Origin of the sequence: Companilactobacillus zhachilii (genome assembly GCF_003606365.2) — a bacterium.
In the GTDB taxonomy this organism is placed as follows: domain Bacteria; phylum Bacillota; class Bacilli; order Lactobacillales; family Lactobacillaceae; genus Companilactobacillus; species Companilactobacillus zhachilii.
Map to the genome: position 1 here is coordinate 1,786,391 of NZ_CP031933.2, position 57,671 is coordinate 1,844,061.

The 57,671-nt window shown below is 36.0% G+C and carries 55 protein-coding genes, 1 pseudogene and 1 other annotated feature (1 of these 57 cut by a window edge); of the genes and pseudogenes, 18 read left to right on the plus strand and 38 right to left on the minus strand.

From position 1 onward, the window contains the following. Positions 1–726, minus strand: the 5' portion of a protein-coding gene (locus D1B17_RS08140) for a tRNA dihydrouridine synthase (RefSeq protein ID WP_120142164.1). It extends 270 nt beyond the left edge of the window; 726 of the gene's 996 nt are visible here — the first part of the coding sequence; it begins with the start codon at positions 724–726; the stop codon falls past the left edge of the window. Between the two features lie 453 nt (positions 727–1,179). On the opposite strand from D1B17_RS08140, the gene D1B17_RS08145 reads away from it, so the two are divergent. From D1B17_RS08145 to D1B17_RS08160, 4 genes are all read left to right on the plus strand, one after another. After that, complete coding sequence (locus D1B17_RS08145) at positions 1,180–2,367, plus strand: multidrug effflux MFS transporter (RefSeq protein WP_120142163.1); 1,188 nt, start codon at positions 1,180–1,182, stop codon at positions 2,365–2,367. A 410-nt stretch (positions 2,368–2,777) separates the two neighbouring features. Further along, positions 2,778–3,386, plus strand: coding sequence for a histidine phosphatase family protein (locus D1B17_RS08150; RefSeq protein WP_120142162.1), 609 nt, complete (start codon positions 2,778–2,780; stop codon positions 3,384–3,386). A 130-nt stretch (positions 3,387–3,516) separates the two neighbouring features. Then, positions 3,517–4,515 carry a tRNA dihydrouridine synthase gene (locus D1B17_RS08155; RefSeq protein WP_120142161.1) on the plus strand — a complete coding sequence of 333 codons (999 nt, stop codon included), beginning with the start codon at positions 3,517–3,519 and terminating at the stop codon, positions 4,513–4,515. Positions 4,516–4,688: 173 nt separating this feature from the next. Beyond that, complete coding sequence (locus D1B17_RS08160; RefSeq protein ID WP_120142160.1) at positions 4,689–4,985, plus strand: SemiSWEET family transporter; 297 nt, start codon at positions 4,689–4,691, stop codon at positions 4,983–4,985. Positions 4,986–5,246: 261 nt separating this feature from the next. On the opposite strand, the gene asnS is transcribed toward D1B17_RS08160, so the two are convergent. Beyond that, a complete protein-coding gene (gene asnS, locus D1B17_RS08165; protein ID WP_120142159.1) occupies positions 5,247–6,638 on the minus strand; it encodes an asparagine--tRNA ligase in 1,392 nt (463 codons plus the stop codon). Positions 6,639–6,698: 60 nt separating this feature from the next. Further along, positions 6,699–6,929 (minus strand) — a binding site (T-box leader). An 88-nt stretch (positions 6,930–7,017) separates the two neighbouring features. Between asnS and D1B17_RS08170 the strand changes: the two genes are divergently transcribed. The 3 genes from D1B17_RS08170 to D1B17_RS08180 all read left to right on the plus strand — a co-directional run bounded on the left by D1B17_RS08170 (position 7,018) and on the right by D1B17_RS08180 (position 9,117). Continuing rightward, positions 7,018–7,734, plus strand: a complete 717-nt coding sequence (locus D1B17_RS08170) for an alpha/beta fold hydrolase (RefSeq protein ID WP_120142158.1) — start codon at positions 7,018–7,020, stop codon at positions 7,732–7,734. Between the two features lie 83 nt (positions 7,735–7,817). Then, entirely contained in the window at positions 7,818–8,507 is a 690-nt protein-coding gene (locus D1B17_RS08175; RefSeq protein WP_120142157.1) for a hypothetical protein, read from the plus strand. Between the two features lie 76 nt (positions 8,508–8,583). Further along, the gene (locus tag D1B17_RS08180; protein ID WP_166806650.1) at positions 8,584–9,117 is read left to right on the plus strand and encodes a P-loop NTPase fold protein; all 534 of its coding nucleotides are present in this window, start codon (positions 8,584–8,586) and stop codon (positions 9,115–9,117) included. A gap of 161 nt (positions 9,118–9,278) precedes the next feature. On the opposite strand, the gene D1B17_RS08185 is transcribed toward D1B17_RS08180, so the two are convergent. The 12 genes from D1B17_RS08185 to D1B17_RS08240 form a co-directional block, all read right to left on the minus strand. After that, positions 9,279–11,021: a collagen-binding domain-containing protein gene (locus D1B17_RS08185; protein WP_120142155.1), complete on the minus strand. Its 1,743-nt coding sequence runs from the start codon at positions 11,019–11,021 to the stop codon at positions 9,279–9,281. Positions 11,022–11,157: 136 nt separating this feature from the next. Next, complete coding sequence (locus D1B17_RS08190; RefSeq protein WP_120142154.1) at positions 11,158–11,802, minus strand: nicotinate-nucleotide adenylyltransferase; 645 nt, start codon at positions 11,800–11,802, stop codon at positions 11,158–11,160. Between the two features lie 103 nt (positions 11,803–11,905). After that, positions 11,906–13,078, minus strand: coding sequence for a MalY/PatB family protein (locus tag D1B17_RS08195; RefSeq protein WP_120142153.1), 1,173 nt, complete (start codon positions 13,076–13,078; stop codon positions 11,906–11,908). Continuing rightward, positions 13,079–13,945, minus strand: coding sequence for a DUF3737 family protein (locus D1B17_RS08200; RefSeq protein ID WP_120142152.1), 867 nt, complete (start codon positions 13,943–13,945; stop codon positions 13,079–13,081). Positions 13,946–14,044: 99 nt separating this feature from the next. Next, a complete protein-coding gene (locus D1B17_RS08205) occupies positions 14,045–15,844 on the minus strand; it encodes an ABC transporter ATP-binding protein (protein WP_120142151.1) in 1,800 nt (599 codons plus the stop codon). Further along, entirely contained in the window at positions 15,834–17,594 is a 1,761-nt protein-coding gene (locus D1B17_RS08210; protein WP_120142150.1) for an ABC transporter ATP-binding protein, read from the minus strand. Before D1B17_RS08210 ends, D1B17_RS08205 begins: the two co-directional genes overlap by 11 nt. Positions 17,595–17,805: 211 nt before the next feature. Continuing rightward, positions 17,806–18,912, minus strand: a complete 1,107-nt coding sequence (locus tag D1B17_RS08215) for a lactate oxidase (RefSeq protein WP_237389328.1) — start codon at positions 18,910–18,912, stop codon at positions 17,806–17,808. Positions 18,913–19,181: 269 nt separating this feature from the next. Beyond that, positions 19,182–19,847 (minus strand): CPBP family intramembrane glutamic endopeptidase, encoded by a 666-nt coding sequence (locus D1B17_RS08220; RefSeq protein ID WP_166806651.1) that lies wholly within the window; start codon positions 19,845–19,847, stop codon positions 19,182–19,184. Between the two features lie 94 nt (positions 19,848–19,941). Then, positions 19,942–20,121: a hypothetical protein gene (locus tag D1B17_RS08225; protein ID WP_120142148.1), complete on the minus strand. Its 180-nt coding sequence runs from the start codon at positions 20,119–20,121 to the stop codon at positions 19,942–19,944. Between the two features lie 5 nt (positions 20,122–20,126). Beyond that, on the minus strand, positions 20,127–21,290 hold the full coding sequence (locus D1B17_RS08230; protein ID WP_120142147.1) for a cation:proton antiporter: 1,164 nt from the start codon (positions 21,288–21,290) through the stop codon (positions 20,127–20,129). A 182-nt stretch (positions 21,291–21,472) separates the two neighbouring features. Beyond that, on the minus strand, positions 21,473–21,799 hold the full coding sequence (locus D1B17_RS08235; protein ID WP_120142146.1) for an AzlD domain-containing protein: 327 nt from the start codon (positions 21,797–21,799) through the stop codon (positions 21,473–21,475). Further along, the gene (locus D1B17_RS08240; RefSeq protein WP_120142145.1) at positions 21,786–22,493 is read right to left on the minus strand and encodes an AzlC family ABC transporter permease; all 708 of its coding nucleotides are present in this window, start codon (positions 22,491–22,493) and stop codon (positions 21,786–21,788) included. The genes D1B17_RS08235 and D1B17_RS08240 overlap by 14 nt, the downstream gene beginning before the upstream one ends. Before the next feature lie 190 nt (positions 22,494–22,683). On the opposite strand from D1B17_RS08240, the gene D1B17_RS08245 reads away from it, so the two are divergent. Beyond that, on the plus strand, positions 22,684–23,727 hold the full coding sequence (locus tag D1B17_RS08245) for an alcohol dehydrogenase catalytic domain-containing protein (protein ID WP_120142144.1): 1,044 nt from the start codon (positions 22,684–22,686) through the stop codon (positions 23,725–23,727). 239 nt (positions 23,728–23,966) lie between these two features. Here the strand turns inward: D1B17_RS08245 and D1B17_RS08250 are convergent, their stop codons facing one another. The 4 genes from D1B17_RS08250 to D1B17_RS08265 all read right to left on the minus strand — a co-directional run bounded on the left by D1B17_RS08250 (position 23,967) and on the right by D1B17_RS08265 (position 26,832). Continuing rightward, positions 23,967–24,524 (minus strand): sugar O-acetyltransferase, encoded by a 558-nt coding sequence (locus D1B17_RS08250; RefSeq protein ID WP_120144221.1) that lies wholly within the window; start codon positions 24,522–24,524, stop codon positions 23,967–23,969. Between the two features lie 157 nt (positions 24,525–24,681). Then, entirely contained in the window at positions 24,682–25,503 is an 822-nt protein-coding gene (locus D1B17_RS08255; protein WP_120142143.1) for a DNA/RNA non-specific endonuclease, read from the minus strand. A 12-nt stretch (positions 25,504–25,515) separates the two neighbouring features. Continuing rightward, positions 25,516–26,127, minus strand: coding sequence for an ATP-binding cassette domain-containing protein (locus D1B17_RS08260; protein ID WP_120142142.1), 612 nt, complete (start codon positions 26,125–26,127; stop codon positions 25,516–25,518). Then, on the minus strand, positions 26,128–26,832 hold the full coding sequence (locus tag D1B17_RS08265; RefSeq protein WP_120142141.1) for a hypothetical protein: 705 nt from the start codon (positions 26,830–26,832) through the stop codon (positions 26,128–26,130). It abuts the gene before it with no gap. Between the two features lie 580 nt (positions 26,833–27,412). Here D1B17_RS08265 and D1B17_RS08270 point away from each other — a divergent pair. Next, complete coding sequence (locus tag D1B17_RS08270) at positions 27,413–27,724, plus strand: DMT family transporter (RefSeq protein WP_120142140.1); 312 nt, start codon at positions 27,413–27,415, stop codon at positions 27,722–27,724. 50 nt (positions 27,725–27,774) lie between these two features. On the opposite strand, the gene D1B17_RS08275 is transcribed toward D1B17_RS08270, so the two are convergent. Together D1B17_RS08275 and D1B17_RS08280 are read right to left on the minus strand one after the other, a co-directional pair. Further along, a complete protein-coding gene (locus tag D1B17_RS08275) occupies positions 27,775–28,821 on the minus strand; it encodes a WxLIP family cell surface protein (RefSeq protein WP_240704391.1) in 1,047 nt (348 codons plus the stop codon). Between the two features lie 63 nt (positions 28,822–28,884). Further along, a complete protein-coding gene (locus D1B17_RS08280) occupies positions 28,885–29,355 on the minus strand; it encodes a WxL domain-containing protein (RefSeq protein WP_240704392.1) in 471 nt (156 codons plus the stop codon). Positions 29,356–30,183: 828 nt separating this feature from the next. Between D1B17_RS08280 and D1B17_RS08285 the strand changes: the two genes are divergently transcribed. Together D1B17_RS08285 and D1B17_RS08290 are read left to right on the plus strand one after the other, a co-directional pair. Continuing rightward, positions 30,184–30,942, plus strand: a complete 759-nt coding sequence (locus D1B17_RS08285) for an NUDIX hydrolase (RefSeq protein WP_120142137.1) — start codon at positions 30,184–30,186, stop codon at positions 30,940–30,942. Positions 30,943–31,062: 120 nt separating this feature from the next. Beyond that, complete coding sequence (locus tag D1B17_RS08290; protein ID WP_420022533.1) at positions 31,063–32,244, plus strand: MFS transporter; 1,182 nt, start codon at positions 31,063–31,065, stop codon at positions 32,242–32,244. A 356-nt stretch (positions 32,245–32,600) separates the two neighbouring features. Here D1B17_RS08290 and D1B17_RS08295 read toward each other — a convergent pair whose 3' ends face one another. The 7 genes from D1B17_RS08295 to D1B17_RS08325 all read right to left on the minus strand — a co-directional run bounded on the left by D1B17_RS08295 (position 32,601) and on the right by D1B17_RS08325 (position 38,240). Beyond that, positions 32,601–33,314, minus strand: a complete 714-nt coding sequence (locus tag D1B17_RS08295) for a B3/B4 domain-containing protein (protein WP_120142136.1) — start codon at positions 33,312–33,314, stop codon at positions 32,601–32,603. 1 nt (position 33,315) lies between these two features. Continuing rightward, on the minus strand, positions 33,316–33,837 hold the full coding sequence (locus D1B17_RS08300; RefSeq protein WP_120142135.1) for a GNAT family N-acetyltransferase: 522 nt from the start codon (positions 33,835–33,837) through the stop codon (positions 33,316–33,318). Next, on the minus strand, positions 33,837–34,289 hold the full coding sequence (locus D1B17_RS08305) for a MarR family winged helix-turn-helix transcriptional regulator (protein WP_120142134.1): 453 nt from the start codon (positions 34,287–34,289) through the stop codon (positions 33,837–33,839). The genes D1B17_RS08300 and D1B17_RS08305 overlap by 1 nt, the downstream gene beginning before the upstream one ends. A 126-nt stretch (positions 34,290–34,415) precedes the next feature. Then, a complete protein-coding gene (locus D1B17_RS08310; protein WP_120142133.1) occupies positions 34,416–34,691 on the minus strand; it encodes a hypothetical protein in 276 nt (91 codons plus the stop codon). Positions 34,692–34,910: 219 nt separating this feature from the next. Continuing rightward, positions 34,911–35,534, minus strand: a complete 624-nt coding sequence (locus D1B17_RS08315; protein WP_166806708.1) for a DUF6198 family protein — start codon at positions 35,532–35,534, stop codon at positions 34,911–34,913. A 247-nt stretch (positions 35,535–35,781) separates the two neighbouring features. Beyond that, positions 35,782–37,302, minus strand: coding sequence for an ABC transporter permease/substrate-binding protein (locus D1B17_RS08320; RefSeq protein ID WP_120142132.1), 1,521 nt, complete (start codon positions 37,300–37,302; stop codon positions 35,782–35,784). Beyond that, a complete protein-coding gene (locus tag D1B17_RS08325; RefSeq protein ID WP_120142131.1) occupies positions 37,302–38,240 on the minus strand; it encodes an ABC transporter ATP-binding protein in 939 nt (312 codons plus the stop codon). Before D1B17_RS08325 ends, D1B17_RS08320 begins: the two co-directional genes overlap by 1 nt. 176 nt (positions 38,241–38,416) lie before the next feature. On the opposite strand from D1B17_RS08325, the gene D1B17_RS08330 reads away from it, so the two are divergent. Next, positions 38,417–38,860, plus strand: coding sequence for an Rrf2 family transcriptional regulator (locus D1B17_RS08330; protein WP_120142130.1), 444 nt, complete (start codon positions 38,417–38,419; stop codon positions 38,858–38,860). Positions 38,861–39,000: 140 nt separating this feature from the next. Here the strand turns inward: D1B17_RS08330 and D1B17_RS08335 are convergent, their stop codons facing one another. Then, positions 39,001–39,861 carry an SDR family oxidoreductase gene (locus D1B17_RS08335; RefSeq protein WP_120142129.1) on the minus strand — a complete coding sequence of 287 codons (861 nt, stop codon included), beginning with the start codon at positions 39,859–39,861 and terminating at the stop codon, positions 39,001–39,003. A 135-nt stretch (positions 39,862–39,996) separates the two neighbouring features. Here D1B17_RS08335 and D1B17_RS08340 point away from each other — a divergent pair, with 135 nt between their 5' ends. Next, a complete protein-coding gene (locus D1B17_RS08340; RefSeq protein WP_120142128.1) occupies positions 39,997–40,707 on the plus strand; it encodes a B3/B4 domain-containing protein in 711 nt (236 codons plus the stop codon). An 81-nt stretch (positions 40,708–40,788) separates the two neighbouring features. Here D1B17_RS08340 and D1B17_RS08345 read toward each other — a convergent pair whose 3' ends face one another. Both D1B17_RS08345 and D1B17_RS08350 read right to left on the minus strand, forming a co-directional pair. Then, positions 40,789–40,974 (minus strand): hypothetical protein, encoded by a 186-nt coding sequence (locus tag D1B17_RS08345; protein ID WP_120142127.1) that lies wholly within the window; start codon positions 40,972–40,974, stop codon positions 40,789–40,791. Between the two features lie 2 nt (positions 40,975–40,976). After that, on the minus strand, positions 40,977–41,669 hold the full coding sequence (locus D1B17_RS08350; protein WP_120142126.1) for an NAD(P)H-dependent oxidoreductase: 693 nt from the start codon (positions 41,667–41,669) through the stop codon (positions 40,977–40,979). A gap of 161 nt (positions 41,670–41,830) precedes the next feature. Here D1B17_RS08350 and D1B17_RS08355 point away from each other — a divergent pair, with 161 nt between their 5' ends. Beyond that, a complete protein-coding gene (locus D1B17_RS08355) occupies positions 41,831–42,265 on the plus strand; it encodes an ACT domain-containing protein (protein ID WP_120142125.1) in 435 nt (144 codons plus the stop codon). A 249-nt stretch (positions 42,266–42,514) separates the two neighbouring features. On the opposite strand, the gene D1B17_RS12630 is transcribed toward D1B17_RS08355, so the two are convergent. The 3 genes from D1B17_RS12630 to D1B17_RS08365 form a co-directional block, all read right to left on the minus strand. Next, on the minus strand, positions 42,515–42,688 hold the full coding sequence (locus tag D1B17_RS12630) for a hypothetical protein (protein WP_166806652.1): 174 nt from the start codon (positions 42,686–42,688) through the stop codon (positions 42,515–42,517). A 120-nt stretch (positions 42,689–42,808) separates the two neighbouring features. After that, a complete protein-coding gene (locus tag D1B17_RS08360) occupies positions 42,809–43,630 on the minus strand; it encodes an alpha/beta fold hydrolase (RefSeq protein ID WP_120142124.1) in 822 nt (273 codons plus the stop codon). Positions 43,631–44,124: 494 nt separating this feature from the next. After that, positions 44,125–45,552, minus strand: a complete 1,428-nt coding sequence (locus tag D1B17_RS08365) for a C69 family dipeptidase (RefSeq protein ID WP_120142123.1) — start codon at positions 45,550–45,552, stop codon at positions 44,125–44,127. 305 nt (positions 45,553–45,857) lie between these two features. Here D1B17_RS08365 and D1B17_RS08370 point away from each other — a divergent pair, with 305 nt between their 5' ends. Continuing rightward, positions 45,858–46,163, plus strand: coding sequence for a PTS sugar transporter subunit IIB (locus tag D1B17_RS08370; protein ID WP_120142122.1), 306 nt, complete (start codon positions 45,858–45,860; stop codon positions 46,161–46,163). A gap of 121 nt (positions 46,164–46,284) precedes the next feature. Here D1B17_RS08370 and D1B17_RS08375 read toward each other — a convergent pair whose 3' ends face one another. The 5 genes from D1B17_RS08375 to D1B17_RS08395 all read right to left on the minus strand — a co-directional run bounded on the left by D1B17_RS08375 (position 46,285) and on the right by D1B17_RS08395 (position 52,567). Then, positions 46,285–46,941, minus strand: coding sequence for a DPBB and LysM peptidoglycan-binding domain-containing protein (locus D1B17_RS08375; RefSeq protein ID WP_120142121.1), 657 nt, complete (start codon positions 46,939–46,941; stop codon positions 46,285–46,287). Between the two features lie 353 nt (positions 46,942–47,294). Then, a complete protein-coding gene (gntK, locus tag D1B17_RS08380) occupies positions 47,295–48,830 on the minus strand; it encodes a gluconokinase (protein ID WP_120142120.1) in 1,536 nt (511 codons plus the stop codon). A 176-nt stretch (positions 48,831–49,006) separates the two neighbouring features. Further along, complete coding sequence (locus D1B17_RS08385) at positions 49,007–49,552, minus strand: GNAT family N-acetyltransferase (protein ID WP_120142119.1); 546 nt, start codon at positions 49,550–49,552, stop codon at positions 49,007–49,009. A gap of 89 nt (positions 49,553–49,641) precedes the next feature. Beyond that, complete coding sequence (locus D1B17_RS08390; RefSeq protein WP_120142118.1) at positions 49,642–50,235, minus strand: hypothetical protein; 594 nt, start codon at positions 50,233–50,235, stop codon at positions 49,642–49,644. A gap of 364 nt (positions 50,236–50,599) precedes the next feature. Beyond that, positions 50,600–52,567: a PTS sugar transporter subunit IIABC gene (locus tag D1B17_RS08395; RefSeq protein WP_120142117.1), complete on the minus strand. Its 1,968-nt coding sequence runs from the start codon at positions 52,565–52,567 to the stop codon at positions 50,600–50,602. A gap of 613 nt (positions 52,568–53,180) precedes the next feature. On the opposite strand from D1B17_RS08395, the pseudogene D1B17_RS08400 reads away from it, so the two are divergent. The 3 genes and pseudogenes from D1B17_RS08400 to D1B17_RS08405 all read left to right on the plus strand — a co-directional run. Further along, positions 53,181–55,186, plus strand: a pseudogene (locus D1B17_RS08400) (glycoside hydrolase family 65 protein); the annotation flags it as partial. Between the two features lie 126 nt (positions 55,187–55,312). After that, a complete protein-coding gene (locus D1B17_RS12965; RefSeq protein WP_240704475.1) occupies positions 55,313–55,486 on the plus strand; it encodes a glycosyl hydrolase family 65 domain-containing protein in 174 nt (57 codons plus the stop codon). A 448-nt stretch (positions 55,487–55,934) separates the two neighbouring features. Then, positions 55,935–57,296 carry an MATE family efflux transporter gene (locus tag D1B17_RS08405; protein ID WP_120142116.1) on the plus strand — a complete coding sequence of 454 codons (1,362 nt, stop codon included), beginning with the start codon at positions 55,935–55,937 and terminating at the stop codon, positions 57,294–57,296. Positions 57,297–57,671 lie beyond the last annotated feature (375 nt).

The window sequence follows — 57,671 nt, forward strand, 5'->3', positions numbered from 1 at the left end:
GCCAATCATAATTCCATCTACTCCAGGATGTTCTTGCGCTAATTTGATCCCTGCTTGATAGTCAGCAATATCACCATTAATTTGTAATAACGTATCTGGAGCATATGCATCACGCATTTGTACCAGCTGATCAATTAATTCATAGTGAGCTGGAACTTTACTCATTTCTTCACGCGTTCTAACATGAACGGTCAAAACTGGCACTTGTTGTTTCAAAAGAAAAGGAATCCAATTTTCAAATTCCTCAACTTCACTATAACCAATGCGAGTCTTGACACTAACTGGTAACCCACCTTGGCGAGCGCCTTCAATAATCTCTTTAGTTGTATCAAAATGACGAATCAAATCACTACCACTATGATTCTTGATAACCGCAATATCTGGACAACCAGTATTGATATCAATGGCTTCATAACCTTGTTTAGCTACCTCTTTAGCAGCCTTGGCAAAATCTTCACCTGAGTTACCCCACAATTGAACGATTGGCTTGGGGTTTTCTTCAGGGTCAATATATAAGCGTCCCTTAGTTGTTTCTTTGGCTAAAGGATGCGTAATACTCAAAGCGTTAGTAAATTCAGTATAAAAAACATCTGGTGCAGCAGCTTTCATAACGACACGACGAAAAACTGAACCCGTTACAGCTTCCATTGGTGCCAAACTAAAGAAAGGACGATTTTCTTTCTTAGCCTTCTCTGCGATGCGATTCCAGTAAACTGACTGGGTCACATTCTCACTTCCAATCAAAATTAATTACAATACTAATTACTATACCGATTAAGTCGACTCATTAGCAAGTATTTCGCCTGCTTTCAATGATATTTATTGCCATGTATCATTATTATTTCAACTGAATTTATAATATTACATGTGATGCCAACCGATTTTTTGATTTTGATTTTATTGTTTTTACATCCTAATACTCCAGTCATGGATGACATAATAGTATTCAAATTATTGATTCAAAAATAAAACATAAACTAGCCGGAAAGAGCAAGAAATTTAATTAGCACCACAAGTTTTCAATATATATAATATTGCAATATTACTGACTTATCTATATCATGTTTAATAGACTTTAAAGAAATTAGGTGAAAACCATGGAATTATCAAACATCATGGCTTGTATGCCCGCAAATGATGAAGGACGTTTTTCTGCAGAATAAAATTTAGGAGTCTAAAATGAAAAACGTCCGTAACACCGTACCATCAATCTTATTAATTATTGTTCTCGTGGGTTTTCCACAGATCAGTGAATCAATCTTTACCCCAGTTCTGCCACAAATCAGTCAAAGTATGCACGTATCTGCTGGAACATCCCAATTGACGATGAGCATTTACTTCATTGCTTTTGCTATCGGGGTCCTTTTCTGGGGACAATTATCAGACAAAATTGGTCGTCGTTTAGCGATGAACCTAGGAATTATTGTCTATCTAATCGGAAATGTTGGCTTATTTATTAGTCCAACGTTCCACTTTTTACTAGTATCACGCTTCATTCAGGCATTCGGAGCCAGTGTTGGTTCTGTTGTTACTCAAACAATTATGCGTGAAAGTTTCGACGGCATTGAGGGTGCCAAAGTTTTCTCCAAAGTGGGAGCAGCTATGGCTTTGTCACCTGCTTTTGGTCCTCTAATTGGGGGATTATTGGAAACTTACTTAGGCTATCGTAATGTCTTTAGTGCCTTAATTGTCATAGCCACATTGGTCTTGATTTATAGCTATTCCCGACTTCCAGAAACACGTGATATCAACAGTATTCAACAAGTTTCTCTACTAAAAGTAACTTGGCGCTTACTGAAAGATCCTGTCGTTTGGAGTTATGGCATTTTGATCGGTGGAATCAATGGTATTCTTTTCGGTTATTATTCCGAAGCACCATTCATTTTCATCAATCACTTTGGCTATTCGTCCGTTCGTTATGGTAGCCTAGGAATGACCTTAGCCTTGGCAAGTCTTCTTGGAGCTATCTTAGTTAACTTTCTCGTTAAATATTTAAGATCTGAAACAATCGCTATTATTGGCTTAATCTTTAGCTGTATCGCTGGTTTATTATTATTAATCAGCTTGCAATTCGATCAAGCCTACTTATTGATTATCGGTTTCTTCTTAATTTTCTTAGGTTTAAATACGACTTTACCAATAACTTTAAATTTAGCTTTGAAAGGTTATGAAGATGTTATCGGCAGTGCCAGTGGTATTTTTAGTTTTGGATATTATCTGATTGTTAGTTTCTTAACTTATCTTGTCAGCTTTATCCATAACGGTACTATCTGGTCATTACCAATATTTATCTTTATTACTAGCTTAATTATGTTACTTGTCTACTTGCCTATTGCGTTGAAAAAGCAGGTAGCAGTTGAAGAATAAAACGATTAGAGTAACCAAAAGGGTATCTGTGAAAAATTTATTTTGCAGATACCCTTTTTATTTACTTTAATTACCGAATTTTCAGCACTGGGAATCCGTTCACTCAAAGTTTTCATTTCCCTTTAGTTCATCGACATTTATTTCTTCTTGTTTCAAACTATGATTTTTTAAAAAGCCTTCATCTTCAAAAATGCTTTTACGCTTTGGCATATAGATTATTGCTCCATGTCTGCCCTTAAAAACTTTCGAATTGCCCATTTTCTTGCTCTCACGTCCATTAAATCACCCCTTATTATTATGTTATAAATATATATTCAATTATCTTTAATAGCTACATATATCCCCCTTTTAGTTTGCAATGTAAGCGTATTAATGAAATACTAAAATTAGATTTTCAAAGGGGGACTACTATGGTTGAATTATACATTGTCAGACACGGTGAAACTGACACCAATTACCAAGGAAAAATTAATGGATCAGCAACTGACTTGAACTTAAACGAAACTGGTAAACAACAAGTTAACTACTTAAAAGAACATCTTAATATCAATGATTTCGATGAAATCTATGCTAGCCCATTAAAACGTGCAGCCCAAACGGCTGAAATTTTGAACCAAGGCGTTCATAAAATCCAGCTCGACAAACGTCTACGTGAAATCAACTACGGTTCTTGGGACGGACTTGCCGCTGATAAAGTAATCGATGAACATCCCGATGGTTTCGATGAAAACGGCTATATCACAGAAGATTATATTAAATACGCTCCAGATGGCGAGTCATACCCTCAAGTTTGGGAACGGCTTCAAAGTTTTATTGATGATATGAAAAATAAGGGTGATGAGAAAATCATGGTTGTCTGTCATGGCTTTGTAACTCGTTCTTTCGTCAAGTTAGTTACAGAGACACCAAATATTGAAGACTTAGTCGAACCTGCCAATGCCAGTGTCACAAAAATTCGGATTTCTAATGCTAGTCACCGCACATATTTGGTCTATTATGGACGCTTAGAAAACTTATAATAACAATCAAAAAGTATCTCAATATCGTGGAGATACTTTTTTTAAACCAATTATTAGATTCTCTTCTAGGAAACTAGTAATATATAATGATGTGATTAAACATTTTTAACAAATAAAGAGGTAATTCAGTTTGACAGAATCAACTTTTTGGCCAGAAATTGCGGCACACGCTAAAGCAGAACACCGTCCATTCTTTTCCATGGCTCCCATGGAAGCTGTTAGTAACACCGTTTTTCGCCAAGTAATTACAAAAGCATGTCCACCAGACACCTTCTTCAGTGAATTTGTCTATGCAAAAAGCATCACTGATCCAAATACTAAATTCCCTACTCATGGTCGTCTTTATGTCGATCCACGTGAAAAAAAACGGCCTGTCGTTCAACTCTGGGGTAATCTTACAGAAGATTTTGAATCTGCCGCAACTGCCTTAAAAGAACAAGGCTTTGAAGCAATCGATATTAACATGGGTTGTCCTGATAGCACTGTCATCAAAAATCATGGTGGTAGTGACTTGATTCGTAATCATCAATGGGCACAAGATGTCATTGCAGCTGCGAAGACTTCGGGTCTGGCGGTCAGTGCTAAAACTCGTCTAGGATATAGTAAAGTTGACGAATTTAAAGATTGGATTCCTTTCTTATTAGAGCAAAACGTTGATGTTTTGACGATTCACCTACGGACAAAAATGGAAATGAGTAAAGTACCTGCCCACTTAGAAGTTATCGACGACATTATCAAAATGCGCGATGAGATTGCTCCGAAAACTTTGATTCAAATCAATGGTGATATCCCTGATTATCAAGCTGGTCTCAAATTAGCTCAAGAACACCCTGGACTCGATGGTATCATGATTGGTCGTGGCGTTTTCGCTAATCCATTTGCCTTTGAAAAAGAACCTAAAACTCATTCATTAGATGAATTACTCGGTTTACTCCAAATGCAATTGAACCTTTTCGATGATTTTTCAAAACTTTATGATATGCCAAGATTTCCATCACTCAAACGTTTCTTCAAAATCTACGCACGACCAGAACTTGGGGCAACTGATTTAAGAAATGCGATGATGGATACAAAATCAACTGATGATGTCCGTAAGATTCTAGCCGAAAAAGATAAATATCTAAATTAAGAGCAGACTCGCAAAATCAATCACAGATTTTGCAAGCCTGCTTTATTTGTTTCCGTGAAACAGTGCCTTAATTGACAGTTAAATTCATCTGATTTACCGTGTAAATATAGTATTTTTTTCAAGTGAATAACTTTCCCGTCCAAAGAAACTGATGACACTAAAAGCTGAGTAAAATGAAAGGAAGTTATTGTTTGCGGAAAGTTAGTTCAGAAAAAGTAGAGAAAATTGGGACAGTGGCAAGTGCAATGTCTGTGTTAATGTATGTTTCATACATTCCTCAGATAATGTCCAACCTATCGGGTTCAAAGGGGAACCCAATTCAACCACTAGTTGCCTTTATAAACTGCACGATTTGGACAGCATACGGATTACTCAAGAAAGAAAAAGATTGGCCTATCGTTTGGGCTAATGTTCCCGGAATATTTCTTGGTGCGGCCACATTTATCACCGCAATCTTTAATTTTAGTTAACTACAAGCAAGCTCATTGGGCTTGCTTTTTTAATGTTCGATAATCCCTTATGGGATAAAAAATAACCATATCAATTTTTCCGCTTTTACGGATTGATATGGTTACTTTGGTTGTTAATTATTTATATAGGCAGTGGCTCTGAAACGAGCTACACAGGCCAATTTCTTCCGCTTTTCATAGAACTGTAAATCACACGCAAAATCAGCGTGCAATTCACAGTTCTACGAAAATGCTCGGAAATTCCCGGGCCTGTTCCGCTCTCTAGAACTCAGCATTACCTGGTGTTCTAGGATAAGCGATGACATCTCTGATATTTTCCATACCTGTGATGTACATGATTAATCTTTCAAATCCAATACCGAAACCTGAGTGAACTGTGCCACCGTACTTACGTAATTCTAAGTACCACTTGTAGTCTTCTTTATTCATATCAAGTTCTGCCATTCTTGCTTCAAGCTTATCAAGACGTTCTTCACGTTGTGAACCACCAATCAATTCACCGATTTCAGGAACCAATAAGTCGGCTGCGGCAACTGTCTTGCCATCGTCATTAGCACGCATATAAAAGGCTTTGAATTCTTTTGGATAGTCTGTAATGAAAACAGGTTTCTTGTAAACTTGCTCTGACAAGTAACGTTCATGTTCTGAATCTAGGTCAAGTCCCCAATAAGGTTTAACTTCGAATTCAACATCAGTTGCTTTTTCCAAAATATCAATTGCTTCTGTATAAGTTACATGGGCAAATTCTTCGCCAGCAGTAGCTTTTAGACGGTCAATCAATGTGTTATCAACGTTTTCGTTCAAGAAATCGAGTTCTTCTTTGGCATGATCCATAACGTAGTTAATAACATATTTCAACAATTCTTCTGAACAATCCATTTCATCTTTCAAATCAGCAAAGGCCATTTCTGGTTCGATCATCCAGAATTCTGACGCATGACGTCCAGTATGTGAATTTTCAGCTCTAAACGTAGGACCAAATGTGTAAACATTTCTAAATGCCAAAGCAAATGGTTCAACTTCTAGTTGGCCACTAACTGTAAGGTTAGTTTCTTTTCTAAAGAAGTCTTCGTTGTAATCAACTTTACCCTCATCAGTCTTTGGCACGTTGTTCATATCAAGTGTTGTAACTTGGAACATTTCACCGGCACCTTCGGCATCAGAACTAGTGATGATTGGTGTATGAACATAGACGAAATCATTCTTTTGGAGGTATTCGTGAATAGCAAAAGCAGCTAGTGAACGAATACGGAAGACTGAATAAAATGTATTTGTTCTTGGACGCAAGTGAGCAATCGTTCTCATAAATTCATATGAGTGAGCCTTCTTTTGTAGTGGATAATCGGCGTCAGAAGGACCTTCTTCAACGATTTCTGTCGCGTGAATTTCAAATGGTTGTTGAGCTTTAGGAGTAAGTGCCAATTCACCAACAACCTTGATAGTTGTACTGATTGGGAACTTAACAACTTCAGCGTAATTTTCCATATCACTTGTCATAACAACTTGTACATTCTTGAAGAATGAACCATCGTTTAATTCAATAAAGCCAACTCGTTTTGATCCTCTGATTGTACGAATCCAACCAGAAACAGTGATTTGGTCACCGTCAGCAAATTCTTTTTTGTATAAATCTTTAACTAAAACGTTTTGCATTGATTTCTCCTTATATTCTCGGAATACTATAGACGAAAAAAAAGATCCTCCATCCCCTATAAAAGGGACGAAAGATCTTTCCGCGGTACCACCCAAGTTTTTTGTAAAAAAACACCTCAAAGTACATTAAATACTTGCCAATTATAACGTACTGGTTCACGTCGTAGCTTACTGTTAGTTCAGCCCGAAGAAACAAAGATGTTTTTCCTATATACCGACACGCCAAGCTCTCACTACCCTTGACTCCCTGTGGATAAAGTATACAGTACTCCTTCTTTTAATATCTAAGATATTTTAATTTTCTTAAATGTAGCATATTCTTATACAGCTTGTAAAGTACAATATACATGTAGATATTCAAGAAAGTAGAGTTTTAGTTATGAAAAAACCATTAAAATGGCTACTTGGCATAATCATTACGCCAGTAGTTTTAGTATCTTTGGCAGTCATATTTGTGCGCGGAAAAGAGTATCAACCCTCTTCATCTGCCAATATTGCTGCTGAAAATAGCACGATTGTCAACAATACCATTAAATTTCAAGGTGATGACAGCCGTCCCAAAGTTATCTTTTATCCCGGTGCTTTAGTTGATCCCCAAAGTTACAGTATCTGGGCTAACAAGGTGGCACAAGCAGGATTCAGCGTTTATATCGTCCGTTTCCCATTAGATTTAGCCGTACTAAATGTGAACGCCGCCAGCAAAATTCAAGGAAATTCTGACTATGTCATTGGTGGACATTCCCTTGGTGGAACAATAGCTTGTCGTTATGCTAAAAATCATCAAGAAAAATTAAAGGGTGTCTTTCTCTTGGCAAGTTATCCTGAAAAGAAAGGCAATTTACATGAAATTAAAGTACCAATCCTCTCACTAACTGGAACAAATGATGGTGTTTTAAACTATACCAATTATAAAAAGGCTAAAAAGTTACTACCAATTAATACAATTTATGAACAAATATCTGGTGGTAATCATGCTGGCTTTGGTAGCTATGGCAAGCAAAAGGGCGATAATCCAGCTTCCATTAGCAACCGAAAACAGCAAAATATTGTAAGCAAGTTGTTAATAAATTGGTTAAATCACTCAATTAGTGAATAAAGTAAAACGTTTTCATAAATTTCCACAAAAGCGCATACATTTTTGTTATACTAGGGCTAGTCGTTACAGATTTTGGGGGAATTATGACTATCTTAATTAATAAAAAAATCAATTTAACTAAAGATTCAGACGCATTCATTCAACAATATATCGAATACTTACAGGATGTTAACCCTAAAGATTTGTACGAGGGTTTGTCCAATAAGCAAATTCTTAAAAACAAATTTATCTTTAAAATCAATCAACTTGAGAATTTAGATCTTGTCAATGTTGACTTACATGTTACTAATAATACGATTTACGTTTTAGGAAGATTTTGGAATTCTAAAATTGTCAACCTTGGAGCTATTCCTTTAACTAAGCCACTTAAAATGGCTTTAGCCCAAGATTCTTACCCTACTTTGTCAATTAGTGGAGGTAACTATAAAAAGGTCGTCACAGATAAAAATGGCGAGGATACTATTGTTGACCACTTTGAACCTTATCAATTAACCTTACAAATTCATAAAGCTGAACCAATTAACTATAATGTTGAAAAAATTGATACTTTATATCATCGTACTTTTAAGAGTGAACAAAGTTTAATTACTATTTCTAAAAATCTCATGCGTTGTTTTGCCGTTTTTGGGTTACTTTTGGGACTAGGTTTTATGTTCCTCGGTTTCTTCCTAACTGGCTTGATGGTGATTATCGCTTTCTTCGGCGTTAATTCGTATACTTTGTTGCTGGCCGATACACATATGCAACCACAACGGCAACGGGTCAATTCATAAAGACATCCCTTTGGGGGTGTTATTTTTTTACCTTATTAGTTTTATAATTAAGTACACTTTGAAAGAAGATGATCTTGTGGAAAATAGTTATGTCATTGTTGTCAGTGGTGTTACAGGCAGTGGTAAGACAACGTTAATCAATGCTTTACATCAAAAATTAAACAGTAAAATTATTTCATTCGACGATTACAGTATTGATGCACTTCCATCTGCCCCACCTATTGACACCCCCGTCAAAGATGCAGTCAATCAATATGACATCAGTTCGTTGATGTACGATTTTCATAAAGTTGCTAATCGTTATCCATTCATTCTGATTGATTTTCCGTTTGGATATAAAAACAAAATTTTGAAACCGTATATTGATAAAGTTATCTACGTCAAAACGCCATTAGATGTCTGCTTAGCTAGACAAATTCTTCGTGACTATCAAGATAAATCTTCTAAACAAATTATGGCTTGGTTAAAAAGCTATTTAACATTTGCTAGACCGATTTTTATCGACCATGAACAATTTGTAAGTTCTGACTCCGATTTAATTGTAGATGGGACACTTCCTTTAACCGATAAAGTTAGCTTGGTTTTAAATTCGATTGAAAAGAAAATGTGACAAAACATGCTCAGTTTTCGAGCATTAATGTAAATAGCGCCAGTAATCCGCTTTTGGATTACTGGCGCTATTGTTTTATTTTAAGCGAAAAAAGCTATCTTTTGTTCCACGTTTATGCTGCACATTCAATGTTAAAAATAATTATGTCACAGCTCTTTTTATCATTTACGTTTATAACCAAATACTCCAATCACCGTCATCAAAGCTGCTCCTAAAAGCCCTAAGGCACCACTTTTGACAACACCGGTCCTTGGTAAGAATCCTTCACTAGCCGAATTCGTCACTGCACTTCCACTAGAAGGTGTAGAAGAATTGGCAGACACTTCTCTAGCTAATGTTTCCACTCTTGTAGTAGTTAAAGGATTGTCTGGATTGCTGACACCTTGAGTAACTGTTTCACCACCAGCTGAATTCTCATTGTCTGGCGTTAGGTCAGGAAATGGATTTTCCGCTCCCCCGTCAGTATCAGGTTTTAGATTTGGATCATCTATGTCTAAGTCATCAGGGTCTGGATTTTCTGCTCCCCCATCTGTGTCCGGTTTTAGATTTGGATCATCTATGTCTAGGTCATCCGGATCAGGAGTGTCTGGGTCTGTCGGACCTGGATCTTCTGGATCCGTTGGGTCCGGGTCCTTTGGATCTGGGTCTTCTGGATTCGTTGGGTCTGGGTCCTTTGGATCTGGATCTTCTGGGTCTGTTGGGTCTGGGTCCTTTGGACCTGGATTTTCTGGGTCTGTTGGATCTGGGTCTGGTATAACGGTCACTTCATCTGATTCATCTTGGAAATCCCAACGATGTGTCTCACCACCCACTATGTTTACATCATTTGCAACGATATTACCATCTAAATTATGATGAACATTTACTGTAGCCGCTGGAGCAAGAACACTTCCCTGGAATGTTGCATTCATTTCAATCACACCACGATATAATTTGTCATTAGCTTGACTATTATAAAAGTTCCATAACAAATGATTGTCATCAAAATGTTCTGTTTCATGATTATTTCTTTCTGTGCCATCATTGTATCTAATTTTGATTGGTGACTGCATTGAATACTCATTATCGCCATTAGTGTCAACATTGATAATTACTGTTGTTCCTGCTTTATCTTTATCAATACCATCAATTATTATGGGCGTATTCATTTTTAGAACTTCAGATGATAAATTAACAACAATGATATTATCCTTATTCGGTGTATAATCTTTCAATTCAATAACACGCTTATTAAAATCTGGAAATTGTGTATTCGTAACTTGCTCTTTTTCACTTTCCATACCAGATAAATTAGTTGATTGACTTCTTAAAAAACTAAACGCGATATCAAAATCGATATATTTATTATCATCTTTATCTTGATACAATTCTTCCAAACTTAAATGATCAAGATCGATTCCATTTACTGTTAGTTTATGACCTAAAGTATCAAGTTTTAGACTATTTCCAAATACAACCTTATTGTTTCTAGTATCAGTTTTATCAACAAAAGAACTATTGGCAATTTTACTCAAATCTTGGATATAATGTATATCTTTTTCAAGTGTTTTTTCATGAATTTTGGTTCCAAAATTATCAACTCCGTCAAAAACTCCTACAGCCACATTTCCATTAGTATGTACATTTAATGATGCTGAGTTAGCGAAAATATGAAAATACGCTGCATAATTAAGTAAATTATTATTTGCAGTTGGAAAATCATCTTTAGCCTTTCCGCCATCTTGTACGGCATCATTATTGATTCGGTTTAAAATACTAAAGTTTTTTTCAAGTTCTCCTAAGTCAGCTGCATCCAAACTCCTAGCTTTTAATAAATCAGGCAATATTGGTGCATGTACAACTGATTTTGCTGCTCCAAGTCCTATCGATAATCCGGCTGCTGTAAGCATTACTTTCCTTTTCATATTCTCACTTCCCTTATTGTGACTTTTTTAACTTAATTATATTTTATAAATTTACTTGTAACTTTGTCACGTCAAAACACAAAAAGGAACTGGTCATCATATACTGATTTCCAGTTCCTTCATTAAATAAAATTTTTTATTTTTTATAAATTCCTTTGTCTTTTATATACCAAGCAACGTCATCTGGGACAAAGTATTTGAGCGATTTACCTTCACGAACACGTTGACGAATAACTGTGGAACTAATTTCAATCACTGGTGTATTAACCCACATAATCGGATAGTCAGATTTCTTTTCAAAACCTTTACGACAGACACCAACAAAGTGAACTTCTTTCACAAGTTCATCAATATGTGACCATTTAGGCAAATTTCCAACCATATCGTAACCTACAATCAGATAATATTCGGTATTAGGATTACGTTCCTTCAAATGCTTGATTGTTTCATAAGTGTAGCTGACTCCACCAAGATCAATATCAGTCATATCCAACTCAAAATGAGGATTATCTCTGATACCATACTTGACCATATTAATTCGATCATCGACACTAACTTTAGGAATATAACGACTAATTCCACGATGTGGAGGAATCTTATCAGGAATAAATAAAATTTTATCGAGATCCAATTGTTCATAAACTTGTTCAGCAATCATCAAATGCCCATTGTGAATGGGATTGAATGCACCACTAAGAATACCAACATGTTTCTTCTTTGCATTGGTTTGCAATTGTGGTTGAGCCTTAGTTTTTGTAATAACTGATGCTGCAGTATTCATAAATTCACCTGCTTTGACAAACTATTTTCAGTTATTATTATAGCCTTTAATTCAAATATTTACGCAAAAACAGTCCATAACCTGCAAATTATGGACTGTTTTGTTATTTATTTTGATAATCACGAACTGATTTTTGCAGACGATTCAAACCATCCTGAATCATTTCTGTAGGACTAGCAATATTCATCCGAATAAAATGTCGACCATCGCCACCGTAAACCGAACCTGGTGTAACGATTAAACCACTGTCTTTTCTAATAAATTCAGCGAGTTCAGTCGCATCATCAGTAATTTCGGCCACATCAAACCACAACAGATATGTGGCTTCACCTTGAACCCATTTAATTTCAGGAATATTTTGTTCCAAAAAGTCCAATACTAATTGACGATTATCACGTAATTTTGTCTTTAAAGCTTGTAACCATTGATGACCCTTTGTATAAGCAGCAATGGTTCCCGGAATAGCCACAAAGTTTGGCTCTGCCAACTCTTCACTATTCAAACCACGACTAACTTGGCCACGTAAATTGGCATTCGGTACGATAACTGTTGCCGCATGCATCGCCGCTACATTGAAGGTCTTACTTGGTGAAACAGCTACCACAACATTACTTAGATACTTAGTATCTAATCCAAAAATAGGATTGTATCCAGTCTCGTTCAAAGTTAAATCACCATGAATTTCATCACTAAACAACTTCACATCGTACTTTTGACACAAACTAGCAATCTTCGTTAATTCAGCGACATTCCAGATTTTACCAACCGGATTGTGAGGATTGCAGAGAATCATCATGTTCGTCAGTGGATCACTTAGTTTTTCTTCCAAGTCCGCAAAGTCGATTGAATATTGATGTGTTTTAACATCGTAAATTAAATCATTTGAAACTACATGTCGACCACTATTAACGATTGAATTATAAAAAATATTGTAAACCGGAGCTTGAACTAAAATATTATCACCTAATGACGTCAAACGTCGTACGGCCGAGGAAAGAGCTGGAACAACCCCTGTAGCGAAAATCATCCAATCTTCCTTAGGGCGAACATTATGTTCTGTTTCATACCAGTCAGCCACAGCCTTGAAATACTCCTTAGGGACTTCCTCGTAACCAAACAACCCCATTGCAATTTTAGTCTGTAAAGCCTCGATGATTTCTGGAGCCGTTTTAAAATCCATATCGGCAATCGTCATGGGCAATTCATTAGCTTTAACATCCCACTTAGCCGAATTACCAGCACGTTTTTTATTTAAAGTTTCAAAATCATATGACATTTAGGCACCTCGTTGACAAAGTTCTGAGTTAACTTGAATATTAGTTGCATTAGGGTCAATTTCAGGATCATCAAAAATAATCTTTCCAACTGACTCTACCTTGATAACACCATTGATAGGATTCTTGATACTCATCACATTAGTTGTAATATCGGCATCGATATTTGAACAATATTCAAAAGCTAAGTCAGTCCGCAAAACCTTACAGTTAACCATCTTCAAACCATCAATATAGCAAAGACCTTGGTCACTCTCAATCGTACAATTAATCAAAGTAATATTTTTCGTATTCCATGCTAAATATTCACCACTGATTTTTGAATCGTAAATTGTAACATTTTCACAATTCCAAAAAGCATCCTTTGATACAAAAGTTGAATTGTGAACTTCAACATTTTTGGCACCATCAAACACGTAATTTCCGACAACATTCAAGTTTTCAGCGTAAATATCACTACTATCTTTACCAAAATAATTGCCGTTGACTTGGACATCTTTTAATTTAATATCATTACAAATCCAAAGTGTTTCCTCAGCATCAGAAAAGTGAACCTTATTAAGACGAATCTTAGAAGCACGACGAAATAGCTTTGGTGCTTGCAAAGCCGAGTTATTGATTTCAATATCACTGGTATACCAAATACCTGAACGTGACATTGTTTCAAAAATACTGTTATTAACAGTGATATGTTTTGAATACCATAATGGATATTTCCAAGTAAAAGTAACATCATCCAAATCTAAATCATGTGTTTCTTTCAGTGGAGACTCACCTTTACCAAAAGTAGTATCAATTAATATTTTGTCATGTTGTTTAAATAATGGTCGTTCGCCATCAAAATAACTTTCTTTTATTTGTTTTTTCATAAAATACTTCCTAATTTATTTATTATTTCAAGAATTATTCTAATCATGACTCATAAATATGTGAAATACTTATCCAGAATGTTTAACCATACATAAAAGTTATAGTAGTTCTGTATCAGCTGACTGCAAGGCATATAGCTCGGCATAATGACCACCTTTAGCCAATAATTCCTCATGTGTACCACGTTCAATAATCTGCCCATGATTCAAAACAAGAATTTGATCAGCATCTTGAACCGTCGATAATCGGTGAGCAATCGCAATCGTTGTCCGATCATCACGCATCTTCGACATCCCTACGGTAATACTTTGCTCAGTCTGAGGATCAATATTGGCAGTTGCCTCGTCCAAAATCAAAATCTTAGGGTTACGAACAATGGTTCTAGCAAACGAAATTAATTGACGTTGACCGGTAGAAAAACTGGCCCCTCGTTCACTGACCTTGGCATGATATTTTCCTGGCAAATTCTGAATAAAATTATCAGCGTCCACAAATTTACCAGCTTGCTCAATTTGTTCATCAGTAATCTTGTCGTCAAACATTCGAATATTCTTAGCAATATCACCATAGAAAAGATAAGGTTCCTGAATAACTAGCCCCATTTTTTTACGCAATTCTTGAGTTGAATAATCACGAATATCATGATCATCAATCAAAATCTGGCCTTCACCAAATTCGTAAAAGCGCAACATAATATTAATGATTGAACTCTTACCACTACCCGTATGACCAACAAAGGCCACTGTTTGACCAGGTTGAACAACAAATGAAACATCTTTTAAAACTGGCACTCCAGGTTCATAAGCAAAGGTAACATGTCTGAATTCAATTTTACCTTCAGTAATCGTTGCTAAACTGGATTCATTTTGTTGTGGAGCCGTCGCTTGATTACCAAACAGGTGTAACAACCGATACCCGGCAATCATTCCGTCTTGGAAAAATGACAAAAAGTTCATTACATCTGAAAGCGGATTAAAGAAGTTCTCCTGATATGTCAAGAAGGCATAAATTACACCAGCTTGGACCAAAACATGCGTACTCTCTATCCCAAAGCCACTCAATGAGACTACTTCTGCTAAGGCAAACATCAAACTGATTGTGGGATAGAGTAATAGCGCATTGATATTGATCATCTTATTTCTCATCAAGAAATAAGCACCATTCCGATCTTCAAATTCATTTGTCATTCGTTTTTGTTGACCGAATTGTTGGATAATATTAATTCCCATTAACGATTCGTTCAATTTGGTATTGATCTGACTCAAATATTCACGTAAATTTTGATAAATCTTTGAACTTAACCTTTGATACAGCCAAACTACGAAGTACAAAGCCAAAACAAATAACGCTGTTGCCAAAGCTAAATAAAGATTAACTGAAACCATGGCAATAAAGGCTGAGATCATGGAAAAAGCTGCCACAATAATCCACAAAAAGAGATACCAGAAATCAAATAGAGTTTTTGTATCATTGGTGACCCGTGAAACAATTGAACCAGCCGGCGTTTTATCAAAATAGCTCAGGCCCAGCGTGTGAATCTTAGCAAAAATATCACTCCGGACTTTTTCCAAAGTTCGTTCAGCTCCCATTGAAAAGAAGAAGATTTGAACAAATTGCGTAATAGCTTTCAAAACAGTTGCTATCGCATAGACTGCTGCGAAGACTAAAATCATTTGCATATTCGTACTCATATTAGTCAAATAATGGTCCATAAAGTACTGCAACATCCGCGGTAACAACACATTGATAACACTCAACAACAGTGCAAAGAAAATTGAAATTCCAAATTGAAATTTGAAATACTTAGCAAAACTGAACAGTTGTTTCATAATCGTGCGTCGTTCTTTGCCACTCAACGCATGAATTTTTGCTAAAGTGTCCTTAACATCATTTTTCATGACCTAACCTCCCTTCAATTTCAGCATTTTTCGTTTGTAAATTAAAGGTTTGTGCATACCATCCAGGTTGATTCAAGAGTTCTTGATGTGTCCCCTGTTCAACGATAGTTCCACCATCAACGACAATAATTTCATCGGCATTTTCAACTGAACTTAACCGACTAGCAGCGATAATCGTCGTACCATTTTGGCGTTCTTTAGCAATTTGAATTTCAATATTACGTTCCGTTTTGGAATCAACCGCGGACAATGAATCATCCAAAATTAATAATTTAGGATCACTCAACATTGCTCGTGCGATTGATAAACGTTGTTTCTGACCACCAGAGAGAGAAACTCCCAGTTCACCAACTTGTGTATCGTAGCCATCTGGCATTTGTTGAATATCATTGTCTAAATCAGCAATAAAACTGGCTTTTTGCACCTCTGATTGTGTAGCCGTAATATTGGCGAATCGAACATTATCACGAATACTAGTTGAGAATAAGAAGTTAGTCTGTGGGACATAACCAATCATATCGAGATAACTGTTGATTTCATATTTGCGAATGTCGATATTACCAACTTTAATATCTCCGTCATAATGATCAAAGTCACGCATCAAAAGACTAATAATGGTCGATTTACCACCACCAGTTGGACCGACAATTCCCAGTGTTTTTCCAACTCCTAGTTTGAAATCGACGTCATGCAAAGCAATCGCCTTATCATCAGGATAGTGGAATCGCTTAATTTCAAAAGCAATTTCTCCACCTGGAACTGTTGTTAAGGCATCCTTCGCTTCAACTAATGATGATTTCTCAGACAATAGATCCATAATTCGATCATAACTAGCTGAACCACGTTCCAATAAATTGAACAGACTCCCGACCGCATACATCGGCCAAGCTAGATTAGCCATATAGGAAATAAATGAAACCAACTGTCCAATCGTGATATTTTTATGAAGAACATTCATTCCGCCAACGATGATAATTACCATATAAGAAATACCCATGATAATTGTTGTTAGCGGATCAAACATGGCGTCCAGCCGATACGTCTTTTTGTTGGCTTTAATATTTTTATGAACATATTTATTAAAATCAGCAACATCTTCTTTTTCTTCACCTAACGACTTTAATACCTTAATTCCCACGACACTCTCTTGGGTCTTATTATTAATACTTGAAAATGCCGCCTGTGAATCCTTAAAGGCTTTATGAATTTTGGTACCTAAAACTCGTGCCATTACTCCCAATAGCAACAATGGCGATGCTGCCATCAAGGTCATTTTCCAATCAATCAAAAATCCCATCGCTAAAATCATGGATGTCCCGGTGATAATTGAATCAGCTAATGTCAAAATACCTGGTCCCGCGACCGACCTGACCGCATCAATATCGTTAGTCGCATGTGCCATTAAATCTCCAGTTCGCCATTTTTGATAAAAAGTTGAATCCATCTTCATAAAGTGGCGAAAAAGTCGACTACGCAACTCACGTTCCAAAACAAAGGAACTTCCATAAATCATCTTTTGCCAAAGGAAACGCAACAAGTATTGCAAAATTGCGACGACAAACAAAATGACCATATTAATGGTCAAATATTTGATCGTTAAATTTTTTCTACTGACACTATCGACAACATTACCAACGATTCGTGGTGGTACAACGTTACAAAAAGCAACCAATAGTAAAGCAATAACTCCGATTAAATATTGTTTCCATTGTCTTTTAAAAAACCAACCTAATCTTGTAAAAATCCCCATAAATCTCACCACCTAAAAAATGTGCTTAGCTAATACTTTACTACTTCTTATTAAAAAAGTGGTTGTTAGTATGCACTTATATTAATCTTTTTTAATTTAATTAGAAAGAAAAGACGATTTTCTCAGTTTTTAACTGGAAAATCGTCTTTTTAAGTCTATCTATCTTTGATTTAAGCATTAAAATTCAAAGCACTTACTGAATCACTAAATTTTAATCTAACAATTCAGTATTCTTAACATCGTCAATTGTCTTAGTACCAGCAAGTTGCATAGTAATTGCTAGTTCCTTGTTCAAATGTTCGATAACATCAGTAACACCCTGAGCACCACCGAGATTCAATCCATAAATAATTGGACGACCTAGAGCAACTAAGTCAGCCCCACTTGCCAGAGCTTTGAAGACATGTTCACCACGACGAACACCACTATCAAAGACAATTGGCACACGTTTGTCGACTACTTCGGCAATATATGGAAGTAGCGCAAATGAAGCAGGTCCACCATCTAGTTGACGACCACCGTGATTTGAAACCCAGATGCCATCAGCACCAAATTGAATAGCTAGTTCGGCATCATCTGGTGATTGGATACCTTTAACAAAGACTGGCAATCCTGACATATCTTTGATCTTTTGAATATCTGTAGGGACGATTCCTTGCTTAGCTGAAGCGTAAATTTCACTGATACCTTTACCTTCGCCATCCCCAGCCGAATAACCAGCTAAATTAGGCATTGGTAATGGAAATTGGAACTTATTGATGACATCTGCTTCACGATAACCGCCAAGGGTTGAGTCAACTGTCATAATAATAGCCTTAGCACCAGCTTTAACAGCTTTCTTAATTAAAAATTCATTGAACTTGTCATCTTTACTCATATACAATTGGAAAAACATTGGTGAATCTGGAGCAGCGGCGGCCGCATCTTCAACCGATGTACTTGCGTATGTACTAATTGAGTAAATTGAACCGGCAGCAGCAACACCTTTAGCAGTATCAGTTTCACCCTTAATGTGAGCCAAACCTTGAGCTGCAGATGGAGCTTGAATAATAGGAGTCTTCAAATCAATGTCCCATAACTTTGTACTCAAATCAGCATGGTCGATGCCTTGCAAAACACGGGGCATGATTTCTTTGTCATTAAAAGCTTCAGTATTTTCGTTAAGTGTCCACTCATCCTCAGCACCACCACGAATATAACCAAAAGCACCCTTTTCGTTACTCATATGATCTTTAACACGGCCTTCAAGACTAGCCAAATTTACAATATCAACATGATTCTCAGCTGTACTTGCTTCATACTTTTTCTTATTCATCATTATTAGGAATCCCTTTCCATTACTATTTAATTAACTAACACGATCAGTTTAGCCTAAGTTTTTAAATAATGCTGGGATTTGTTCCGGATTTTATCAATTAATTTTAATATTAATTAAATAATTTATTTTATACAAAAAGCGACATATTTTCAGTCTATAAAGTCCGAACTGAATTGGCGATTTACCAAACATATCATCCATAAAATATTGCCTGATAAAATAAAAAGCTTATATGAAAGAGACTGCAAGTCACTTTCATATAAGTTTTTTTACACAATTAAAAGAAATGTTAAAGAATCCCACACGCAATGTAAAATTATTGATGGCCAAATATTTTTAGACTTTGTAAATATCCAACCCATTAATGTCCCAATTACTAAAACAGTCAAAATGTTTATTATCCAAGCAGAAATATTCATATTGGATACAAAATATACCGGCAGATGTATCAGCAAAAACATAGTTGTTGATATAAAAATAGCCGACCATTTTTTTACTTTTGTTAAAAGTATATTTAAATACCCTGCCCTAAATACTAATTCTTCGAAGAATCCAGCGCCAAATACAATACCAAGTAATTGACCACCTCGTGTCGTGAATGGATGATTAATTAACTTAATTCCATGTTTGGAAGATATTGCACTAATAAACAAATAAGTCAAAAAAATTACTAATAGTATCCAGAATTCTTTGGGGAAATTACGATTAAATAATTTTTGTCTTTCTATAAATAACTGCTTTTTAAAAGTATGCAGTAACCAAAAAGTTAAAGTCAACCACACTACGCCTTTAATGACAAAATTAATTAATAAATCGTAAGTCGATGTAAATTGTGGCAGTTTAATAATAATTGAATACAAGAATGTCTGTACAATTAACCAAATTACCCAAAATCCAATGTAACTTCCCCAAAAGAGCCTTGATTTGTTTTCCAAAAGAATACCTCCAAGTATCTTTTTTAATATACAAAATAACTGAACTTTTTTGAAAAATTTTTATTAAATCACCTTTTCCTCGTAAATCTTATACTTATTTTTGACCAAGTGCATTGCTTAAATGCAAATAAACCACAAAATGAAAACTAATCCTCGCCAACAAAAAGATTGCCCCTAGTGGCACAAAGAATAATGACGATAAAATTGCCAAAACATACAACGTTATACTGATTAATGGATCAAAACGACTTTTGGAAAAATCGGCACGTTGCATCCGCTCTATTCGGTCTCTTTTTGCTTACTTAATATCTTATTGAACAAAATTGGACAAATTAAACATGTGATAATGGCGGCCAAGGTAATCGCCCCTGATTGAGCCGTTGTAATTAATTTCAAATTACGACCAACTTGTAAGATTGGTAAAACCAAGGTTATCGTTGTTGATGTCACAATAGCAGCTGCGACGGAATAGCGATTACCAAATTGCCTACGAAAGACAAAAAAGACAATTGCTTTTGATAGTAGAAAAGCAATTAAGAAAAGCGGAATCAGCATTAAGGCTTCTTTATTCGTAAAGAGTGTTCGCAAATTCAAATTAACACCAGTCGTGATGAAGAAAACAGGAATGAAGAATCCATATCCCATCGAACTTAATTTAGCTTCTGTATCTGGCTTGGGTTTCAATAACTTCATAACAGCCCCAGCTAAAAATGCTCCTAAAATACTTTCGGCACCGATTTGTTCAGCAAATGTCACTAAGACAAAAATTAAAAAGAATGCCAGCCGAATATCCAATTGTGTCGTTGATTTATCAATTCTTTCAAAAAATACATAAACTCGATTGAACCGATGCAACAAGACGATTGCAATGATGAAAATCACTGGCAATCCTAAAACAGAAATATAATGTTGCTGCTTAACAGCTGAATAAATAGTCAATCCGACTAAGGGAATAAATTCACCAAAAGCTGAAGTCAGTAAAATAGTCTGTCCGTATTTAGTATCCAGTAGCCCAACTTCTTTTAATAACGATATAATTACGCCTAAAGCAATCGTACTGAACAAAATGACGGCCAAAATAAATTGATTAAAAATACCCGTGGCGTATAAAATGCCACTCAAAACTATCGACATAATAAATATTGAGATAAATCCTGCAAAAGCAGTCCCTAGCGGTGAAAAATCATCTTTATTCTTCTTTGGCTCCAACAATGAAAAATCAATTTCCATCCCGCCTAAGAAAATAAGCATGATCACACCCAAGTCAGCAATGTATTGCACGCTGACATCAGGATGAACAATATTAAAACCAGTTTTACCAATAATTATCCCCATAATAATTTCAGAAATAGCCGTTGGCATTCTAGTTAAATGAAATTTAGCAGTAATCAGCGGTGTCGCTAATGCTGCAAATAAAACAATTAGTAATGCAAATTTTTCCATAATAATAGCCTCTTCTAACCTGATACTCTAGCATTCTATCAGAATGAAAAAATAAATGGATTCAAATCTTAATAGATTTTTTTAGATTTGTTGTCTCCAAAATGTATAAAACTTAACTGACAGTTGCTATTATCTAATTTTGGAAATACCAAAAAAGATACCTGAATAATTCTCAGATATCTTTAAATAGCTAATCGCACCAACGCTAACGAAATAATTCCGACAATCACAATTAATAATAATTTTTTAGTTAAAATAGCTGTCAAAACAGTGGGTACTGAAGCAATCAAATTGGCATAATCAATCGTTGGCAAGTGTCCCAAATTTTGATGGAATAAATTTTCAAACCATAACGCCGCCATAATGGTAATTGGTACAAAGCTAAGAAATTCAACAACTTTGGCAGGTAAATTGAATTTCTTCAACAAAACGAACGGTAAAATTCTTGATAACCAGGTGACCAAACCGCAAGCTATCAGGGTCCATAAAACAAATTTAGTTGATGGCATGTTTCAAAATCACCCCTAACCCACAGCCAATTAATGTTACGACCAAAATTAATAAATCACTCGAAATAAAAATTAGTCCAAAATAAACTAACGGTAACATTGCTGCAACCACAATCAATTGCACTTTTAAGGAAATTGTCTTATCACTGATCAATTGTAAATATAACAAGCCGATAAACATTGCCACTAAAGCAAAGTCTAAGCCTAATTTTTCAGGGTTACTAATGACTTTCCCCAACATAGCTCCCACCATCGTTGAAGCAGCCCACACTAAGTAGGCCATCACATTAACCGTGTTAAACCACTTAAAACTCAACTGGCCATCAGTATAATTCAACTTGTTCATACTCAAAGCAAAACTTTCATCGGTAATCAAACTACCAATCAAAATATTTTCAAAAATAGAATTCTTCTTAAAAAAATTAGCCGTTGTCATACTCATCAAAATCATTCTTGAATTAACGAGAAAAACAGATAGGACAATCGAAACAATCGGTGTCCCAATTGCCAACAAGCTAACCAAAATAAACTGAGCCGATCCGGCATAAACAATCAATGACATCAATGTTGCCATCAAAACGCTCATTCCTGCTGATGCCGCCACAATTCCAAAGGAAATACCAATACCAATGTAACCGAATACTGTTGGCAACGTATCCTTAACAGCAGTATTAACACTCAAACTGTCATCCATAGACTCTCCCCTTTTTATGTAAAGCATTATAATAATTTTAATTATGTTAAATGTCAATTAAGCTTCAGCTTATTTTAAGAAAAGCTACTAAATTAGTCTATTTTTTACTAAAAACCCCTAGGTAAACGGTTACTTTTATTATAATAGTAGTTATAATTTAGTTATAAATACTATGAGGAGAGGTTTTTGTATGAAGAAAGCAATTTTTGAAAAAGTTGGTCAAATGAAACTTGAGGATGTTGAAAAGCCAACTATTCAAGCCGCCGATGATGTCATTATCAAAGTCATTCGTGCTTGTGTTTGTGGATCTGACCTTTGGGCTTACCGTGGTTTAGAAGATAAAGCTGAGAACTCTGAAAACTCTGGTCACGAAGCAATTGGTATTGTTGAGGAAGTCGGTTCCGAAATTACAACCGTTAAACCTGGTGATTTCGTTATTGCCCCATTCACTCATGGATGCGGTTACTGTAAAGCTTGTCGTGCTGGTTTTGATGGTGATTGTCAATCACACAGCGACAATTTCAGTAATGGTGATCAAGCTGAATACATTCGTTTCCAACATGGTCAATGGGCTTTAGTCAAAGTTCCTGGCAAACCAAGTGATTACTCAGAAGGTATGCTTAAGTCATTATTAACCTTAGCTGACGTCATGGCTACTGGTTACCACGCCGCTCGTGTCGCCGAAGTTAAGCCAGGTGATACAGTGGTCGTCTTAGGTGACGGTGCTGTTGGACAATGTGGTATTATTGCCGCCAAAATGATGGGTGCTACTAGAATTATTTCAACAAGTCGTCATCCTGACCGTGAAGCCTTAGCTAAAAAATTTGGTGCTACCGATAACGTGGCTGAACGTGGTGACGAAGGTGTCAAAAAAATGTTGGCTTTGACAAATAACGAAGGTGCCGATGCTGTTTTGGAATGTGTTGGTACTGAATTATCAACTGAAACAGCCATGAGAGTCGGACGCCCAGGTTCAATCGTTGGTCGTGTTGGCCTTCCACACACTGGTAAAATGGACGTTTCAACATCGTTTGAAAATAATATTATTCTTGGCGGTGGCCCTGCTTCTGTCACAACCTATGATAAAGAACGTTTATTGAAAGCTGTTTTAGATGGTGAAATCAATCCTGGACTAGTCTTTACTAAGAGTTTCACACTCGATCAAATTAACGATGCTTACCAAGAAATGACTGATCGTAAGGTTATTAAAGCCTTAGTTGTTGTTAGTGATTAGTTAAGATCAAAAAAGTTTGGGACAAAGACTATTGTTACCTAAACGTGGAACAAGACAAATCTTCTGCCGCTTAACCCAAACAAGACCCGCAATCCAAAATCGAGCTCTTTCTCAATTTTGGTTATAGAATCGAATATAAAAAGGCTAGATATGTTTTCCTGATATAAATTCAGAAAAAAGCACATCTAGCCTTTTATTCATATTCAATTTCAAATAATGTAATCCTTTTATCGAACTAATTATTTATCTAATTTTTTAATTACTTTTGCTGGAACACCACCGACTAAACTATCATCCGGAACATCTTTAGTAACAACCGCCCCTGCAGCAATCACTACATTATTTCCAATCGTTACTCCTGGCATAATGGAAACTTTTCCACCAATCCAAACATCATTTCCGATATTTACTGAATAACCCTTTGCTAAGTATTCACGACGACCTTGAGCGGTCATAGGATGATTGACCGTATAAATGTCAACGTTAGGGCCAATCATAACATTATTACCAATATTTACTGGAGCAATATCCAAAATCGTTAAATTATAATTGCTTAAAAAGTCATTTCCAACATGAATGTTCTTTCCATTATCACAATTGAAACGACTTTGAACAGAAATATTTTTACCGTACGAACCAAGGATTTCTTTGATTTTTTCTGTTTGTTTTTCAGGTTCAGTGGCAGATATTTCGTTGAATTCCTGACAAAGCTTAGCAGCATTAGCCTTTCTTTGAGCCACTTCGTCATCCAAAAAGTAATACCAATCACCATGATCTAATTTTTCTATCTCACGCATACAATTCACCTCGTGGTTTACTTTATCACCTAGAGCTGACTCGATGTCAAATTTTTCGACAAATACCATCAAAATTTCTTTATGTCCGGGACCATAAATATTTACGTAAAAAAAGCTCATCTCAACCTGCAAATCAAACATTGTAAGCTAAAATGAACTAATACTTTTTATGATAATAATGGCGTTTTTCAGAATGATGATAATTTGACCTTTGACCCTCAACTTCTGGTACTTTCCAATTATTATCCACTTCTGATTTTCCTGTCATGTAATCAAATTTTATTTTATTTTGCACATTCCACAAATAGCGATTAAATTTCAAACTGCCATCCATTGACATTGCTTGAACCCAAACACCACGCGCCATTAATTCTTGACCGTGAAAAATCGGTGTTACTCGATAAATAACCTTTTTATTTTGAGCCAGAGCATCTCTAACCTTTTGTTCAACTTGTGTCATTGTTTTTTGATTTGAAAACTCTGTTTGGGTAAACAGATTATACGGATTATCAATACTGCCCAATTCACCCTGCTGTGTTTGACCGGACTTATTTAAATTAAAGGTCATTGTATAAGCAATCAAGTGACCACGATTTTGTGGAATCACCCGTGTTCCATTGACATATTTCGGTTGATTATGCCATCCTGTTGGACGCCAAACTTGTTCAGTTCTAGTATTCGACCGTCCCAAATTATTTCGTGTTAAGTAGGCAGTCGCCGTCTTCGTTCGCTTGAGGCTATCCAACCCTTCATAGTCAATATGTGATTGATTAAAATCTGTTTTCTTAATCTCAGTTGGCTTATCATTATTCAAAATTTTAACTGGCTTCTCACCAGATTTATAAGTCCATTGACTAATATCTTTGGCCGTTAAATGTTGCTGAGTAGCTGCTGGTGTAGCTTGACCAGTAGTTTGGTTAGTCGAACATCCCGCCAATAGTAGTGGGACAAATAACAATAATAAAAAATTTTTACGCAATTTTCTCTCCACCTAAAATCCCATCCGATCTTTAATTTTCAAATAATTATCTGCAATAATTCCTTGAGCATTTTTAATATAGTTAACATTGTCAATATCATAAATATTGTCCAATTTGTTTGTGGCAATAATCACCGTCTTATTCAATTCAGTCAACTCTCTAAACCAACCGAAGACCATTTGAGAATATTCCAAATCAATCCCCGTTCCCGGTTCATCGAACAAATATAATTCCTTATCAACCATTAAATTAATATAAATCAAAACTAATTTTTGTTCGTTAAAGGTTAAATCATTGAAGCTATACTTTAACAAAGTTGTAATTTCCGGTGGCATCTCTAAATCAATCGTCTTATTCAAATCCAAAATAAAATTTAAAATCTCTTGAACCGTTAAGCTGACTCGGAAATCATTTTTTTGAGCTAAATAAGCAATCTTTTTAAAATCAGGAAAGCCAATGAAACTTTGGGGCCGTTTGCGCGATGAAATCTGATCCAAAACGGTTGTTTTACCACTTTCCTTAGCGCCTAGAATAAAGTTTACCTGACAATCTTCAAAATAGAAATCAACATTCTCAAATAAAATACATTTCTTATATTGATAACTAAAATTTTCAATCTTCATCTATTTTAAACGACTTTTAACGGACATCCCTTTAAAAATCATGCCTCCCATTATCAAATATCCAACAACGCAAAGACTAATGAAAATACTATAAAACGTTGAATTGCAGTGCACCGCATACAATCCATAGATCAATTGAAACGGATTAACTAACGTCAAGAAATAATTCCAGATTCCGTATGGGTGAATACCCAATAAAGCAATACCTAAAATGAAAAAAATGGCGATTAAATAATTAAAATATACTTGCTTTATTTTCAACAACATCAATCCAGACATCATTGAAGAACTAAGTAGCGTTGCTAAAAATGACACCAAAAAGCCATGTAAAAACGTCGCTGCCGACACATGTGTAATAAATACTGTCACAACTATGTTAAATAAAAAAATTTCAACCTGAATGACGAAAAACTGAACTAATAAGTTGGCCAAAACAATTGAATACCTTGACCCAATCAAATAAGATAAAGTCTTAAAAAAGCCACCTTCCCGCAATCGAATAATATTAATTAAAAAGCCATTAAAAACAGTCGTCACAACAATATATGACCAATAAATATATAAAGACTCATTATCTTGAAAATCCTGATTCTTATTAATAAAAACCATGAAAGTTGGTACAAGTAGCGTATAAACAAAGTAAAAACGTTCTTTCAAAGCAATACGCATTTGGACTTTTAACATAGCCCAATCATTTTCAAACATTCAATTCTCCCTACAATTAACACTTTAAAAATACCACCTCTAGGAATAAGCGGTATTTCATAACAATCCTACTCGTGTAGGCTTCACATTTAACTAAGACCTATCTTCAAATTTAAATATTTCAAAATCATAAATGCCCTAAACCCTATCAAAGCAGTAATAAAAAAATTAAGGTATAACAAGGAACTAGTCGGAAGAGTCAGACAGTGGTTACTGGCAGTGAAAGTGGTGTTAGGACGACTGATTTTGTCGTTCTTACAGCACCGGACGTGTTGAAGACTTGCCGAACTTGCAAGGCTTCAACCGAGGTCCGAGACCTTGGCTCGGGCCGTTCCGCACTGCCAGTAATCACTGTCTGACTCTGGAGACGGCATCTAGATAATTTCAAGACAAGCACATTTGATTAGTAAAAATTAATATATTTTAATCAAACTGTCAATTAGCTTTCCAACATAAAAAAAAATCAAATCTCTGATTATTTCAAATTGATTTAAAAATCATTTCATTTGAGTAACAATTAGTGCCTTTTAAATAAAAAACGTGTATGCTATTGAAAGAAAAATTTTACGGGGTAAAGCCTATGAACTACTTATTACTGTTAGTATCAATCGGTTTTGAAGTTCTTGGAACTTCACTTTTAAAGAAGACAGACGGATTTACTAATCTTTGGCCGACATTGGGTACGTTGGCATCATACTTTATCTGCCTCTTCGTCCTTTCTCACGTTTTGAAACGTTTACCATTAAGTTTAACTTATGCAACTTGGGGAAGCGTGGGATTGATACTCGTGACTATTGCAGGAATAGTTTTTTATCATGAATCCATTTCGATGGCTTCAATTGCCGGACTTATCTTGGTTGTCTCTGGCACCGTTTTAATCAATGTTTTTTAACAAAAATAGCCTCCAGTTCACACATGATGAATTGGGGGTTATTTTTTCATTTATTTACGATTTTTGCGATAACGTTTGATAACGAAACCTGCAATAACCAAGAGAGCTAAGATGACACCTAAGATAATCCATAGATCCATTGAACGATTTGGATTCTTATGATTGATCTTAGCGATTTCCTTATTAGTTACGGTAAAGTTACGCTTCAAATTCCAATGGTTTTGTCCATTATTAGCCTTAACATCTACATACATTGTATATTTGCCAGGCTTTAAACGCTTATTCTTACTTGGTCCGGTAACTGTATTGACGTTGACTGGATATTCAAAATAACTATCAGGAGCCATTGACATTTTTTCTTTGGATGATTTCAAAAGCACTTTTGATCCGTTACGTGGAGTAACTTTAGCATCCACTGAAACTTCTTTTTCCAAGGTTGGCACATCATTATCCAATTTAGCGTCAACGGAAACTTGACCATCATTATCTGTTTCAAAAGCTCTAACTAACTTAACATTTGGTTTAACAGGATTAGTATTTGTTTGAACTTGGAGACCCAATACATAATTATATTGATTTCTTAAAGTGACACCTTTAGGCAATTTCTCGTCATTATTAATTTGATTATTCTCTTGAACGAAAATTCCGCCGAGCAACTCACCCGTGATATCACCTTTTGGAGCAGTCAATTCAATACTTACTTCTTTGGAAGACTTTGCGTTTACGGCAACTTCCTTAGGATAAGTTACGAGCTTTTCAATATCATATTGTAAATCACTATCTGGTTTTACACCGTGATCATTATAATCAATCACACCATTAATATCAGTTGCTGCCCGATTAATTGAAACCTTGTAAGTATGATTTTTATCGTCAGTATTATTAATCTTAAATTTAATAGTTTCCTTTTGACCAGGTGTTACTTTCAAATCATAATAACCGATATTTTTCGCGGCTTGATTATCAGGTAATTCCGGCGAAATACTATAATTGACTCCGCCGCCAGTTGTTTCAGCCAATGCTGTTTTTTGATTAACAGTAAAGCCAAAAAGGATACTTGCCATTAATGTTAAAAGAACTGTCAGATATTTTTTCATAAGATTACCTCTTAGAAAAAAAGAGCGGCATATTGTTTAATATACCTCTCCTTTATTCAATTTTTATGATGGAGCATTTGTTAATGTCCAAGACAATTGTGATGTATAAGAACCACCGATATTACCAGCTGGCACCTTCAATGTGGCATCCCCGCCATTGTAGCTAGTAGTAAAGGAACCAACACCTTCACCTGCTGCAGCGTCCAAAATCGTGACTGGAGCTGATGAAATCGTGGCCGATGACGTAAACTTAGGTGCTGTTGAAACGTTATCAGCATCGTCTGCTTTCACAGGAGTTGCATCAGAATCATCGATTGATAACGATGCCCCTTTCAACGTTGCGCCACCAGTTGTACCATCAGTGAATGGCGTATCAGAAAGCGAGACCGTCCAACCTGTCGGTTCACCAGGGTTAGCAACTTGCAAACCATCTGAGAACTTGAGTGATGCATAACTTGTATCGTCAGCACTTGAATCAACAGTACCAAACGAGATACTTGGTGCAGATTTAATTGTAATTGTACCTGGCGTCAACGTGGCCGAGGCCGTAGCCGGTGTCGTTGAAGATGTAGGCGTCGTAGCAGCTTTAGCAACATAACCCCGAGGCCTAGCGACCCAAGCCCAAGAAATGCTGCACCTACTAATAAACTATTTTTTAAAATTTGTTTCATGATATATTTCCCCCATATCCGATATTTTTACCGATATGTTTCAGAGCCTAATTACTAGATAGCTATTCGTCCAAGGCTCAAGGGAATGACCATTAATGCTATCTATCGAGATTTCTCAATCTCTAGTGCAAGTTATAGAATCAATTTAATCACGAATCAAATATAAGACTGCCAGCATACAAAAAGTAAATTATAATAGAATCAATATATTGTTTGAAAAGGTTTGTTTTTTGGATGCCGCCTCCGGGAACGGGAATTTTAGGCTGCTGTGGGGACCGCTCGGAGCCGAGGTCTCCGAGCTCGATTTTGAACTTCGCAAAGTACGCGAATTTCAAAACTCGTCCCGTAGTGTAATGGCTAAAGCCATTACACCACCGTCACTGCTGCCTAAAATTCTCGTTCCCTCCGGCTAGTAAGTCGTTAATAAAAATTGTCATTTAGAAGTTAAATTAGCCGTAGGGTTCGTGGATTATTCAGACGCTGTGAAGGTGGAGTTAGGACGGTGTTTTTCCGTTCTTACTCCACGGACGTATTTTGAGATTTACGTGGTTTTCGTAAAGCTCAAAATCGAGATTCGAGACCTTGGCTCGAATCGGTCCCATAGCGACTGAATAGTCCACGAACCCGGAGGCGGCATCCTTAAATCCACACCATTTCAAACCATAATAATAATCAGAGGGTGTCATTTAATATGTCGGATAAAAAATTAGAGAATGGCTTAATTGTTAATGTCGTTAATATTATTTGGAGTTTTAACGCCAAGTCTAAAAGGGTTCTAGTATTGTTGGTCAAGAATGCTCTTGGAATGGATGCTGATCGTTGGGGGTTACCTGCTACTATTTTGCGTGCTGATGAAAATGCTGAGGATGCTTCTTTACGTTTAATTCGTGAAAAAATTGGAATTGAATTACCTGATTTCTATACTGAACAGCTAGCTACATTTAGTAATGTTCAACGAATTAGTGATCATCGTGAAATTGCTTTAACTTACATGACTTATTTACCTTCAATGCCAGATTTAACGGCTGGTTATGGGGCTAAAGATGTGAAATGGTTCAGCGTTGATTACTTGCCTGAACAATATTCTTTAACTTACCAAAACTTAAAATTCAAAACTTTAAGCAATAAAATATCGGAAAGTGAATTTTATAACAATATCGAGAATGCCCATGATAACAAGCATTTGGCGGCTGATCATGCTTTAATTCTTCGTTTGGCCTTCCAAAGAATTACAAATCGTCTTGATTATTTACCAACGATTTTATTGATTCTGGGCGATAGTTTTACGCTTAAACAAGCTCGTGAAGTTTATGCTACTTTTTGGAAAGAACCATCGTCAAACATTGATAACTCTAACTTTCGTAAGACTCATGCGCATCTATTTATTGAAGTTGGTATGGAGCATGGCAAAAGTGGCCGTCCTGCCAAACTTTACAAATTACGCGGATAACTTGACCCCTGAAAAGACTAATGATAGTCTTTTTTTATGCTATTTAAGGTAATTTTTACCTTTAATAAAAATAGTAATAATCTTTATAAATTATGGAGGTAAGTTTTGGATTCACAAAAAATCGAAACAACTCATAAAGGCGGTCTCAAACTGTTAATGGTTATTGGGACAGCCTGGTTATTCGATGCTGCTGATGTAGCGTTGTTATCTTTTATCATGCCATTAATTAAACAAGAGTGGCACTTAACTGCTGGTCAAATTGGACTAGTTGGTTCAATCACAACTATCGGAATGATGATTGGTGCTTTTCTCTTTGGTTATCTAGCTGATCGTTTTGGTAAGAAAAATATCATGATGGTTACTTTGCTAGTCTTCTCAATTAGTAATCTATTACTAGCTATGACTACTAACGTTAATCAATTTCTATTAATTCGTTTCATCACTGGTGTCGGTTTGGGTGGTGAATTACCTGTTGCTTCAACAATTATTGCAGACTCATTCTCTGGTCATACAAGATCTAAAATGCTCATTTTAGTTGATAGTTTCTGGGCCATCGGTTGGATTTTTGCATCCCTCCTATCGACCTTAGTTATGCCAGCATATGGATGGAAATTTACTGTTATTATCACATCACTAACTGCTATATACACATTAGTCTTACGTAAACACCTTCCTGCAGAAACAAATGTAAAAAATGAAAAACTAAATCTTGGTATTGCTTTAAACAAAATTTGGTCGGCTGAATTCCGTCGCCAAACACTTTGCTTAAGTATCCTTTGGTTCGTTATTATGTTTGTCTATTATGGACTATTTCTTTGGTTACCAAGTATTTTAATCCAACGAAACTTATCTATTTCACGGAGTTTCTTATACACATTGATAACTAGTTTTGCTCAACTACCTGGTTATTTCTTAGCTGCTTACTTGATGGGTAAACTTAGTCGTAAAAAGGTTCTAGGTATTTATATTATCGGTACAATTATCGGAGCATTTCTTTTTGGAACAGCTCAAACAGAAGCTATGGTTCTATTCAGTGGCTCACTTCTATCCTTCTTTACTCTTGGTGCTTGGGGAATCATGATTGCCCTAACACCAACCCAATACCCAATTGAATTACGTGGTATGGGAATTGGATTTACACAAGCAATTGGTCGAATCGGAGCCACTATTGGACCTTACTTAATCGGTTTCTCATTAGGAATCGGAATTAACACTACTATGATTTTCTTTTACTTTATTGCTGCCTTAGTTATTGGAATTATCGTTTTAACATTCGGTATGGTCGATGCTGATAGACAATAAAATTAATAGATAATACGCGTATGCCACCTCCAAGAGCAAGAAATTTAGGTCACTATGGGGACCGACAAAAGCCAAGGTCTTTTGTCTCGCTTTTGAACCTCGCAAGGTACGCGAGTTTCAAAAGTCGTCCCGTGGTGTAAGCACTAAAGTGCTAACGCCACCTGCACAGCGACCTAATTTCTTGCTCTTTCCGGCTAGTTCATTGTTTGTTTTTGAATCAATATTAAATAACTTTAAGTATTATTTTGGCATCAATGACTAGCACTACGAGTAGATACTATTCTTAACTATTAAGTAACAAAAAAAACAGTAACCCTGTCTGGGATTACTGTTTTTTGTTTTTCCGTGCGTTCATATTAAAGTTCGGTTGTTTCTTGATGATCTTTAGTTAAAATTTCAATACGTCCATCAACCTTAAAGTATTTTTCAATTAAATCCTTCAATTCGACAATAGCTTCGTTAGCACGTTTAGCTTGGTTTTCATTAATTGCTTCAATAACCAAGACAGAATCAGTTGTATCTTCTGTTAACATGGTTCTCTGAGCTTCCCGCCAGTTAAAGCAACGACAAATGGCACCCGCGTTGTCATAATAAATAATTTCTCCCGGAAGAGCGGGTGAATCTTCTGTCGCACCTAGTGGTTTGAATTCCTCTCCACCTTTTGCTTCACCTAAATGCATATCACCGTCAAAGGCATTGATATTTTCGCCACCACAAGGCACACCGTACTTCAAAGAAATACTATTATAAATATCAACTAACGGATTGATTGGTGAAAATTCACGACCTTGGCTAACCCGTTTTAATAAAGCTTCAATCGATCCACGAGCACCCTTTTTAGTCTTAAACTTACGAAAAGCTTGACGCCATTCATCAACAACTTCATTGTCCTTAAATGATTCATTAGTAATGAACTTCTCTGATTCTTTAGCTGCATCACTCAATAATTTAGCAAAGTAAGAATCATCCTTTTCATCAACGTGATTATCAATGCCATGAATTACTAATGTGCTAATTTGTGCATCGGGGAATAACTCCCAAAGTTTTTCATCTACTACTACTTTTGTCATATTATTTTTCCAATTCCTTTTTTAAAATATAGTCTGTTTGTGTTGAAGTACCCATAACGAATTTATGTGAACTATAACGCTCAAAACCCATTGATTTATAAAACTTTAGTGCTGGATAGTTCTTTTCCCAAACACCCAACCAAATATGTGGTTTTTTAAAAGCTTTGGCACGCTCAATTGCAAAGTCCATAAGAACCTTTCCTAAACCTAGACGCTTAAATGGTACTCGAATATAAATCCGTTGCACTTCCATGAAGCTGTCATCAAGCGGTTCACTCTGGGCATCTAAAATGTTGACTTTTAAATATCCCGATAATTTTTGATCAACAAATAAGAAGTAAAACTCAGAATTTTTATTCGTCATCTCTCGTTTTAAAATATCCAGATTATAGGCATCATGAACATAAGCTTGTGAATTCTCCGCCGTATTATACTGACCAAATGTGTCTAGATATGTTTCAGTACTTAGTTTTTGCAGTGTTTCCAAATCATTTACGGTACATTTCTTTATTATTGTTTTCATTAATATATCCGCTTATTACCCTTCTTAACATATTCCCAATTTTCCGAAATATTACTTTCGACCACTTCCAACAGTTCAAAGATCTGTTTTCGTTCTGCTGGTGACAGTCCTTTCAAGGCAACATCGTTAGAATAATGTTCCTCACGGTAAAGGATTGGATATGTATCTTTACCCTTTTGAGTTACGTAAAGTTTCTTTTCTTTCTTATTATCGTCAGATTGCTTCCTGACAATAAAATCGTTGGTTTCTAACTTTTTTATTGCCCGAGCGGCCGTTGTTCGGTCAACTTTAATCATTTCGGCTAATTTTTCCTGAATAATTCCGGGATGCTCGTAAATTCTTGCTAAGTAGATATATTGTCCCTTAGTTAAATCGTATTGTTTAAATTCAATATTACTGATGGAATCAAGGGATCGTGCAATTACACCAATTGATCTCAAAATGTCTACCATAACTGTGCCTCTCTTTCGAACAAAAGTTATTGTATAATTATTTTGTTGTATTTGCAACAAAATAATTAGATAAAAAAAGTAGCAACTTTTTATGAATTGCTACTTTTTTTATTTTATATTCAACTGTTAATTGATGGCATAACCAACATTATGTGCAAATTGGTCAATCTGTTCCAAATATTTGTCACCATTATCAAGATTATCCAAAGTCTTTTTAACTTTACGGTCATCCCGCAACCTGCCAAATAAGTATTGGAATGAATAATTCTTATTTAGTAAATTATATGTTTTTAGAACAAAATCTTTAGAGTAATCCTCTTTGTCTAAATCCTTTGCATTATTAATATCGGTATATAGCTCCGATAAAATTCTCTTTGCCTCAGTATTGTCATTTAGTTTCATCAATACACACCACCTAATTAATTATTAGAACCTCACAGGTTTAGCACTTATGAAAGCGTTTACTCTTTTACCTGTGTATTCATTATATAACTTATGGCAGTAAATTTCACTTAAATGCCAAATATCCTTAAATTAAAATATTTTTAGCAATTTGGTTCTTCTTTATTATCCAGCCAAACTAGCTAAATTTCTTACTCCCTGAGGTGGCACATTAATTATCTAAGAAGCAAAATTATGTTTCAATGCTGGCCAGATCATTTTATCTGATAAGGCAATTAGTATTCCATTAAAAATAAATGAAAAGACTGTCCCAACATTGACGGAGTAGACTGCTTTAATGGCAATCCCAGCAATGATGATAATAATAATTGGTGGAACAAAATCGATTACTTGAGCTGCGGTTGAATTCCCCTTTAAATACATGAAACGCAAAATATTGGTCGTATCATCATTAGGGTGCATCACAATATTGGCCCGTTGATACAATGAAATTGCCACACAGAAAAATACCACGCCTAAACATGACAATATGGCACGAATGACAATTGGTAAATTTGGTACACCAACATTATTCAGTAAATTAGTAAAGATATTAACAAAGTAACTAAAAAACATTACATATAATAATTCGCCAATCAATCTTCGACCATCAAAGCGTCTAATCAAAAATTGATTAGTAACTGCATTGACGACGCCAAAAATAAATAGCAATAAACCAGTATTTAAACCAATCCATTCAGTTAAATTAACGGCAGCGGCAGTCCACAAGCCACTACCCATATTGGCTGAAATACAAAGACCATTTCCAAAGGCATTTAATATCAAGCCTGAAACTAATCCAATTATTCTCGTCTGTATTGAATTTTTGATAAAACCACTCCTTTTCAATGTTGATAATCGTACAACAAAAATAGCCCAAAACACAAAAAAAAGTTTGGGACAAAACTATTATCATCTTTAAATATGCAGCATAAACGTGGAACAAAACATAGCTTTTTCCGCTTAAAACAAATGACGCCAGCAATCCAAAATCGGATTGCTGACGTCATTTGCCTTAATGCTCGAAAGCTGAACATGTTTTGTCCCACTCTTACTTCAACAATTTCTGTGCAACCAGATAATCATGTGCTACTTTTGAAGCTTTTTCATGTTTCACCGTAACTAAGTAATTCATCTTTTGCATATCTGATTCACTGATTTTCCCTGCCAATTTGTTCAAGGTAGTTTTAATTTCAGGATGACCCATTGCAAATTTTTCAGTCATCAACGGGGCCCCTTGATATGGTGGAAAATGATTCTTATCATCTTTTAGTACCACCAAGTTATATTCCTGAACTTCAGGGTCTGTGGTGTAGCCATCAACGATATTAACTTTACCATTAGCAATGGCCTTATAACGAATTGATGGTTCCATCGTTTTAACACTAGCAATATCTAGACCGTAAGCTTTTTTAATTCCGGGATAACCATCATTTTGTTGATAGAAATCAGGGTCAAATCCAGCATGCAATCGATGCTCGACTTTCTTCAAATCACTAATTGTTTTCAAATTGTACTTCTGAGCAAAACTCTTTTTTACCGCCAAATCATAACCATTTTGATACTTCATTGGTGATAAATATTCCATATTGGCATCCTTTTTCAAGAGATCTCGGGCCATTTGATAGGTTTTTTCAGGATTATGACTCACTTTTTGCTTGGTTTTAACTAGCGCTTGTAAGACAGTACCCGTAAATTCCGGATAAATATCAACTGATCCAGATTCCAAAGCTTTATACAGAAATGATGTCCCTCCAAAATTGGGCTTTAAAGAAACCTTCATATTAGGATGATCTTGCTCAATCAAATCTCTATACATATTAATTAAAATTTCCGGTTCGCTACCCATTTTGCCAGCAATCGTCACATTAACAGGTGGTTTCACAACGCTTCGATAACCTGCAATTCCACCAAATAGGACAATCACAGCCGCAAAAAGAATCCCCATTTTTTTCAAGGACAATTTTGAAATACCTTTAATTAGAGCACTAAAAATCAAAGTTAAGACTGCCGATAAAACGGCTCCAATCAATAACAGAGCATTATTATTTGTTTCAATTCCCAACAAAATATAAGTACCCAACCCCCCAGCACCAATCAAGGCAGCTAGTGTGGCTGTTCCGATAATCATTACCATCGCGATTCTAATACCCGAAATAATCATCGGCATTGCTAGTGGCAACTGGAATTTAACTAATTTCTTGATTCTCGATAAACCAAAAGCCTCCGCCGCTTCTTCTAAGTTAGGGTCAATCGTTGTCAAACCAGAATACGTGTTTTGAAAAATAGGCATGACCGCGTAAACGACCAGTGCAATAATTGATGGCACCGTGCCAATACCTACAAAAGGAATCAAAATTCCTAATAACGCCAAACTTGGAATCGTTTGTAAAATACTCGTAATTTGTAAAATTATTTCAGCAATACGTTTGTGCGTCATTAAAATGATTGCCAAAGGAATAGCAATGATAGCTGCAATAAAAAGTGAAATTAGGGAGATAGAAATATGCTGTCCCAAAGCCTCCCAAATACCACTACTCTGTGTTTGTAAAATATGAACTATTGCATTCACTATCTCTCACCTGCCTTTGCCAAAAAATCTAGCAAGTCAGCAGTTGTTAACTGGTAATTTTCATTATCATTGTTAAAAATAACCACGCCCGCATTGTCTTTCAATTCAGTAGCCAAACGATTAACTGAATCTCCCTTTAATAGTGACGAGTTCAATTCAACCGTTGTATTTTGACCAAATCCGGCATCAATTATTTCACCAACGGTTGATTGACCTCCTTTTTCTTGCTTAAAGAACCCTTTAACAAACTCATTCTTAGGATGATTCAAAATATCGTCTCGATTACCAATTTGTTCTAAGTTCCCATTACTTAAAACGGCAATTGTATTACCTAAACGAATGGCTTCATGCATATCATGCGTTACAAAGATAAATGTCGTCTGTAACTCACGGTGTAATTTCAAAACTAGATCTTGTAGTTGCGTTCTAGAAATTGGATCCAGTGCGCTAAAGGGTTCATCCATCAGCACCATCTGAGGACTAGTTGCCAATGCTCGAATAATTCCAACACGCTGCTGCTCACCTCCGGACAATTCATTAGGCATCCGTTTGGCATATTGCTTGGGGTCAAGGCCTACCTTTTCTAATAAGTCCCACGCAACATTTTTGCGTTTTTCCTTTGACCAATGAAGTGAATCAGGTTGAATTGTAATATTTTCTTCAATTGTTAAATTAGGAAATAAGGCGATATTTTGTAAAACATATCCCATATTAAGACGCATTTTTTGCAAATCATACGTTTCAATATTTTTGCCATCAATCAAGATCTTTCCTGAAGTTGGTTTAATCAAGCGATTGATCATCTTTAAAGTTGTAGTCTTTCCACTACCACTTGTTCCGACCATCACAAAAAAATCCCCATCTTGAATTTTCAAATTCAAATCTTTGATAGCAGAATTATCTCCATACTCTTTATAAACGTGCTCAAACTCTATCATAACAAATCTCTTTCATGTAACTTTTTGAGTAACAAGAATCAGTAACATGAATAATATAAAATAAGTCGAATTTATAGTCAAACAATCCGCACAGGCATGATTAATTGACGAGAGTTTAAATTCAGTTTATGATAACACTTGTAAAATTAAAAGTTACATATCTGAGGTAAATAAAAATGAGAGTTTCAACCCGCTTTAGTGATTCTGTCCATATCCTAGCATTCATCAAAATCTATCAAGACCAACGACTATCGAGTGAATCAATTGCCAATAGTGTCGAGACTTCGCCCGTAGTCGTTCGAAGATTAATGAGTATCCTTCGGGAAAATGGACTAATTGCAACTAAGAAAGGTACAGCTGAACCTAAATTAGCCAAGAACCCACAAGATATAACCTTATTAGATGTTTACTTAGCTACCGAAGGTGAACGACAATTATTCACATTAGATACAAATACCAATCCTGACTGTATTGTCGGAGGCAACATTCAAAAAGTGTTAGGAACATACTATGAGGATGCTAAAATGGCGGCATTACGTAAGTTCAACAGTGTTTCGTTACAGGATATTATTGAAACTATCTTAGTCGAGCAAAAAGCCAAAGAACATAATATTCACTAGAATTTTATTTGTGGAATGCTGTGATATAACTTTTTTACCCTTAGACGTACAACAATTTCCCACTTAGAATAAACAAGACTAGCAATCCGCAACGGATAACTAGTCTTGTTTATTTTTAACTGTACATGTTTTCTGGCACGCTATTTTTGATATTCCTTGGTTAAAAAATCAAATAGTGACGTTGCAGGATGCCCCATTATCGACTGATAGTCAGAACTAATTTCGTTCAACAATCCTTTACCTCCAGCATCATACATTGAAGCTAGCATATGACCTTCATTACCTTGATTATACAATTCAGCAAATTCTTTCAAACTAACTGGTTGATAACCGATTGGAGCATGACTAACTTTACTCAAAACTTCAGCCAATTGTGGCATTGTATAGTTTTGTTCTTGCGTCAAAGTATAAATTTTTCCATCAATCAATAGCGACTTCGTGGCGGCAACTTTGGCAAATACTTTTGAACTATCGGCCAAACTAATAAACGACAAGGCCTGGTCTTTCATAGGATAAATAACATTTTGACGTGCAATCAATTCTGGCAAGTAAGGGACTAACGGATCAGCATATAAGGCATTCTTCACAATTGTATACGGAATTCCACTCGATGCTAAACGTCTTGGCAAATAGCCGTAAAAAGCTGATAAATCAAACGGATTGTTTGCCTGATCAGCAATGAATCCCATCGCCAAAATATGTCCTACCTTTGCCTTTTGAGCCGCCTGAATGACATTCTCCAACTCACTAACACGACTAAAACTGTCATGACTTTTACTAGGGATGTAGATCAAAACATCCTTATCAGTAAATGCCTGAACCAACGTCTCTTCTTTCATAAAGTCGATGGCAGCTACCCCTGCACCTGTTTCAGCGATATGTTTTGCTTTGGAAACAGTGTGGACACCAGCAGTTACAGCTGTACTTGGAACTAATTTGATTAATTCTTTAAAAATCTGACCACCCAAATGACCTGTTGCTCCAGTAATTAAATAATTCATCTTGACTACCTCCTCGTTTGCAAAATAGATGTTACTTCAATAGTTACAAGTAGTCAACTATTTTATTTATCTTTTTCCCCAAATATTTCTTAATAAATAATATAATGGGGGTAAATAGAAGTTGGAGGGATTTTAATGCAAAAAATCATCATTGATCAAGAATTTTGGGATATTTTTCCTGAAGTTGAAATAGCCGTTATGACGGCACATGATGTTGACAATCATAACGATACGAATGTGCCTGATAATTTAATTCAAGATGCCAACGAAATCGCTAAAAAGTGGGTCCCTGACGACCCTATTAGTGCCAACCCAGTAGTTAAAGCCTGGCGTGATGCATACCGCAAATTCAAAACTAAAAAGGGTGCTCGTAACGCTGTCGAAAACTTATTAAAACGTGCCAAAAATAACAAAGGTGTCGGCAATATTAATCCTGTCGTGGACGTTTATAATTCAGTTTCACTTGAATATGCCTTCCCCATTGCAGCAGAAGACCTCGATAAAATTGTTGGCGATGTCCACTTAACTGTTGCTAAAGGTGGCGAAAGTTTTACACCAATTGGTGAAGACGAAGTTGAGGAAGCCCTACCCGGTGAAGTCGTCTATCGCGATGATAAAGATATCATTTCACGGTGCTGGGCTTGGCGTGATAGTGCTCGAGTTGCTGACACTGATGACACAAAGGATCTCCTATTTTATATGGAAAATATTCAACCCGACCGCAAAGACGATCATATTGCAGCCGCTAATGCTTTAAAGAAACGTTTCCATGACTACTTAAATATTGATATCAATGATTTAACCTTTCTAAATAAAGATAATCGTGAATTCGTCTTTTCAAAATAACGCTATTACTTAAAGCAAAATAAACAGACCCAACAATCCGGTTTTGAATTGTTGGGTCTGTTTACGTTTTAAATTTATTTATTACCACTGCTCATGGTTCCACAACCGGCCATCGACTTCACCCTTTAATTGTTCAGAACGTTTATTTTGTTCTAAAACAACTTTTTTCATAGCAACTAAGAAGGCTCGATTCTCGTAAGCGGTCTGTTTCTTAGACATATCAGCAATTTTTTTCTCAAGCCAAAGTCCATTCTCATTATCATCCATACTTACTCATCCTCCCCTTGCTTAATTAAATCAATCGTATTCTTCAACTGTTCCAAATCTTCACGACGTTGAATGAAAGTATTCAAAACCGTTTCACATTCAGTACAATTAGTGTCGTTAAAGTTCTTAAACCGATCCGCAAATTCCTGCTCGAACCATGCTTGACGGTTGCTTAAAGTATCGGGATACTTTTGTGTTAAAAATCTTTGATAATCAATCAACAATTGCATTTGTTGCTGTTCATCCATGTATTGGAATTGTGCAATCGTGAAAGTTGGCAATATTTTCATTTTGGCACGGTCAGCAATTGCAAAATATGGTGCCATTATTTGGTCGATAGTAATATTTTCACTACCACCACGACGAAATTCCTTCAAAGGCATACCGGTACTTACAACGATACCGAATTCCTTATCACTTAAATTATCATCACCATCGCCATAGACAAAATTTCGCGTCAAAACTTCGTCCTCCCAATGTTTCAAACCTTCAGGAGCTGCATACCAATATAGTGGAAACTGAAAAATAATTCGATCATTTTCCCGTAAAAGTACTTGTTCTTGAGCAACATCTAAATCAGATATTTCCTCAACATGATGCCAAGTAACATCTTGCAACTTAGCACCTTGCAATAAAAATTGCTGCGTTTGTGAATTATTAATTTCTGGGTGTGAAACTATTACTAAAGTCTTCAATATTAACATCTCCGATCACTATTAGAATAGCAAAAAAAGCTAAATCTTTAAACCAAACAAAACTGCACAATGATATAATTTAAAGGATAGATTGTTGAAATTGCTGTATTTTAACAGCTTGATATTATAAAAATTACAACTAACCGAGGGGGATAATGACTGTGGAAAAATATTATATTGTTGATAGCTCTATTTTACCTGAATCTTTTGATCGCGTAATTAAGGCACGGAACTTACTTGAAACCAAAAAGGTTCATAACGTTAGTGAAGCGGTCAAAGAGGTTGGTATCAGTCGTGGAACTTATTACAAATATAAAGATTTAGTCTTTTTACCTGATGATGATATGACAGATCGCAAAGCCGTTATTTCTATGATGCTTCATCATGAACAAGGTATTCTTTCAAAAGTTTTAGTTGATATCTCTGAATCTAACGCAAGTATCTTAACCATCAACCAAAATATTCCCATTCATAACATTGCAACGGTTGTTATTTCACTCGACATTAGCCACCTCAATGGCACAATTGACGACTTACTAGATAAATTAAAATTATCTGATTTTGTTGATAATGTCCGATTAATTTCAATCGAATAATATGAAGAGTGTGACAAGGCATGGTCAGCTTTCGACTATTAAAGCAAACAAGACTAGTAATCCGATTTTGGATTGCTAGTCTTGTTTGTTTTTTTAGCGGAAAAAGCTATGCTTTGTCACACGTTTATGCTGCATATTTATAACAAATCGTTATGTCTCAGTCCACTTACTTTTTCGTCGGTCTTCTAGCAAACTGCTTATTTATCAATCGACTAATTTGTTTTTTATAAATGATAAGTATCTTAATTTTTACTTAGGCCATGCTATATACATCGCCAATAAAACATTAGCTGCGCCGATAAAATAAAATAATTTAGCAGCTCCGCTACTTTTTACCCGTCCACCAAAATTGAACAGGCAGAGTCCGAGAATAAAAATCGCTGCTACTAGTAAAAAATTCATGCTGTCACCTATTTTTTCCATTAATTATCTTGCAATTGTTACTTTATAGAAAAAATGTGACGAAATAATGAATTTGTTATGTAATTTAAGGTACTTTTTTAACTAAGGTAGTAGACCGCCTTCAGGAGTAAAGGTTTCATGCTAATTTCTTGTCCACAAAAAATGTTCGATATCATGCAATACTCTCGGATTCCGTCTTGTCAAAGCACTATGCTCAGCTCGTGGACCAGTAAATAATCGGGCTTGATACGATTGTTTAGGTCCCTTAAAAACTCTCCGTAAAGATTTAGCCGATGAGACGGGAACTGCTTTATCAAAATGATCTGCTGGACTTAATTGTCCCATAATATTTAATTCCCGAATATGCAAATTACGGATTGTTGAGTTAGGTTCAACATAGGTATTAAAATCTTTGCTGAGCTGACTTGAATACCGCCAATCATTTCGGCGATAAATATTACGATTCAAAACTTGCATCGGTGCCGCAATATTTACGAGTGAATCAATTTGCGGTTGACCCTTTTTTTGACTGTAATTTTCTAAATAATACATAATGGCATTATTACCCCAAGAGTGGGCTACGGCATTAAAACGCGTTACACCATATTTTTTATGCAAAAACTGTAAAATTGAGTCAATCCATATGGCCGTATGATGATAATCTGACTCATGATTATTTTTGAACAATACTTGAATTTCAGGGTTTTTAGCCGATTTAGGCCAATTATCATATGATAAAACTTTCCCTTTCGGCGTTACAACGATAGTTAAGGTCCTTGTAGCGAAGCCATCGCGCTGTGATTGGTCGATTAAATAATCCATCGAATGAACAGTTCCACCAAATCCATGAAAAAATAATGTTGGCATCTGTCTTTGCTCTGCACTGGCTGATACCTTTTGTTCCGTTCCCAAAGCAATGATAATTGTTGCAAACAATAATATAACCCATTTGATTTTTTTCATAAATTCACCTATTAGCCTAAATACTGTGAGATGCCGCCTCCAGGAGCAACAAAATTAGGTCGCTGTGGGGACCGTCTTGAGCCAAGGTCTCAAGACTCGATTTTGAACTTCGCACAGTACGCGAATTTCAAAAGTCGTCCCGTGGTGTAAGCACTAAAGTGCTAACGCCACCTGCACAGCGACCTAATTTGTTGCTCCTTCCGGCTAGTTTATTAGTTATTTTTTTATTGCACTTGAAATATATGATAGTTACTTTCTTTATGCTTTGAAATACTAGAACATCATAAATTAATATCTATTTCAAAACTTTTAACCTTTGGTTTATTAACAAAGTTTAAAACAATTACCTATTTAGTCAATGAAAAAGACTAGATATTTTTCTCTCGAAATATATCACCCGAGCGAAAAATACTTAGTCTTTTTTGATTGTATTCTAATTTAGATAAAGCCTTTTTATTCAATTCATTAATCAAATCTGAGAAAAAATGAATCAATTATAAGTTTTGGCCTTTTTCCCAAGTTGTCTTAGAAAGATTCAAACCTTTCTTCACAATCTCATCAAATAAAGTATGTGTACGTTTTGAAATTTCTGCGGCTGTCTTCAAATTACTTTCGGTTAAGAAGCCTGAAACATCGTCGTTAAATCCGTCAATTACTTTATCGGTAACTTCTATACGTTGACGAGCATACGATTGACATCCATCTAAATAAGCATGAATCATATCTGAATATTCATGATAATGTGGCTCAATCATGACTGACAATGTCTTCTCCAACCAGTACACGTTGTTGATATCAACGTCATTGGTTGTATTCTTGTAATCTTCAGGTGTATCCGTAATATTCGTATAGAAAGGTACATAAGGACTATAAGCGAAGAGTCCCATGGCTAACCATTGAACGGCGGCATGATTCTCATCAACATCATTTCTAATTTGAAGAATTGATGAAGCTTGGTTACGATCCATAGCAATTGAACGAAATTGAACTTGTTCTTTCTCAGTTCCAGAAGCAAATGTTCCAAATGGATCATACTTTGTACCATTGTAATGTGATGACAAGAAATATTGAACATCTTCAATGGCAATCTTCTTATCAGGCTTTCTCAATAAAGGCATATCTTGAGCAGTTGGTTCTTGTTCAATTTCAGGATTAAACAATTTTTGACCATACCAAGTACGTGGTGTGTTGTAGTACGCGTCGGCCTCACTTTGAGTACCAAAAATTTCACGGAAATTAAAGTGGCCTGGTTGTGGATTCAAATGATGCTTTTCGACAAACTCAACTAAATCTGTAGCAACTAAGAAATTATCTGTATCATTAACATCAACTTCTTGCATCACAGTTTGGTTAGGAACGATTGCATAAGTATCATCTGGCAGACGCATAGCAGCCCAGTGATGACCACCGGCTGTCTCTAGCAACCAAATTTCATCTTTGTCATTGAAAGCAATGCTATTGCATTCTCCAGTACCATATTTTTCTAACAAGGCACCCAAACGAATAGCACCTTCTTTAGCTGTTTTAACATATGGCAAAACCAACGTTAACATGGCTTCTTCATCGATACCATTATGCACTAGTGGATCATAGCCTAAAACTCGCGCATTTGTAGCAGTAGTTTCAGTTGAACTCATTCCAACGTTATACTCGTTGATACCAGCCTCTTCATACTGTCCATCACTTTGGTCAGCCTGTGGTGTAGCGGTGTAACGATAAGCGTGATCAGGTAGCGGTACTTTGACGCCGGTTGTAATTGAGATATAAACAGCATCAGTTTGATCTTTTGCTTCATGAGCAACAAATTTAATCGGATTAATTGGTGCATAACCGTCTTCATTACGGGCAACAATAGTGGAACCATCCATACTAGCGGCTTTACCAACTAGAATTTCAGTACAATCAGAACTTGTATTTTTCATTTACGTTCACTCCCTCTTTGATTACAAGTATAGGAGTATTGTTTGCTCTATACCAGAGGAATTATTAGAAAAATTATAATTTTTAATCAATCTAACGTATAGTGCTAGTTTGTTCTTTATTTTTTTAATTAATAATGAACAATTGTAAGTATTATAAAGAACCAGAAAAAATGGATTGCTCCTTTTCATAGACAACCTGTGAACAAGCTGAAAGTAAATTCAAAGTCTCATTATATCTTTTAACAACTTGTCGAAATTCAAGTCCAAGAATATACTAACTATAAGATTGACTCAAGGAGATTAAGATGACTAAAACAATTATGTTAGCTTGTGCTGGAGGTATGTCCACCTCGTTACTGGTTACTAAAATGATTGCAGCTGCTAAGGCTGAGAAAATTGATGTTAATATTTTTGCCACAGCCAGTTCTGCAATTCCCCTTGAGGCTGACACCCATCATCCTTCTGTTATCTTGCTTGGACCACAAATACAATTCTTATTAGATAATATTATTAAAGAAGTCGATGTCCCTGTTGAAGTAATTAATATGAAAGATTATGGCACAATGAACGGCAAAAACGTTCTGCACCAAGCAATGAAATTGATTAACTAATATTTGAAGTTAAATAGTCGAAAATTTTGAATATAGCAGTGTTACTATTTTTGCATAAAGTAAAAAACTCCAGCAATCCAAAATTGGATTACTGGAGTCTTTATTTTACCGAAATTTTATATTAAAGCACTTCAACAGATGCTGTTGTAACACCGTATGAAGGAATTTGGTTGTTTGGCATAGCAACGTCTAATTGGTTAGGGTTACTGTATGCAAATGTACCTGTATCGTTAACTGTTCTGATCAATACTGTACCATCAGAAAGTGTGATCTTAAGTGTTGTACCCTTAGGGAATACTGAAAGGTTAGCAGCAACACCACCATAACCCATGTTTGAACCTAATACAGCTGGATCATAGAATGAAATCTTGAATGTTCCTTGTGATGTACCAGTTTGAGTTGTTGTTTGTGTTTGTGTAGCACTTTGTGTTGTAGCTTGTGTTGCTTGTTGTGCAGGTGCTTGGTAACTTGTGTCTTCAGTAGCTGCTTGTGTTTGTGTAGCAGTTGTATTTGTTGTTGCAGGAGTTGTAACACCTGGTAATGTAACTGTTTCACCTGGGAAGATCAAGTCAAATCCGCCAATTTCACGGCCGTTTGCTTGTTCTAGTTCGGCGATTGTTACGCCAGCGTTAGCAGCGATACTCTTGTATGTATCACCTGCTTCAACTTGAACATGGTTACTGTCGAGTTGTACTGCAGCTTGAGCAGTCTTAGTTGATGTTGCGATTGCTGTTAATGCCATAGTACTAACTAAAGCGATTGATAGAACTTTTTTCATGAATTAATTACATCCTTATATTTAAAATATTTTTTCTAGCCCTCATTTGCTATGTTGCATATACTAACAGGTATTTATTACACAACAACGTCTGTAAAATTACAAAAACACCCTTTTCTGTAATCTTAGTAATACAACTGAAACAAATGTTCGTTTTATCGTTGGTGCATCAACAATCTGATTTTTATAAAAATAGCCATAATTTATATGTTATTCTGAAAATTTTCCGTTATTTTATTAGTAACTAAGTTATAAAATCATTAAAAAAAGTGCTATAAACTCCTGTCTAAAGGGATTTATAGCACTTTTTTCAATGTAAATGACAATTAGAAATTATTTTTCAAAATGATAAGTTAATTACTATGTTTTTTTTGAAATTCGGCTATTTCTTTGTATTCCGGTTCTAAAATTTCAGATAGTCGAATCCAAATTGGTAATAATTCACGATAAACTTCAAAATTATTTGGATTAGGTTGATGCACATTAGTCACACCAATCATACTTTTAACGGCTGATAAATCATCCACGTAACCTAGCGCATACATCCCCAAAACAGCAGCACCCAAACATGAGCTTTCAAAACTTTCAGGTATTGTCACAGGTTGTTCAAAAATATCGGCCAACATTTGGCGCCATAATGATGAACGAGCAAACCCTCCAGTAGCCTGAATTCTTTTAGGTTTACCGGTAATCTTTTCAATCGTCAACATCACAACATATAAATTATAGACTATTCCCTCCAAAGCTGCTCTAACCATATGTGCTCGAGTATGCTTACGGGTCAACCCAAAATATGAACCACGTGCATAAGCATCCCAAATTGGAGCTCTTTCACCACCTAAGTAAGGATGAAATAACAGTCCATCTGAACCCGCCGGGATTTTCTCAGCTATTTGCGTCAAAATATCATAGGTAGAAACTTGCATTTGTTCGGCTGTAATTCGTTCTGGCGCAAACAATTGATCTTTGACCCAACGAAAGACGATACCACCATTATTAACTGGACCACCGACGACCCACTTATCTTTTGTCAAAGCGTAACAAAATAATTTTCCATCAGGGTCGACTACTGGTTTATCGACAACTACTCTCACGGCTCCACTGGTCCCAATTGTTACCGCAACTACACCAGGATCGATTGCATTGACTCCTAAATTAGATAAAACTCCGTCACTCGCTCCAAAAATAAAGGGGGTCTTGGACGAAATACCTAATATATCACTATATTGATTTTTCAAACCGGTAATCGCGGCTGTTGGTTCCACTAACTCGGGTAATTGTTCCCTAGTAATTTGCAATAACTCTAAGGCTTGTGGTTCCCAATCTAATTTAAAAATATTGAACATCCCAGTTGCCGAGGCAATTGAATATTCCATCTTATAGACACCAAAAAGTTTGAAAAAGACATATGTCTTTAAATCAATAAACTTCTTTGTCTGCTTGAATAAATCGGGACGTTCATGCCGCAGCCACAGAATCTTTGATAAAGGAGCCATGGGGTGAATCGGAGTACCGGTTTTGGCATAAATTTCCGCGCCCAATCCATTTGATTTCAATTCATCACTATATTTAGCAGCCCGATTATCGGCCCAGGTAATTGCTCTAGTTAATGGTTGGTCATTTTTGTCCATCAAAATAAGACTATGCATGGCGGAAGAAAAAGATACGCCTTTAATTTCAGAAGCTTGTGCCTTAGCTTTGCGAATAACTTGACCCATGACCTCAACAACTGCATCTAAAATGTCATCCGGATCCTCTTCAGCCATATCTGGAATATCTTGATATAACTTATAACCGGCATTCGCGTAAGCCACGACTTGTCCCTTCATATCATAAAGTACACTTTTAGTGCTAGTCGTGCCGATATCGACCCCAAGCATATAATCCATAACCAAAAACTCCTTATTATATAGTAGAAACACGTTCAAATTGTAAATAGAAACGAAAAAATCAGATAATCCGTCTTTAAGGTTATCTGATTTTATATTTATCGCATAACATCATTCTGATTCTTAAATTACATAGATACTACTCCGCACAGTAACTGTCTCAGAACCCAGCAACCTTAGTCATTATTTTTCAAAGCTTTCCACTCATCCCGTAAAATTCCATATTTGACTGAATCATAATATTTGTCATTATAATAACGAACTTTACGTACACAGGCCTCTTGTTTCATGCCAACTTTTTCAGCGACATGCATCATCCGAGGATTCCCTGACCAGGTAGTCAAACCAACGTGTGGCAAATCATAAATACCGAAGACATAATCAATAAATAGTTTCAGTGCTTGCGTTCCAATATGTTTGTCCCATAAATCATTGCGATAAATGATAATTCCAATATCGAGCCAACGTTCCAATCGACCATCTTCAAAACCAGCACCGACTGATCCAACAATTTTGTCATCATAAGTTACAACTAAATGATTCTTATCATGAATCCACTTCCGATAAGCAATAACACTGACAAACTCTTCTCGACTTGGAAATTTATTATTAAAGTAAGGGCCGTTATATTTAGCCCATTCAGCATCAGGGTCACTATATGCCGTTTCCCAAAACTCTTCCACTTCTTCGGGACGAGCTGGTCTAATTTCAATTTCCGCCATTTTTAACCTCCAGAACAAAAAAAGGACTTACCATAAGTATATGACAAATCCCTTTTAAAAATAGTATATTAATTAAAATTTTAATTTTCTTAACGAGTAGCCGTTACATTTACATCATCATAGCTGAGCCATTGGTTACTGCCAATTCTGTATGCTATGAAGTCTAGCGGTATTCCCGAACCATATGAGTAAAGTCTATCCGTTGACCACGAGCTATTAGCGGGTACAGTTTTACCCGTACGATGTCCGTATGAATCATATATTGGAGCTTTAACACCATCTTTAACAGTAATAGTCTGCGCGTCTATTTGTGGATAATTATCCACTTGAGCAGTCAATTTTTGAAGTATAACTTCAACTCCAAAATTACTATCTTTATACTCAGCCCACTCATTGGTAGCAACTCTAAAGAAATTTCCATATGTATTGTTTTCTGTTAATCCATGATAAACTTGCTTATCCGTATACCAAGAGCTAGTTGGTGCTAAGGCTCTATTGGTAACTTTTCTAAAGACATTATCGTCGCCCTTTGCATATAATGACACTACGCTATCTCTAGTATCAATGACTGTTTTATACGCTTGTTCAGCCGTATCACTAGCTTCAACGACTTGTGCTTTAGTAAAAAATAAGGCAAAAAAACTTAGAGAAAATAAAATAATACTTAACTTTTTCAGTTTCATTTTCTAACCCCCTATGGTTAATGGATATTATAGTTATGTGTGGTGCTAGTTAAATATTCCGCCTCCAAGAGCAAGAAATTTTGGTCGCTATGGGGACCGCTGAAAGCCAAGGTCTTTCAGCTCGCTTTTGAAACTCGCACAAAGCGCGAGTTTCAAAAGTCGTCCCGTGGTCTAGCAACATGCACTACAACTACATTAATTTTATCTTCTACAGATTAATGCCGTCAACGTTTTCATTCATTTTTAAACGAAATATTACAACTAATTACTATTTGTAAAATCTAAAAGTTTTTGCTTACATATTCAAACACACAAAAACAGGATTGCTATTTTACTAGCAGTCCTGTTTAGTTTATTCATAATTTTAGTTAGCTGCAGGTTCACGACTACCTAATCTTACCTTTTCAACAGCATGGCTCTTTTCAAGGTCTTCTTCTTTGAATCCGAACAAGTATGTACATGTGAATGCAACGATAATTGTTGCGGCAGAAGCAATTAAGTAACCTGTGAAACTACCATCGATACCTTTAGGATTGATGAATGAAGCAAATCCGATCAATGAACCGGCAAAGCCCCACATATCAACATGCAATAGTCCTGTGATCAAACCACCAACAGCACTACCGATATTAGCAGTCCAGAAGATACGACCATACTTCAAATTAATACCATACATTGCGGGTTCTGTAACACCAGCGAAGGCTGACAATGTAGCGGCACCAGCAATTTGTTTCATATCAATGTTTCTCTTCGTTTTAACAAAGACAGCCATTGCAGCGGCACCTTGAGCAACCATTGTTGCTGAAACGATAGCGTTCAAAGCACTGTGTCCTGTTGTGGCGATTTGACTGGCAACGACTGGAATAACGGCCCAGTGCAAACCGAAAATAACCAAGCATTGATACAAACCACCAATAATCAAACCAGAAATAGCTGGACTGATCTTCAATAGAGCAACGATACCAGCAGCTAAGTATGAACTTAGCAAAGTAATAACTGGTCCAACAATGACGATAATAATAGCACTGACAATAAATACTTCTAGCAATGGACTAAGAATCATACGTAGTGACATAACGATATGTTTCTTGAGCCATGGTTCAATTTTAGCAGCAATCCAAGCTGCAGCGATCATTGGGAAAATTGAATATGTATAGTTAGCAATGTGGATAGGAATACCAAAGAAATTAGAGTTAATATTCATAGCTGTAGAACTTGTTTTTGTAGCAACTTGAACAAGTGTTGGATATGCTAGTACACCACCAATAACACCCATAATAATTTGGTTAGCGCCTAATCTCTTAGCAGCAGTAAAGCCAACTAGAATTGGTAGGAAGTAAAAGACTGAATCACCCATCGCATTAATGATCATATACGTTGAGCTTGTTGCGGAAAGCCATTTAGCTGAAACAATTAAAGCTAAAAGTCCTTTCAAAATACCTGAAGCAGCTAACAAACCAATGATAGGCATCATGCTGGCTGTAATAACACCAATTAGAGCACTAAAATAGAATTTTGTCTTTGGCCAGACACCTTTTGGTGCAACTACTTTTTCTTGCTTAGGAGCAGCGGAATCTTCCCCGAAACCTGGTCCTAAAGCTTTAACAACAGCATCATAAACATCTTCAACCGCTGGTCCAATAACAACTTGGTATTGTCCACCAGCTTTAGCAACGTCTAGAACGCCTTGCATATTCTTGATAACTTCATCATTTGCTTTGTTATCATCTTTCAAATAAAAACGGACACGTGTAATACAGTGAATAACATTTTCAACATTGGCAACGCCACCGACATTCTTCACAATGTCTTTACCTAGTTGATCATAATCAACTTTGCCTTTGGGCTTAGCAGTTGCCTCACCGGGAGCCATTGGTTCAACTGTTGCAACAGCATCCCCTGCATTAACATTGCCTTTATTGATTTGAATATCTTTAACCATCTTAGCGGTATTGGTGATAGCGACGATAACGTCTGTTACCTTCCCGGCTTTTTTGACGGCATCAATATCCATTGTGGCAATTGTGTCACCAGCTTTAACGGTATCTCCTTCTTTAACAAATAGTTCAAACGGAGCTCCGTTCAACTCAACTGTATCAACACCCATATGAACCAATACTTCAAAACCATCATCCGTACTGAATCCAATGGCATGCTTAGTTGATGCTACTAACATAACTTTACCAGAAACAGGAGCCACGATTGTTTGGTCATTAGGTATGATACCAAAACCTTCACCCATGGCTTTTTCAGAAAACATCGGATCGTGAACTTCAGTCATTTCAATTGCTTGCCCAGAAACTGGAGCGAGCATTTTAACTGTACCCTTCATAAAAAAGCACCTCCTTAAATTCATCGGTAACCGGTTACATCTTAACTATTACTATAATACATCTCATCATGTATAAACATCAAGTTTTAATATAATTTATTATTAAATTCGCGTTATATTCATCTAAACAGGGTGTATAATCTAATTGAAGAGGATATGTTTAAACACATATCAAAATTTTGTTCTATCTTATTCTAGCTATTTAATGGAGGATTTTATTATGAACGCAATGTACTTAAAAATTACTGATCAACAAATTTTTTACGCTGACCGTATAAGTAAAATTGATGAAAATTCTTACAATTTTGATTCAGACTTAGATATCAAACAAAATTTACAATCGTTTAAAAATAAAACTGCCAATTCAGCGAAAGTTCTAGTGATTACTAACCCTAGTCAATATCAACTTAAGCGTAATGCTATTTTTTACCATGGTAAAGCCATTGACTTTGGAACCGAATTGGAAAATATCTTCCATATACCAGTTATTAATAGTGAAGACATTGCCAATTCCGATTTACTGTCAGCCTATGAAGAAGAAATCGATTATTCAACTTGGCACCTTGACTATTACGGAATTGATCATGGTAAACGCCAGTATGGTCAAGAATCAATGCAAACCATTGGGAACGGATTTTTCGGACTTCGCGGTACCTATTTAGAAGCCAAGGCAAATGACGATAATTATCCTGCTACATATGTTGCTGGTGTCTTCAACCAATTGGGAACTCCTATTAATGGAAGAAACGTGATCAACGAGGACTTAGTCAACCTACCTAATGCCCAATATATTACTTTCAGTGTTGATGGCGGCGAGCGCTTTCAAATTAATGAACAAAACATTGTTGAAGCTAACCGTTCACTCGACCTGAAGACGGGCCTACTAACCATTACTATGTTAGTTCAACTAAATGATAATAAAGAGCTAAAAATCACTGAAAGAAATTAGCTGATTTAAAGAATTATCATGACTACTATTTACAATATGTGATTGAACCATTGAATTTTAATGGCAAAATTACTATTTATACACAAACTGATGGAACAGTTGTTAATTCGAACGTAGAAAGATATCGTAATTTAGCTAATAAACACCTGGTTGTCGATAAAATTGAAAACTCCGATACAGCTTCAACTTTACTTGCACACACGAATCAATCCGATGTTCAAATAGCGATTAAAACTGAATTAAACTATTCCACAATCAATAACACACAATATAAAACTAACAATCAAGCCGAAATTGCTGAACAACAAGTCTCCTTCCATGTTAGTGCCGGTGAAACTTATCATTTTGAAAAATACGTTGGTCTTTTTACTTCACTAGAAACGAAAACTAACGTTGCTCAAATAGCCCAAGAACATGAATTTTTACCTGACTTTGCCGTAGCTGAAACTCAAGCTATTCAAAACTGGCGCAATATTTGGCATCATGAAGATATTTTTGTTAATGGCGATATTACCGCCCAAAAACTTTTGAGATTAAATAGTTACAGTATGACTTGTGCAGCTCAAATAAATGCGAACAAAAATCTTGATGCTTCTGTTGGGTCACGTGGCTTAACCGGTGAAGGTTATCGTGGACATATTTTCTGGGATGAATTATTTGATATGGACTACTATGCCCTTCACTCCCCTGAATTAGTAAAAAGCTTATTGATGTATCGCTACAATCGTCTTGGTGCAGCTATCGACTATGCTGCTGATGACAATCATGACGGTGCTATGTTTCCTTGGCAAAGTGGGATGTACGGTGATGAGCAATCACAATTAGTTCACTTAAATCCAATTACTAATAAATGGGATCCCGATAACTCACGTAAACAACGCCACGTTTCTTTAGCAATTGCATACAACGTTTTGAACTATTTCAACCTTACTCATGACGAAACATTTATGCGTCAATATGGATACGAAATGTTGTTAGATATTAGCAAATTCTGGATCGACATGACCACACTCAATAAAGATAGCGGTAAGTATTCTATTTACGATGTTATGGGTCCGGATGAATTCCACGAAGGATACCCTCAAAGTAAGACCAGTGGTCTCAAGAATAATGCCTATACCAACATTATGGTTAGTTGGTTATTCAAACAAATCAATGACTTAATCACTAACGAAAATAGTGATATTATAGAAGATATTTTCCAGAAAACTAACTTTACAACTGTTGATTTACAAAAAATCAATGATATTAGACACAATTTGAAACTCGATTTTAAAGGTGATATTTTAGGACAATTCGAAGGCTACTTTAATTTGAAAGAATTAGATTTCGCCAAATATCGTCAACAATATGACAATATTTCCAGAATGGATCGAATCCTCAAAGCTCACAACGACTCACCCGATAATTATCAAGTTGCTAAACAGGCCGACACTTTGATGGCACTATACAATTTAACCGATAATGATTTCTTTGATATTATGGACGACCTCGGATATCCAATCGCTAACCGTGAAAAATTCATTGATGACAATGTCAAATACTACATTGCTAGAACAACCCATGGTTCAACCCTATCTCGTATCGTCTATGCAATGTTGCTATTAAAAGTTGACGATACAAATGAAGCTTGGAAACTATTCTACGAAGCTTTAACGAGTGATTACTATGATATCCAAGGAGGAACCACAGCCGAAGGCATCCACTTAGGCGTCATGGGAGCAACAATCAACGTCGTAACAACCTTCTTTGCCGGCATCGACTATCGTGGCGACATATTGGAAATCAATCCACACATGCCAAAACAATGGAACGAAATTGCCTTCAATATAGACTTCAAAGGAGTCAATTACGCCTTCCAAGTAACAGCCGATGGCGTAACAATCACCACTGACCACGACACAGAAGTTATCTTCATGGGCAAGAAATTACCATTAAGAGCTAGCCAACAAATTCAACTTACTTGTTAATTTGTTGGTTTATAAAAAATCGACTCAGCACTCCTTTAAGGAATGTTGGGTCGATTTATTTTAAGCTGAACAAATTCTGTCTTCTTACGTTTTATATTTAAGGATAACTAACGCATTTAGCTAAAAATAACTATCTACATTACTTTATCAAGTTACTTTAAAATATAACTAATTAATTATCCATCCAAAAAAGTACACTAGCCGGAAGGAGCCAGAAAAATTAGGTCGCTGTGAAGGTGGCGTTAGCACTTTAGTGCTTACACCACGGGACGACTTTTGAAACTCGCGGTTTTTGCGAGGTTCAAAATCGAGACGAAAGACCTTGGCTTTCGTCGGTCCCCACAGCGACCTAATTTTTCTTGCTCCTGGAGGCGGCACATTTAAACACACCAAAAAAATGTAAACATGCTAAAATAGTCATAATCTTTATGAAAGGGAATATAGACATATGATAGATCTAACTCATGGAAAACCTATGAAGGTCATATTTCTGTATACGATTCCTTTACTATTAGGTAACTTTTTCCAACAATTTTACAGTTTTATTGATACCTTAATTGTTGGGAAAACAATCAGCGTTGATGCTCTGGCGAGTGTTGGTGCAACTGGGGGACTGACCGGTTTAGTTATCGGTTTTGCACAAGGTATGACGAGTGGTTTAACTATTTTGACTGCCCGAAAATACGGTGCCAATGATGAACGCGGGGTTCGACAAAGTTTTGCATCGGGGATTATCATTTCCGTTTGCATTGCCGTAATTTTTACCGTACTTGCGCTTTTGATTGCTTATCCTTTACTTGTAGCGATGCAAACACCAAAAGTATTGATTCATGATTCATTTATCTTTTTGGAAATTATCTTTGCAGGAATATTTTCTTTTGTTGGTTTTGATTTTCTTGGAAACACTATGCGAGCACTGGGCGATTCTCGAGTACCACTCTTCTTTTTGATTGTAAGTACAGTCTTGAATATTTTGTTAGAATTATTTTTCATCCTTTACTTACACATGGGAGTCGCTGGAGCCGGATTAGCAACCGTTGTAGCGCAAACGATTACCTTTATAATTTTATATTTTTACATTCGACGTCATATTCCGTATTTAATTTTGACCAGAAGTGATTTTCGAATTGATAAAGCTGAAATTAAAGAATTACTCCAAATCAGCTTGCCAATGGGTTTCCAATCTTCAATCATTGCCATTGGTTCAATTATTTTACAAGTTATGTTGAATACACTTGGTGCTAATGCCGTGGCTGCGTATACTGTTGCCGGAAGAGTTGAACAAATTGCTACCTTGCCTGCCTTTAGTTTTGGACTAGCATTGGTAAATTACACAGCTCAAAACTTAGGCGCAAAGAAATTCCACCGGATTCTCCAAGGAGTCAAAGATGGAATCATTATCTCCGTCTCAGCTAGTGCCATTATCGGTGCTTTCTTGATCTTCTTTGGACGCGGTATTTCACACTTGTTCATGAATGGTAGCCAAAACGCCGTTTTACATCTAGTGCAAATTTACTATTACTTCAACGGTTCAAGTTATTTCATACTCTCAATCCTATTTATTGTCAGATATACCCTACAAGGTCTGGGCAATCAAAAAGCCCCTACCATTGCTGGTGTTGCTGAACTTTTGATGAGAGTCTTTGCAGGTATCGTCTTAATCAGACTATTTGGTTTCTATGGAGCTGCCATGGCCAACCCACTAGCTTGGATAGGATCCGTGCTAGTCCTTGTAAGCACTTGGCGTATGGAACTTAAGAAACTCAGAAATCTCAAGAACGTTTTAGGTGAAGACGAAAGTTTAGAATAGAATCAAAAAGCTAGATATTTTTCTGGATTTATACCAAGAAAAAATACCTAGCTTTTTTATATTCAATTCTATAATTTCTCACTCGTATATTCCGTCTCCAGATTCGGACAGTTCTTTATTAACTCAAGAATAGATTGATTTTTCATAGCTTTTATTACCGTCTTGATAGGATTCTGGAACAACCATGCTATTAAAATATTTATCCATATCAGAATAAATTCTTATCGGACTAATTTGAAGACAGACACTAGCCGGAAGGAGCAAAGAAATTAGGTCGCTGTGAAAGTGGCGTTATGGCTTTAGCCATTACACCACGGGACGACTTTTGAAACTCGCGGTTTTTGCGAGGTTCAAAAGCGAGACGAAAGACCTTGG

Excerpts from the sequence above, each read along its gene's own strand:
- D1B17_RS08275 (WP_240704391.1), bottom strand. The coding sequence starts at position 28,821 with ATGAAAAAATATCTGACAGTTCTTTTAACATTAATGGCAAGTATCCTT.
- D1B17_RS08310 (WP_120142133.1), bottom strand. The coding sequence starts at position 34,691 with ATGAAACTAAATGACAATACTGAGGCAAAGAGAATTTTATCGGAGCTA.
- asnS (WP_120142159.1), bottom strand. The coding sequence starts at position 6,638 with ATGCAAAACGTTTTAGTTAAAGATTTATACAAAAAAGAATTTGCTGAC.
- D1B17_RS12630 (WP_166806652.1), bottom strand. The coding sequence starts at position 42,688 with ATGGAAAAAATAGGTGACAGCATGAATTTTTTACTAGTAGCAGCGATT.
- D1B17_RS08245 (WP_120142144.1), top strand. The coding sequence starts at position 22,684 with ATGAAGAAAGCAATTTTTGAAAAAGTTGGTCAAATGAAACTTGAGGAT.
- D1B17_RS08215 (WP_237389328.1), bottom strand. The coding sequence starts at position 18,912 with ATGATGAATAAGAAAAAGTATGAAGCAAGTACAGCTGAGAATCATGTT.
- D1B17_RS08375 (WP_120142121.1), bottom strand. The coding sequence starts at position 46,941 with ATGAAAAAAGTTCTATCAATCGCTTTAGTTAGTACTATGGCATTAACA.
- D1B17_RS08200 (WP_120142152.1), bottom strand. The coding sequence starts at position 13,945 with ATGAAAAAACAAATAAAAGAAAGTTATTTTGATGGCGAACGACCATTA.
- D1B17_RS08240 (WP_120142145.1), bottom strand. The coding sequence starts at position 22,493 with ATGGATGACAGTTTGAGTGTTAATACTGCTGTTAAGGATACGTTGCCA.
- D1B17_RS08265 (WP_120142141.1), bottom strand. The coding sequence starts at position 26,832 with ATGTTTGAAAATGATTGGGCTATGTTAAAAGTCCAAATGCGTATTGCT.
- D1B17_RS12965 (WP_240704475.1), top strand. The coding sequence starts at position 55,313 with ATGCCAAAACAATGGAACGAAATTGCCTTCAATATAGACTTCAAAGGA.
- D1B17_RS08300 (WP_120142135.1), bottom strand. The coding sequence starts at position 33,837 with ATGAAAACAATAATAAAGAAATGTACCGTAAATGATTTGGAAACACTG.
- D1B17_RS08340 (WP_120142128.1), top strand. The coding sequence starts at position 39,997 with ATGCAAAAAATCATCATTGATCAAGAATTTTGGGATATTTTTCCTGAA.
- D1B17_RS08330 (WP_120142130.1), top strand. The coding sequence starts at position 38,417 with ATGAGAGTTTCAACCCGCTTTAGTGATTCTGTCCATATCCTAGCATTC.
- D1B17_RS08195 (WP_120142153.1), bottom strand. The coding sequence starts at position 13,078 with ATGTCATATGATTTTGAAACTTTAAATAAAAAACGTGCTGGTAATTCG.
- D1B17_RS08360 (WP_120142124.1), bottom strand. The coding sequence starts at position 43,630 with ATGAAAAAAATCAAATGGGTTATATTATTGTTTGCAACAATTATCATT.
- D1B17_RS08175 (WP_120142157.1), top strand. The coding sequence starts at position 7,818 with ATGACTATCTTAATTAATAAAAAAATCAATTTAACTAAAGATTCAGAC.
- D1B17_RS08405 (WP_120142116.1), top strand. The coding sequence starts at position 55,935 with ATGATAGATCTAACTCATGGAAAACCTATGAAGGTCATATTTCTGTAT.
- D1B17_RS08145 (WP_120142163.1), top strand. The coding sequence starts at position 1,180 with ATGAAAAACGTCCGTAACACCGTACCATCAATCTTATTAATTATTGTT.
- D1B17_RS08365 (WP_120142123.1), bottom strand. The coding sequence starts at position 45,552 with ATGAAAAATACAAGTTCTGATTGTACTGAAATTCTAGTTGGTAAAGCC.
- D1B17_RS08235 (WP_120142146.1), bottom strand. The coding sequence starts at position 21,799 with ATGCCATCAACTAAATTTGTTTTATGGACCCTGATAGCTTGCGGTTTG.
- D1B17_RS08305 (WP_120142134.1), bottom strand. The coding sequence starts at position 34,289 with ATGGTAGACATTTTGAGATCAATTGGTGTAATTGCACGATCCCTTGAT.
- gntK (WP_120142120.1), bottom strand. The coding sequence starts at position 48,830 with ATGGATTATATGCTTGGGGTCGATATCGGCACGACTAGCACTAAAAGT.
- D1B17_RS08325 (WP_120142131.1), bottom strand. The coding sequence starts at position 38,240 with ATGATAGAGTTTGAGCACGTTTATAAAGAGTATGGAGATAATTCTGCT.
- D1B17_RS08225 (WP_120142148.1), bottom strand. The coding sequence starts at position 20,121 with ATGCAACGTGCCGATTTTTCCAAAAGTCGTTTTGATCCATTAATCAGT.
- D1B17_RS08150 (WP_120142162.1), top strand. The coding sequence starts at position 2,778 with ATGGTTGAATTATACATTGTCAGACACGGTGAAACTGACACCAATTAC.
- D1B17_RS08385 (WP_120142119.1), bottom strand. The coding sequence starts at position 49,552 with ATGGCGGAAATTGAAATTAGACCAGCTCGTCCCGAAGAAGTGGAAGAG.
- D1B17_RS08345 (WP_120142127.1), bottom strand. The coding sequence starts at position 40,974 with ATGGATGATAATGAGAATGGACTTTGGCTTGAGAAAAAAATTGCTGAT.
- D1B17_RS08185 (WP_120142155.1), bottom strand. The coding sequence starts at position 11,021 with ATGAAAAGGAAAGTAATGCTTACAGCAGCCGGATTATCGATAGGACTT.
- D1B17_RS08395 (WP_120142117.1), bottom strand. The coding sequence starts at position 52,567 with ATGAAGGGTACAGTTAAAATGCTCGCTCCAGTTTCTGGGCAAGCAATT.
- D1B17_RS08390 (WP_120142118.1), bottom strand. The coding sequence starts at position 50,235 with ATGAAACTGAAAAAGTTAAGTATTATTTTATTTTCTCTAAGTTTTTTT.
- D1B17_RS08205 (WP_120142151.1), bottom strand. The coding sequence starts at position 15,844 with ATGAAAAATGATGTTAAGGACACTTTAGCAAAAATTCATGCGTTGAGT.
- D1B17_RS08230 (WP_120142147.1), bottom strand. The coding sequence starts at position 21,290 with ATGGAAAAATTTGCATTACTAATTGTTTTATTTGCAGCATTAGCGACA.
- D1B17_RS08270 (WP_120142140.1), top strand. The coding sequence starts at position 27,413 with ATGAACTACTTATTACTGTTAGTATCAATCGGTTTTGAAGTTCTTGGA.
- D1B17_RS08160 (WP_120142160.1), top strand. The coding sequence starts at position 4,689 with ATGAAAGGAAGTTATTGTTTGCGGAAAGTTAGTTCAGAAAAAGTAGAG.
- D1B17_RS08295 (WP_120142136.1), bottom strand. The coding sequence starts at position 33,314 with ATGACAAAAGTAGTAGTAGATGAAAAACTTTGGGAGTTATTCCCCGAT.
- D1B17_RS08250 (WP_120144221.1), bottom strand. The coding sequence starts at position 24,524 with ATGCGTGAGATAGAAAAATTAGATCATGGTGATTGGTATTACTTTTTG.
- D1B17_RS08285 (WP_120142137.1), top strand. The coding sequence starts at position 30,184 with ATGTCGGATAAAAAATTAGAGAATGGCTTAATTGTTAATGTCGTTAAT.
- D1B17_RS08335 (WP_120142129.1), bottom strand. The coding sequence starts at position 39,861 with ATGAATTATTTAATTACTGGAGCAACAGGTCATTTGGGTGGTCAGATT.
- D1B17_RS08170 (WP_120142158.1), top strand. The coding sequence starts at position 7,018 with ATGAAAAAACCATTAAAATGGCTACTTGGCATAATCATTACGCCAGTA.
- D1B17_RS08190 (WP_120142154.1), bottom strand. The coding sequence starts at position 11,802 with ATGAATACTGCAGCATCAGTTATTACAAAAACTAAGGCTCAACCACAA.
- D1B17_RS08210 (WP_120142150.1), bottom strand. The coding sequence starts at position 17,594 with ATGGGGATTTTTACAAGATTAGGTTGGTTTTTTAAAAGACAATGGAAA.
- D1B17_RS08260 (WP_120142142.1), bottom strand. The coding sequence starts at position 26,127 with ATGAAGATTGAAAATTTTAGTTATCAATATAAGAAATGTATTTTATTT.
- D1B17_RS08370 (WP_120142122.1), top strand. The coding sequence starts at position 45,858 with ATGACTAAAACAATTATGTTAGCTTGTGCTGGAGGTATGTCCACCTCG.